General features: G+C 27.1%; 57 protein-coding genes, 2 riboswitches and 2 other annotated features (2 of these 61 cut by a window edge). Of the genes, 12 read left to right on the top strand and 45 right to left on the bottom strand.

Going from position 1 to position 57,671, the window contains the following annotated elements:
• A protein-coding gene (locus tag K0040_RS07800) for a pentapeptide repeat-containing protein (RefSeq protein ID WP_228108357.1) crosses the window boundary here: on the bottom strand, positions 1-96 show its 5' end (the start). It extends 1,095 nt beyond the left edge of the window; the window shows 96 of its 1,191 coding nt (coding positions 1-96); its start codon is at positions 94-96; its stop codon lies beyond the left edge, outside the window.
• 87 nt (positions 97-183) lie between these two features.
• A complete protein-coding gene (locus K0040_RS07795) occupies positions 184-1,932 on the bottom strand; it encodes a Na+/H+ antiporter NhaC family protein (protein ID WP_228108356.1) in 1,749 nt (582 codons plus the stop codon).
• 108 nt (positions 1,933-2,040) lie between these two features.
• Positions 2,041-2,216: riboswitch (Lysine riboswitch) on the bottom strand.
• 167 nt (positions 2,217-2,383) lie between these two features.
• Between K0040_RS07795 and K0040_RS21475 the strand changes: the two genes are divergently transcribed.
• The gene (locus K0040_RS21475; RefSeq protein WP_369123727.1) at positions 2,384-3,721 is read left to right on the top strand and encodes a Na+/H+ antiporter NhaC family protein; all 1,338 of its coding nucleotides are present in this window, start codon (positions 2,384-2,386) and stop codon (positions 3,719-3,721) included.
• 190 nt (positions 3,722-3,911) lie between these two features.
• Here K0040_RS21475 and K0040_RS07780 read toward each other — a convergent pair whose 3' ends face one another.
• The 3 genes from K0040_RS07780 to K0040_RS07770 form a co-directional block, all read right to left on the bottom strand.
• On the bottom strand, positions 3,912-4,622 hold the full coding sequence (locus K0040_RS07780) for a tRNA threonylcarbamoyladenosine dehydratase (protein ID WP_228108355.1): 711 nt from the start codon (positions 4,620-4,622) through the stop codon (positions 3,912-3,914).
• Positions 4,623-4,755: 133 nt separating this feature from the next.
• Positions 4,756-6,501, bottom strand: a complete 1,746-nt coding sequence (locus tag K0040_RS07775; RefSeq protein ID WP_228108354.1) for a Na+/H+ antiporter NhaC family protein — start codon at positions 6,499-6,501, stop codon at positions 4,756-4,758.
• Positions 6,502-6,723: 222 nt separating this feature from the next.
• Positions 6,724-6,895: riboswitch (Lysine riboswitch) on the bottom strand.
• Between the two features lie 94 nt (positions 6,896-6,989).
• Positions 6,990-7,586, bottom strand: coding sequence for a DUF4362 domain-containing protein (locus K0040_RS07770; RefSeq protein ID WP_228108353.1), 597 nt, complete (start codon positions 7,584-7,586; stop codon positions 6,990-6,992).
• 188 nt (positions 7,587-7,774) lie between these two features.
• Between K0040_RS07770 and lplA the strand changes: the two genes are divergently transcribed.
• Entirely contained in the window at positions 7,775-8,761 is a 987-nt protein-coding gene (gene lplA, locus K0040_RS07765) for a lipoate--protein ligase (protein ID WP_228108352.1), read from the top strand.
• A gap of 41 nt (positions 8,762-8,802) precedes the next feature.
• Here lplA and K0040_RS07760 read toward each other — a convergent pair whose 3' ends face one another.
• The 10 genes from K0040_RS07760 to K0040_RS07715 form a co-directional block, all read right to left on the bottom strand.
• Entirely contained in the window at positions 8,803-9,483 is a 681-nt protein-coding gene (locus K0040_RS07760; RefSeq protein WP_228108351.1) for a TVP38/TMEM64 family protein, read from the bottom strand.
• A 100-nt stretch (positions 9,484-9,583) separates the two neighbouring features.
• Entirely contained in the window at positions 9,584-10,441 is an 858-nt protein-coding gene (locus tag K0040_RS07755) for a mechanosensitive ion channel family protein (RefSeq protein ID WP_331476285.1), read from the bottom strand.
• A 114-nt stretch (positions 10,442-10,555) separates the two neighbouring features.
• A complete protein-coding gene (locus K0040_RS07750) occupies positions 10,556-11,791 on the bottom strand; it encodes a diaminopimelate decarboxylase family protein (RefSeq protein WP_228108350.1) in 1,236 nt (411 codons plus the stop codon).
• A gap of 164 nt (positions 11,792-11,955) precedes the next feature.
• Positions 11,956-13,491 carry a cardiolipin synthase gene (gene cls / locus K0040_RS07745; protein ID WP_228108349.1) on the bottom strand — a complete coding sequence of 512 codons (1,536 nt, stop codon included), beginning with the start codon at positions 13,489-13,491 and terminating at the stop codon, positions 11,956-11,958.
• A gap of 189 nt (positions 13,492-13,680) precedes the next feature.
• On the bottom strand, positions 13,681-15,120 hold the full coding sequence (gene gatB, locus K0040_RS07740) for an Asp-tRNA(Asn)/Glu-tRNA(Gln) amidotransferase subunit GatB (protein WP_228108348.1): 1,440 nt from the start codon (positions 15,118-15,120) through the stop codon (positions 13,681-13,683).
• A 3-nt stretch (positions 15,121-15,123) separates the two neighbouring features.
• Positions 15,124-16,581, bottom strand: coding sequence for an Asp-tRNA(Asn)/Glu-tRNA(Gln) amidotransferase subunit GatA (gatA, locus tag K0040_RS07735; RefSeq protein ID WP_228108347.1), 1,458 nt, complete (start codon positions 16,579-16,581; stop codon positions 15,124-15,126).
• Between the two features lie 12 nt (positions 16,582-16,593).
• On the bottom strand, positions 16,594-16,869 hold the full coding sequence (gene gatC / locus K0040_RS07730; RefSeq protein ID WP_228108346.1) for an Asp-tRNA(Asn)/Glu-tRNA(Gln) amidotransferase subunit GatC: 276 nt from the start codon (positions 16,867-16,869) through the stop codon (positions 16,594-16,596).
• A gap of 25 nt (positions 16,870-16,894) precedes the next feature.
• On the bottom strand, positions 16,895-17,251 hold the full coding sequence (locus K0040_RS07725; RefSeq protein WP_228108345.1) for an amino acid--tRNA ligase-related protein: 357 nt from the start codon (positions 17,249-17,251) through the stop codon (positions 16,895-16,897).
• A 22-nt stretch (positions 17,252-17,273) separates the two neighbouring features.
• A complete protein-coding gene (locus K0040_RS07720; protein ID WP_228108344.1) occupies positions 17,274-17,891 on the bottom strand; it encodes an amino acid--tRNA ligase-related protein in 618 nt (205 codons plus the stop codon).
• Between the two features lie 132 nt (positions 17,892-18,023).
• Positions 18,024-18,270, bottom strand: a binding site (T-box leader).
• Between the two features lie 135 nt (positions 18,271-18,405).
• The gene (locus tag K0040_RS07715) at positions 18,406-18,960 is read right to left on the bottom strand and encodes a ferritin family protein (protein ID WP_228108343.1); all 555 of its coding nucleotides are present in this window, start codon (positions 18,958-18,960) and stop codon (positions 18,406-18,408) included.
• Between the two features lie 195 nt (positions 18,961-19,155).
• Between K0040_RS07715 and K0040_RS07710 the strand changes: the two genes are divergently transcribed.
• Positions 19,156-19,746, top strand: coding sequence for a manganese efflux pump MntP (locus K0040_RS07710; protein WP_228108342.1), 591 nt, complete (start codon positions 19,156-19,158; stop codon positions 19,744-19,746).
• A 60-nt stretch (positions 19,747-19,806) separates the two neighbouring features.
• Here the strand turns inward: K0040_RS07710 and vanT are convergent, their stop codons facing one another.
• The 3 genes from vanT to K0040_RS07695 form a co-directional block, all read right to left on the bottom strand.
• On the bottom strand, positions 19,807-20,979 hold the full coding sequence (gene vanT, locus K0040_RS07705) for a serine racemase VanT catalytic subunit (RefSeq protein ID WP_228108341.1): 1,173 nt from the start codon (positions 20,977-20,979) through the stop codon (positions 19,807-19,809).
• Positions 20,980-21,185: 206 nt separating this feature from the next.
• Entirely contained in the window at positions 21,186-21,524 is a 339-nt protein-coding gene (locus tag K0040_RS07700) for a hypothetical protein (protein ID WP_228108340.1), read from the bottom strand.
• A 618-nt stretch (positions 21,525-22,142) separates the two neighbouring features.
• Entirely contained in the window at positions 22,143-23,129 is a 987-nt protein-coding gene (locus tag K0040_RS07695; protein WP_228108339.1) for a hypothetical protein, read from the bottom strand.
• Positions 23,130-23,325: 196 nt separating this feature from the next.
• On the opposite strand from K0040_RS07695, the gene K0040_RS07690 reads away from it, so the two are divergent.
• Positions 23,326-24,390: a 4Fe-4S dicluster domain-containing protein gene (locus K0040_RS07690; RefSeq protein WP_228108338.1), complete on the top strand. Its 1,065-nt coding sequence runs from the start codon at positions 23,326-23,328 to the stop codon at positions 24,388-24,390.
• 74 nt (positions 24,391-24,464) lie between these two features.
• Here K0040_RS07690 and K0040_RS07685 read toward each other — a convergent pair whose 3' ends face one another.
• The 18 genes from K0040_RS07685 to K0040_RS07600 form a co-directional block, all read right to left on the bottom strand.
• Positions 24,465-25,016, bottom strand: a complete 552-nt coding sequence (locus K0040_RS07685) for a tryptophan transporter (RefSeq protein ID WP_228108337.1) — start codon at positions 25,014-25,016, stop codon at positions 24,465-24,467.
• A 134-nt stretch (positions 25,017-25,150) separates the two neighbouring features.
• Positions 25,151-25,395: a binding site (T-box leader), on the bottom strand.
• Positions 25,396-25,462: 67 nt separating this feature from the next.
• On the bottom strand, positions 25,463-26,560 hold the full coding sequence (locus tag K0040_RS07680; RefSeq protein WP_228108336.1) for a Nif3-like dinuclear metal center hexameric protein: 1,098 nt from the start codon (positions 26,558-26,560) through the stop codon (positions 25,463-25,465).
• Positions 26,561-26,575: 15 nt separating this feature from the next.
• On the bottom strand, positions 26,576-27,262 hold the full coding sequence (locus tag K0040_RS07675) for a tRNA (adenine(22)-N(1))-methyltransferase (RefSeq protein ID WP_228108335.1): 687 nt from the start codon (positions 27,260-27,262) through the stop codon (positions 26,576-26,578).
• Positions 27,263-27,499: 237 nt separating this feature from the next.
• Positions 27,500-28,660 carry an RNA polymerase sigma factor RpoD gene (rpoD, locus tag K0040_RS07670; protein ID WP_228108334.1) on the bottom strand — a complete coding sequence of 387 codons (1,161 nt, stop codon included), beginning with the start codon at positions 28,658-28,660 and terminating at the stop codon, positions 27,500-27,502.
• Positions 28,661-28,681: 21 nt separating this feature from the next.
• Positions 28,682-30,499, bottom strand: coding sequence for a DNA primase (gene dnaG, locus K0040_RS07665; protein ID WP_228108333.1), 1,818 nt, complete (start codon positions 30,497-30,499; stop codon positions 28,682-28,684).
• Positions 30,500-30,899: 400 nt separating this feature from the next.
• Complete coding sequence (locus tag K0040_RS07660; RefSeq protein WP_228108332.1) at positions 30,900-31,505, bottom strand: radical SAM protein; 606 nt, start codon at positions 31,503-31,505, stop codon at positions 30,900-30,902.
• Between the two features lie 31 nt (positions 31,506-31,536).
• Positions 31,537-33,225, bottom strand: coding sequence for a multicopper oxidase family protein (locus tag K0040_RS07655; protein ID WP_228108331.1), 1,689 nt, complete (start codon positions 33,223-33,225; stop codon positions 31,537-31,539).
• Between the two features lie 744 nt (positions 33,226-33,969).
• Positions 33,970-34,293: a hypothetical protein gene (locus K0040_RS07650; RefSeq protein WP_228108330.1), complete on the bottom strand. Its 324-nt coding sequence runs from the start codon at positions 34,291-34,293 to the stop codon at positions 33,970-33,972.
• Between the two features lie 51 nt (positions 34,294-34,344).
• Positions 34,345-35,040, bottom strand: coding sequence for a polysaccharide deacetylase family protein (locus K0040_RS07645; RefSeq protein ID WP_228108329.1), 696 nt, complete (start codon positions 35,038-35,040; stop codon positions 34,345-34,347).
• A 24-nt stretch (positions 35,041-35,064) separates the two neighbouring features.
• Entirely contained in the window at positions 35,065-36,063 is a 999-nt protein-coding gene (locus K0040_RS07640) for a CAP domain-containing protein (protein WP_228108328.1), read from the bottom strand.
• Between the two features lie 127 nt (positions 36,064-36,190).
• Positions 36,191-36,994 carry an MORN repeat-containing protein gene (locus tag K0040_RS07635; RefSeq protein WP_228108327.1) on the bottom strand — a complete coding sequence of 268 codons (804 nt, stop codon included), beginning with the start codon at positions 36,992-36,994 and terminating at the stop codon, positions 36,191-36,193.
• Positions 36,995-37,191: 197 nt separating this feature from the next.
• Complete coding sequence (locus tag K0040_RS07630; RefSeq protein ID WP_228108326.1) at positions 37,192-38,058, bottom strand: YitT family protein; 867 nt, start codon at positions 38,056-38,058, stop codon at positions 37,192-37,194.
• A gap of 164 nt (positions 38,059-38,222) precedes the next feature.
• Entirely contained in the window at positions 38,223-39,176 is a 954-nt protein-coding gene (locus K0040_RS07625) for a WG repeat-containing protein (protein ID WP_228108325.1), read from the bottom strand.
• A 370-nt stretch (positions 39,177-39,546) separates the two neighbouring features.
• Positions 39,547-40,977 (bottom strand): tetratricopeptide repeat protein, encoded by a 1,431-nt coding sequence (locus K0040_RS07620; RefSeq protein ID WP_228108324.1) that lies wholly within the window; start codon positions 40,975-40,977, stop codon positions 39,547-39,549.
• A gap of 193 nt (positions 40,978-41,170) precedes the next feature.
• Entirely contained in the window at positions 41,171-42,703 is a 1,533-nt protein-coding gene (locus tag K0040_RS07615; RefSeq protein WP_228108323.1) for a VanW family protein, read from the bottom strand.
• A 29-nt stretch (positions 42,704-42,732) separates the two neighbouring features.
• Entirely contained in the window at positions 42,733-44,127 is a 1,395-nt protein-coding gene (locus tag K0040_RS07610) for a tetratricopeptide repeat protein (protein WP_228108322.1), read from the bottom strand.
• Between the two features lie 145 nt (positions 44,128-44,272).
• Positions 44,273-45,037, bottom strand: coding sequence for a protein phosphatase 2C domain-containing protein (locus tag K0040_RS07605; protein WP_228108321.1), 765 nt, complete (start codon positions 45,035-45,037; stop codon positions 44,273-44,275).
• Between the two features lie 104 nt (positions 45,038-45,141).
• Complete coding sequence (locus K0040_RS07600; RefSeq protein WP_228108320.1) at positions 45,142-45,489, bottom strand: hypothetical protein; 348 nt, start codon at positions 45,487-45,489, stop codon at positions 45,142-45,144.
• A gap of 244 nt (positions 45,490-45,733) precedes the next feature.
• Between K0040_RS07600 and K0040_RS07595 the strand changes: the two genes are divergently transcribed.
• Positions 45,734-46,249 carry a peroxiredoxin gene (locus K0040_RS07595; protein WP_148557567.1) on the top strand — a complete coding sequence of 172 codons (516 nt, stop codon included), beginning with the start codon at positions 45,734-45,736 and terminating at the stop codon, positions 46,247-46,249.
• A 1,368-nt stretch (positions 46,250-47,617) separates the two neighbouring features.
• On the opposite strand, the gene K0040_RS07590 is transcribed toward K0040_RS07595, so the two are convergent.
• Both K0040_RS07590 and K0040_RS07585 read right to left on the bottom strand, forming a co-directional pair.
• Positions 47,618-48,481, bottom strand: coding sequence for an AraC family transcriptional regulator (locus K0040_RS07590; protein WP_228108319.1), 864 nt, complete (start codon positions 48,479-48,481; stop codon positions 47,618-47,620).
• Positions 48,482-49,075: 594 nt separating this feature from the next.
• Positions 49,076-49,252 (bottom strand): hypothetical protein, encoded by a 177-nt coding sequence (locus K0040_RS07585; RefSeq protein ID WP_228108318.1) that lies wholly within the window; start codon positions 49,250-49,252, stop codon positions 49,076-49,078.
• A 245-nt stretch (positions 49,253-49,497) separates the two neighbouring features.
• On the opposite strand from K0040_RS07585, the gene K0040_RS07580 reads away from it, so the two are divergent.
• The gene (locus K0040_RS07580; RefSeq protein ID WP_228108317.1) at positions 49,498-49,659 is read left to right on the top strand and encodes a DUF1540 domain-containing protein; all 162 of its coding nucleotides are present in this window, start codon (positions 49,498-49,500) and stop codon (positions 49,657-49,659) included.
• A gap of 134 nt (positions 49,660-49,793) precedes the next feature.
• Here K0040_RS07580 and K0040_RS07575 read toward each other — a convergent pair whose 3' ends face one another.
• The 7 genes from K0040_RS07575 to K0040_RS07560 all read right to left on the bottom strand — a co-directional run bounded on the left by K0040_RS07575 (position 49,794) and on the right by K0040_RS07560 (position 52,965).
• Entirely contained in the window at positions 49,794-49,997 is a 204-nt protein-coding gene (locus tag K0040_RS07575; protein WP_228108316.1) for a hypothetical protein, read from the bottom strand.
• Positions 49,998-50,334: 337 nt separating this feature from the next.
• Positions 50,335-50,889 carry a DnaD domain-containing protein gene (locus K0040_RS07570; protein WP_228108315.1) on the bottom strand — a complete coding sequence of 185 codons (555 nt, stop codon included), beginning with the start codon at positions 50,887-50,889 and terminating at the stop codon, positions 50,335-50,337.
• A gap of 478 nt (positions 50,890-51,367) precedes the next feature.
• Positions 51,368-51,493 (bottom strand): hypothetical protein, encoded by a 126-nt coding sequence (locus K0040_RS20680; RefSeq protein ID WP_265588829.1) that lies wholly within the window; start codon positions 51,491-51,493, stop codon positions 51,368-51,370.
• Positions 51,494-51,696: 203 nt separating this feature from the next.
• On the bottom strand, positions 51,697-52,122 hold the full coding sequence (locus tag K0040_RS21470; RefSeq protein ID WP_331476286.1) for a phage antirepressor KilAC domain-containing protein: 426 nt from the start codon (positions 52,120-52,122) through the stop codon (positions 51,697-51,699).
• Positions 52,123-52,217: 95 nt separating this feature from the next.
• Positions 52,218-52,466 carry an antA/AntB antirepressor family protein gene (locus K0040_RS21465; protein WP_331476284.1) on the bottom strand — a complete coding sequence of 83 codons (249 nt, stop codon included), beginning with the start codon at positions 52,464-52,466 and terminating at the stop codon, positions 52,218-52,220.
• Positions 52,467-52,712: an antA/AntB antirepressor family protein gene (locus K0040_RS21460; protein WP_331476283.1), complete on the bottom strand. Its 246-nt coding sequence runs from the start codon at positions 52,710-52,712 to the stop codon at positions 52,467-52,469.
• A 58-nt stretch (positions 52,713-52,770) separates the two neighbouring features.
• Positions 52,771-52,965 carry a helix-turn-helix transcriptional regulator gene (locus tag K0040_RS07560; RefSeq protein WP_228108314.1) on the bottom strand — a complete coding sequence of 65 codons (195 nt, stop codon included), beginning with the start codon at positions 52,963-52,965 and terminating at the stop codon, positions 52,771-52,773.
• 196 nt (positions 52,966-53,161) lie between these two features.
• Here K0040_RS07560 and K0040_RS07555 point away from each other — a divergent pair, with 196 nt between their 5' ends.
• The 6 genes from K0040_RS07555 to K0040_RS07530 form a co-directional block, all read left to right on the top strand.
• Positions 53,162-53,449, top strand: coding sequence for a helix-turn-helix domain-containing protein (locus K0040_RS07555; RefSeq protein ID WP_228108313.1), 288 nt, complete (start codon positions 53,162-53,164; stop codon positions 53,447-53,449).
• Positions 53,450-53,474: 25 nt separating this feature from the next.
• Positions 53,475-53,726: a hypothetical protein gene (locus K0040_RS07550; RefSeq protein WP_228108312.1), complete on the top strand. Its 252-nt coding sequence runs from the start codon at positions 53,475-53,477 to the stop codon at positions 53,724-53,726.
• A gap of 380 nt (positions 53,727-54,106) precedes the next feature.
• On the top strand, positions 54,107-55,246 hold the full coding sequence (locus tag K0040_RS07545) for an Ig-like domain-containing protein (protein ID WP_228108311.1): 1,140 nt from the start codon (positions 54,107-54,109) through the stop codon (positions 55,244-55,246).
• A 311-nt stretch (positions 55,247-55,557) separates the two neighbouring features.
• On the top strand, positions 55,558-56,034 hold the full coding sequence (locus tag K0040_RS07540) for a hypothetical protein (protein ID WP_228108310.1): 477 nt from the start codon (positions 55,558-55,560) through the stop codon (positions 56,032-56,034).
• Positions 56,035-56,620: 586 nt separating this feature from the next.
• A complete protein-coding gene (locus K0040_RS07535) occupies positions 56,621-56,773 on the top strand; it encodes a hypothetical protein (protein ID WP_228108309.1) in 153 nt (50 codons plus the stop codon).
• Positions 56,774-57,066: 293 nt separating this feature from the next.
• Positions 57,067-57,671: the beginning of a recombinase family protein gene (locus K0040_RS07530; protein WP_228108308.1), read on the top strand. 877 nt of this gene lie beyond the right edge of the window; 605 of the gene's 1,482 nt are visible here — the first part of the coding sequence; the start codon lies at positions 57,067-57,069; the stop codon falls past the right edge of the window.

The following is a 57,671-nucleotide window of genomic DNA, read 5'->3' as shown; positions in this document are numbered from 1 at the left end:
TACAATATAACTGTAATTTTTTTCATTATTCTTTTTCCTTTTTTCTAGTTGAATCTTTAATTTATAATTTTCTTCTTTAAAATTCACATAAGCCATAGTGATTTCTCCTTTTATAAAATCTATAACTTATTATTTGCATAAAAAAAGACTTAAATGCATCATTATTTAAGTCTTTTATAAATATTAATTTTCTAATAATTCATTTCCTTGTACATCTTCAACCTCTACACTCTTACCAAGTATTTGTATTCCTATAAACATTGCCACAAATGATAGTGGTAAGATTAAATAAACAGGTAATCCAAATCCTGCTGGTATATATCCAAACACTACAGTAATAACTCCAACAAATATTGAATAAGGCATTTGTGTTCTAACATGATCTATATGATTACATCCAGCTCCCATTGATGAAAGTATCGTTGTATCTGATATTGGCGAACAATGATCTCCAAATATAGCTCCAGTTAATACTGCTGATGTTGCAACTATTACATAAGACATCTCTGGGTTTATTGAATATGCAAGAGGTATAGCCAGTGGCATAAGTATCCCCATTGTTCCATAAGAAGTTCCAGTTGCAAATGATATTATTGCCCCAAGAACAAATATTAAACTTGGTACTATAAATGGAGGTAGGGAACCTGATAATAATGTAATTAAATATTTTGCTGTTCCTAGCTCTTTTATTACAGATGATAGTGACCATGCACATATTAATATTACACCTGTTATTACTAATGTTTTCATTCCATCCACCCAGATATCTAAAGCTTCTGATACAGTAAACATTTTTTTACATACACCCATAACCATCGCAACTATTCCTGCAAATAAAGCTGATTGGAAAAGAGCAACAGATGCATCTGAATTCGAGAAAGCTTCTTTTATTGCATTAAATGATGCTGGTGAGTTTTGCATAAGTTGAATTACCGCAGTATCTTCTCCTCCCATTATTGCAGTATATCCACTGTAATAAAATGCAAATAACGCTCCAACTATCAACGCTCCTATTGGTATTATTGCATTCCACACACTTAGTTTAACACCCTCTAATGGTTCCATATCATCATGTTTACTTAAATTTTTATTTACTTCTTCGTTTGAAGTAAGATTTTGACTCCCTCTTCTACATTCTAACTCAGCTTTTCTCATAGGTCCAAAATCTTTTAAAAGTAAAGCTGTCATTACTATAAACCCTAATATTAATAGATTATAGAATCTAAATGGAATTGTATTTAAAAATACTCCAAATGCATTTGTTTCAACTCCTATACTTTCAAATGCTGTACCTATAAGCCCAACTTCTAAACCTATCCATGTAGAAATAATTGCTAAACCTGCAACTGGTGCTGCAGTAGCATCTATTATAAAAGCTAATCTTTCTCTTGATACTTTCATTTTGTCTGTAACTGGTCTCATCATAGGTCCTATTATTAAAGAGTTTGCATAGTCATCAAAGAATACAAATAGTCCTGCAAACCAAGTCATTATTTGAGCACTTTTTGCTGTTTTTGCTTTATTTGATAATGCTTCAGCTATGGCTTTTGCTCCACCCATTTTCCCAACTAAATTTATAACTCCTCCTATTGCTAAAACTTGAAGAATTATACCTGCATTCCATGGATCTGCTAGTGATTCCACTGCTCTTTTAATTAAATCTAAAAATGAATAAAACACTGCCATAAAAGGATTGTTTCCTGTTATATTTAATATAAATCCACCTGACATAATTCCTATAACCAAAGATACTATAACATTTTTAGTTATAAAAGCAAGTGAAATTGCAACTAGCGGTGGTATTAAAGTCCATAAACCAAATTTACCTGCATTTTGTGCTGCAACATCAACTTCTTCTGCAAAAGATAATGCCGTCGTCATTATCAATAGCATGGTTGTCATTAAAAATAATCTTAAATTTCTTCTTCTCATTTTATTTCCCCCTAATATTTTTGTAGTGAACATCATAAGGGCTATTTTTTTCATTAAAAAAACCTTGATGTAAGAGCATCAAGGTCATAATTATACTAAACTATAAATCCATTTGATAGCTCAACACTAATTTCTTAGTGACAGTGGTATATATATTATATATACCCCCAGCAAAATAACCTTAAAGCTTCAGTTATACGCTTCGGCGATGTTTCCTTTCACAATAAATCAACGTTGCTTAACTCCTTATTGTTACTGATAAAAATCGCACCTCTACCTTAAATATTCACTTATAAATATGAGTATATCTCACCTTACTTTATTTAGCAACAATTAATTCCGTATTTTTTACCATATATGTTTTATAAATATTTTTTATATTTAATTAATATTTTAATATTTTTCCTCTATAATTTTATTATATTGATAAATAATAGGAGGAATTATTTATATGAATATTTTTTTCATCATTATTATTACAATAATAATGCTAATATTTAGCGTTTTTAATAATATTTTTTTAGGATACGGCTTAACTATTTCTTTAATTTTATTTTCTTTAATTGGTCTAGAGAGAAATAAAACCATTAAAGACCTTCATAAACTATATGCTTTTGAGTCTAAAAGAAGTTTTCCAATTATAAAAATTTTAATATTAATTTCAATTTTAATAAGTGTTTGGTTAAGTTGTGGAACAATTCCATCAATAGTTTATTATTCATTAAAATATATTAACCCTAACCTATTTATATTGTTTTGTTTTTTAATACCAGCTGTAACATCAATTTTAATTGGTACTTCCTTTGGTACTGTAAGCTCCATAGGTATACCTCTTATTATTATTGCACAGGCGTCTAATCTTAACTTAAATTTAGTAGGAGGAGCCATTATGTCTGGTGCATATTTAGGTGATAGATGTTCACCTTTATCTTCTAGTTTACTTCTTCTATGCAATTTAACTAACGTTGATTTATTTAAATATATTAGAAAGGTTTTCATTTTTGGTATTATTCCGACTATAATTAGTATTATTTTTTATTTATTTTTCTCCTTTAAAAATCCTTTAACTTTTATTGATAATTCACTAAGTTTAACTTTATACAATAATTTTCATATAAGTTTTATTTTATTAATACCAGCTATTATAATTATTATTTTATCGTTGAAAAAAGTTTCAATTTCAAAATCAATAACTATAAGTATAATAACATCAATAATAATTTGCCTTTTTATTCAAAAAATAACTATGATAGATTTGTGTAATTATATTATATTTGGATATAAAACGTCTTCATCTTTATCAAATATTATTAAGGGTGGCGGTATTATTTCCATGTTTAAAACTTGTTATATAATTATTATTTCATGTTGTTTAACAGGATTTTTTAGTGGATTAAATATTTTTGGAGGCTTGGAAAAGTATTTAAAGAAAATAAAACTAAATAGAAGCAAGTTATTTTTTATAACCTTATTACTTGGCTTAATAATTGCCTCTATTGGATGTAGCCAGACTATAGCTTTTATTTTAACTATAGAAATACTTAAGGATACCTATGAGAATTATAATAATGAGGATATAGCTATGGAATTTTCCAATTCCGCTATTATTACATCTGCCTTAATTCCATGGTGTATAGCTGCACTTGTTCCTACTTCAGTCTTAGGCATAAGTAATTACAAATTTATCCCATATGCCATATTTCTATATATAGTTCCAATTTGTCATTTATGTTATTGTATCTACTTGGACTATTATAAAGATAAGTTGCAAAAATTCTTTATAAGGTAGAGGCTTTCCATAAACAAATTAAGCATTATATCTCTTTATAAAAGATAGCAACAAGTTCCTAACGATCATTGAGTTATGATTTTAAAGAAGATATTATTGAAATAATTTTTTATACTTTATTAAATAAAAATAGTAATAATTTTAATTGCTTATTATCAAAATTATTACTATTTTAGCTTTAAATTTAAAATTACTTTATATCAAGTAAATCTTTTATAACCTGAGATGACATTATCAATCCTCCACATGAAGACATAAAAGGCATACTTCCTGGTAAGATTCTATGGCCATTTGATATTTTTTCCTTAACTTCTATAGGTTGTTCTGTAGAAAATACTACTTTTAAATGCTCTATTCCCCTAAATCTAAGTTCTTTTCTCATAACTTTAGCCAATGGACAAGTATGGGTATTTGAAATATCATTGATTTCTATCTTTGTTGGATCAAGTTTATTTCCCATACCCATGGAACTTATTATTGGTATATTTTTATTTAAACATATCTCAATCAAATGAATTTTTGATGAAACCATATCTATAGCATCTACAACATAATCATAATTTTGACTAAATATTTTGTTACTACTTTCCTCATTAAAAACACAGTTTACTGCATTTATATTTAAATCTTTGTTTATATCTAGTAATCTATCTTTTACTACTTGAACCTTATCTTTGTTTAAATTAGAAGTTAATCCAGGTAGTTGTCTATTAAAATCACCTTCTTCAACCTTTGCATAATCTACTATAGTTATGTTTCCCACACCGGCTCTTATTAAGGATTCTACACAAAAACTCCCCACCCCACCTACTCCAATGACAAGAACATTAGAATTTTTTAATTTTTTCATTCCTTCTTTTCCTATAAGTAAATTTGTTCTCATTGTAAAATTGCTGTCCATCTAGATTCTCCTTTAATAATTACAACTAACTCTTATATTTAGTTTTCCCTAGATTCACAAGTGTATTAATTAAATATAAAAAAATCCCTTCAAATTGTTTTATCTAACAATTTAAAGAGATTTTTATAATAAATTAAGCTATTAAACTTTCTTCTTTTTCATCTATATCTACACTTTTTCCAAGTATCTGTATTCCTATAAACATAGCTACAAATGCTAAAGGCATTATTAAATAAATTGGAAGTCCCATTCCTGCTGGTATATACCCAAATAATATTGCTATACTTCCAACAAATAAAGCATATGGCATTTGTGTTCTAACATGGTCTATATGATTGCATCCAGCACCCATTGATGAAAGTATTGTTGTATCTGATATTGGTGAGCAGTGGTCTCCAAATATAGAACCTGTAAGAACTGCACTTACACAAACTATTATATAAGACATCTCAGGACTTATTGAATGAGCTAGTGGTATAGTTAGTGGCATAAGTATACCCATTGTTCCATAAGATGTACCTGTAGCAAATGAAATTATTCCACCTAGTACAAATATTATACTTGGTAATAAAAAAGCTGGTACAGAACCTGATAATAATTGTATCAAGTATCTAGCTGTTCCAAGTTCTTTTATTACTGATGAAAGTGACCATGCACATATTAGTATTACACAAGTTATAACTAAAGTTTTCATTCCATCTACCCATATATCTAATCCTTGTGATACAGTAAATATTTTTTTACCTACACCCATTGCTATAGCAATTACACCTGCAAATAAAGCAGATTGGAATAAAGCTACTGATGCATCTGCATTAGAAAATGCTTCTCTTATTGCTACAAATGATAGTGGTGAGTTATTAAATATTTGAATTAAACTTGCATCATTTCCACTCATTATTGTGCTATAACCACTGTAGTAAAATGCAAATAATGATCCAACTATTAGTATTCCTATTGGTATTATAGCATTCCATATGTTTAATTTAACTCCTGGAAGGGGCTCTAAATCACTATGCTCATTACTTATTTTTTCATCTATATCTTTACTAGAAACTAAATTTGTATTTCCTTTTCTAGCTTTTAACTCTGCTTCTCTCATCGGCCCGAACTCTTTTAATAGTACTGCTGTTATAACTATAAATCCAAGAATCAATATATTATAAAATCTATATGGTAATGTACTTAAAAATATACTAAATGCATTTGCATTTACTCCTATAGCATTAAATCCATCTCCAATTAGGCCTACTTCTAAACCTATCCAAGTTGAAATTATTGCTATTCCTGCAACTGGTGCAGCTGTAGCATCAATTACAAAAGCAAGCCTTTCTCTTGAAACTTTCATTTTATCTGTAACTGGTCTCATCATAGGACCTATTATCAAAGAATTTGCATAGTCGTCAAAGAATACTAAAAGCCCAGCTGCCCATGTTATAAGTTGAGCACTTTTTGCACTTTTTGCCTTTTTAGCTAATGACTCAGCTATTGCTTTTGCTCCACCCATTTTAGCAACTAAATTGATCACTCCACCTATTGCTAAAACTTGAAGTATAATTCCTGCATTCCATGGGTCTGCTAATGCTCCAACAGCTCTATCAATTAAATCTAAAAATGAATTAAATAGTGCTGAAAAAACATTAATACCATTTAAGTTTAATAAAAAACCACCTGACATTACTCCAATAACCAAAGATACTATAACATTCTTAGTTATAAAAGCCAGAATAATAGCTACAAGTGGTGGTAATAATGTTAATATTCCATACTTTTGTGCATTTATTACAGCCATATCTTGTTCTGCTGCAAAACTTGTTACATTTGATATTAAAATCAATATTGTTGTCATTAATAATAATCTTACATTTCTTTTTTTCATTTTTCTTCCCCCTATGTGATAGTTGTGAATATTTCAGGGTTTTGTCATTTTAATAAAAATTGTCTTTGCTCATGTTAATAATGTCTTTTAGAACAAATTCATTATTCCATTAAGTAGTTAAAAATCAATATTTTTTAATAAAAATTATAATTTTTTGCAATAAAAAAACCTTGATGGCTTCATCAAGGTTAAAATTACACACTAAAAATATTATTAGTTCTTCTCAATGATAGCTCAACACTAAAATTAGTGACAGTTGTATATATATTTTATATACACCCAGCGATATAACCTTAAAGCCTCAGTTATACACTTCGGCAATATTTCCTTTTTTAATAAGTCATCGTGCTACCTCATTATTAATACTTATAAATATTGCGCCTCTACCTATATATTCACTTGTTTTTTATAGTATATAATATATGCTTTACAAATACAATATATTTTGTTCTAATTTATCAAAATTATATTTACTTTACTGTAATAATCTATGGGTTTATATAATAAAACACAAAACCATAAGGTATCCAATCTGATATATTTGAACTTAATAGAGAATAATTAAGCTCATCTAAAGTTATTTTTTCATCATCCAACAAGTATACATAAGTTTTATTGTTTTCTTCAAATAATTTTAAATATTTAAAGCTATATTCAAAATAATCTTCTTCTTTATCATCTCTATATTGATCTCTCGAGTCATCTTCAATCATAAAGAATTTATTGTCTTTGCATGATAAATAAGTCAGTATTGGGTCGTCTTGTTCAGTGTATTGAACTATTAATACCCTATCTTCTTTTTTCTTTTTACTATTTTTATAAAAATCATTCCATACCTTTTCATTTGCTACTATTTGTTCGTCTTCAATAACTACAATATTATTTTTTTTAGCTTTTTCAACTGTTAAATTTTTAGAGCCTCCATAAGATTTTAATAGTTCTTTTACTTTTTGCGAGTCTTTTGCTGAATATATCTTAAGTTTTTCATCATTAAAAGTATCTATAGTCTTTTCAGTATTAATGTTTTTACATCCTACTAAGCTACAAAAGGTTATACAAATAATAATATAAATTATCTTTTTCATCTTATCCCTCCTACATACTGATTATTACTATCTTCTTTTTTTTTGAAATAATTCCTTCAATTTTCATCCACTATGATTATGAAAATTGCGACAAATTCTTTAATTATTCATATTTATTAAAGGAAATACTCACATTTTGTTGAATATTAGTAAAGTGTCTGATTACAAAATTTATGGAGGAATAGACTATGCTGTTAATCAATAATACTAGTACAAATGCTTACTTTAACTTGGCTATGGAAGAATATTTTTTAAAAAATACTAATGAAGATATTTTTATACTATGGAGAAATGAAAGTGCTATAATCGTAGGTAAAAATCAGAATACATTATCTGAAATTAATTATGAGTATGTAAAACAAAATAAAATAAAAGTCGTAAGAAGACAGTCTGGTGGTGGAGCTGTTTTTCATGATTTAGGTAATATAAATTTTACATTTATTTCGTGTAATGATAATAGTTTTAGCGATTTTAAGCGATTTACTATGCCAATAATAGACGCTTTGAAAAATTTAAATATACAAGCTGAATTTTCAGGAAGAAATGATTTACTTATTGATAATCAAAAGTTTTCAGGTAATGCACAATATAATTATAAAAATAAGGTAATGCACCATGGTACTTTGTTGTTCTCATCTGAAATAAGTGATTTATCTAGTGCTCTAAAAGTAAAACCATCTAAGTTTGAAGGTAAAAGTGTAAAATCTGTTAAATCGCGTGTTACAAATATTACTAATCACTTAGAAAAGGATATGACTGTTTTAGAATTTAAAAATTACTTAATGAACTTTATAAATAGCAAATACGAAAATAATTGCATTTACGAATTAAGTAAGGAAGATATAAATGAAATAAACAAATTGGTTGAAGAGAAATATAATACTTGGCAGTGGAATTTTGGTCATTCACCTAAATATGCTCTTAATAATGAAATTAAGTATCCTGGCGGCAATATAGAATTTAGTTTAAATGTTGAGAAAGGACTGATTAAAGAAATAAAATTTTTCGGAGATTTCTTTGGTAAAAATGATGTTTCATATATAGAAGATTTGTTAAAAAATACAAATCACAATGAAGCCAGTATCAGGAGTATCTTAAATAACATTGATATAAATGACTATTTTTTAAATTGTGATATAGATATATTAGTTGATGGAATAATGTGTGTAAAATAAACTTAAAGTTAGTAAATTAAAATGAAGAATAGACCTTTTGCCTATTCTTCATGCATTCTTTTCTTTTCAAAATTATCCAAATCCTTATTTAGTTTATTACCTATTTTCCAAGCAAAAAATATGATCAAAACTAAAGTTAATACTTTCAAAGGATTTGTAATAAAACCAACGATGTCTTTCCCTATATAACTAACTATAAAAAACATAACTAATTTTCCTGCCACTACTGCAGATATAAAATCTGTAGTACGTCTTTTGGCTAATCCTTGAGATATTGTAACCACGCAAGCTGGTAAAAATGGACAAGCATAAGCAAAAAACAATAACATAAACCCTTTTTCTTCCACCCAATCAATTGCTTTTTCTACTTTTTCGTTTTTTAATAATTTAATAAATTTTTTGTTGCTAATTTTTTTAACTATTAAAAATAGACATATAGTTCCAGCTGTAGAACCTACCCATGATATTATTAACCCTTGATACATACCAAATAAAGCCGCGTTAGCAGTAACAATTGCAACTAGCGGTAGTATTGGTAGAAAACTTTCTACAAATACACTTGTCAATCCAACAATAATAGACAATAACCAATAATCATTTACTATATTATATATGTTTTGAATATATTCCATAAGTATCTCCTTTTTATGATCTAAAATTATTATATCATAATAAGTTTTATTTAAATCTATTATGAATAAATTTTCATTTTTTCTTAACAATTTGGCCTGATATACCCCATTTTCTTAATATTTTCTTACTATTTTGTTATTAATTCTTTTAATTTATACAATGAAAAAAGATTGCTAAAAAGCAATCTTTTTATTTTATAACTTGTCTTACGTGTAAATCCATTTGTGGATATGGTATTGAAATCTTTTCTTCATCAAATCTAATTTTAACTTGTTCTAATAAATCATAATATACATTCCAATAGTCAGGTGTATTTACCCAAACTCTTACAGCAAATTTTAAAGAACTCGGTCCTTGTTCAAATAATCCAACAAATGGCTCTGGATAATCAAGAATTAGTTTATTTTTAGATACTATTTCTTTTAATACACTTCTAACTTTTAAAATATCACATTCATATCCTGCTGAAAATGTTAAATCGACTCTTCTAGTTTCTTTTGTAGAATAATTTATTAAACTTCCGTTTGATAAGGTTCCATTTGGTATTAATACAACTTTATTATCTGCCGTTGTTAAAGTTGTATAAAATACTCCAATTTGTTCAACTGCTCCTTCAAATTGATCAGCTTGGATATAATCTCCAACTTTAAATGGTCTAATAAGTAAAATTATAAATCCTCCAGCAAAGTTTGATAAACTGCCTTGAAGTGCAAGACCTATGGCAACTCCAGCTGAAGCAACTATAGCTGCTAATCCTGACAATTCTAGATCCCAATATGCTCCTGCAATTACAAGCACTAATAAACATTTTAAAGATATACTTATAAATGACCTTGTGAATTTCACTAATGTCATATCTATATTTCTTTTTTCCGCAAAGATTACAAATTTTTTGGATAATCTATTTATTATTTTAAATCCTATTATTATTAAAATTGTACCTATTATTAATTTTGTTCCACTATTTAGTGCCCAATCTAGTATTTTGGTAGCCATGGTTTCCATGGTCATATTTTTAAAATTCATATTTTGTATTTCTTCAAGCATCAATTTCCCTCCAAGTCTATTACATATATAAATAAAATAATACACTTTTTTGCAAAAATTGTCTAGAATAGTTATAAATAATTATAGTAAAACATATCATGTAAATTTATGTAATTAGTCTATTACATGGTAATCCTTGCTTGTGTAATATATTTCTACAGGTTTTTCTTGACTACTAAATAAAAGAGGTGTAAGAGAATAAGCATAGCTTCCAGCATTATTTATGAAGATCAAATCGTTGATTTCAGCCTTAGTTAGAAGTATATCTTTTCCTAAAATATCAACAGCCGTACATAAATTTCCTCCTATGGTAACTATCTCTTTATTATTTTCTTCTTTATCTTCCCTCTTTATTAAACTTATTGTATAAGAATCATAAGAAGTAAAAAGTGGTTCCATCATTTTTAAATTATCTTTTTTGTTAGTATAAGAAACAATAAGCTCACTAATAGTTGGTTTAAAAAAACCATTGTATCCATTTTGTACGATTAGATATTTCCTACCTCTTGATTCTTTAATATCAATTATAGGTGTAACGTAAGCTCCACTTTTACAAACTAAAAATCTTCCACTTTCTATAATAAATCTAGCATTTAACTTTTGTTTATATTTTCTAATTAACACATTTGACATTTCACTAAGTTTATCAATATCTAAATGTTCATAAGAATTTCCATATGATATCCCTAGTCCTCCACCAAAATTAATAAACTTAAGATTAAATTTCATCTTTTCTTTACAAAATAATGCAAGGTTTAATACATATTCATAATAATTGTGAATTATTTCATAATCTAGAATTTGTGACTGAAGATGTACATGAATTCCAACAATCTCAATATTACTTAGATTGTCTATAAAATTTTTATTTTCTATCAATGTCTCTTCATCTACGCCATATTTGCTGCTTATAGATTCTCCACCAAACATATTATAATTAGCATTAATCCTTAACCCAACTTCTAAGTTAGTTTTTCTTTCTTTTCCTATTTCATTTAATAAACTTAATTCATTATAACTATCAGCTGTAATTATGCATTTATCAATAGATTCTTCAATGTCTTTTCTTCTTTTACCTGGTGCAGAATAAATTATATTATTTTTATTAATATTTGCTGTATTTGATATTTGTACTTCCTTTGTAGATGCAGCATCTGAGCCTATATTATTTTTACTCATTAAATCCAATATGTGTTTATTTGGATTAGTTTTGACTGAGTATAAAATTTCAAACTCTTTAAATTTATCTTTTAAAATATTTATAGATTTTAAAATTTCTTCTTCATCATACACATAAAATGATTTGTTTATCTCACACATTAATTGTCTCAAATTATTATTATCTAACATCATCATTCTCCCCAAATTTATTTTAATATTCTTTATATTCCTATAAAATTCTATATTTCCTGTACTTATCCTTTATTGTTGTATGGGATTAAACTTATTGAAGATTCTTATTGATGTTAATCAAAAAAATCTTCCTTATCTATTGAATGAAGGAAGATTTTCTATTACATTAACGGTGAAAATAACCGAAGTATTAGTCTACCAAATTTTACTGGCCATTTTATATTTTCACACTCTTTTAAACTTATTTTTTGGCAAAGTTCCAATGTTTCATTAAAATCATCTTTTACTTTTAATACACTCTCTGTTTTATACAACCATGCTCCACATTCAAAATGAAGATATAAACTTCTAAAATCTAAGTTAATACTTCCTACTACTGCATATTCATCATCAACTACAAAAGTTTTAGAATGCATAAAGCCTGGCGTATATTCATAAATTTTTATACCGTCCTTTATAAATGAGTGATAATAAGATTTTGTAACTGCATGAACAAACCATTTATCAGGTATATGTGGCGTTACAATTCTTACATCTACGCCTGACTTTGATGCTATTTTCAATGCAGTTGCCATTTCGTTATCTATTATTAAATATGGAGTATTAATATATATATAGTTTTTCGCCTTATTTATTAAATTTAAATATACAGTCTCTCCAATAGGTTCATTGACTAATGGACTATCATCAAAGGGCTGTATATATCCATTACTTAAATATTTTTCATTTGTATAATTTTTAGGTTTATACTTTAAGTAATCATCATTTGTATTATTTATAAAGTCCCACATACTTAAAAACATAACAGTTAAATTAAAGACTGCCTCCCCCTTAATTAGTATAGCAGCATCTTTCCAGTGACCATATTTTTCATAAGTATTAATATATTCATCAGCCAAATTAATTCCGCCCATAAAACCTACATATCCATCAATTACTGCTATTTTTCTATGATCTCTATTATTTAATCTATTTGTAAATAAAGGTACAAATGGATTGAATACTCTACACTTAATACCATGTTTTTGTAATTCATCTGCATATTTATATGGTAATTTCATTACACATCCAACATCATCATAAATAACTCTAACATCTACTCCTTCTTTAACTTTTTCCTTTAAAATATCTAAAATAGTGTTCCACATTATACCTTCTTCAATAATAAAATACTCTAGAAATATGAAGTATTTTGCCTTTTTTAGTTCCTCAATTAATTTTTCAAACTTGACTTCTCCTGGTGACAAATATTCATTATAACAGTTTTCATATATTGGGCAATTTGCATAATCCAATATATATAAGGACTGATTCTTAGCATACTCACTTTCTTTTTCTAATCTTTTCAAAACATCATAATCTTGAATTAAGGATGACTTCATTTTTATATTTTGATTTTTCATTTTTTTCTTTTCTCTTTTACTTAATTTATTACCTCCGTATATAAGATAAAAAGTTCCCCCAAATATGGGTAATATTAATATTGGTACTATCCATGCAATTTTATAACTAGGATTACTTTTTCCATTTAATATATATATTACTAAAATACAACCAAGTATTAGAGATATTAAATAAAAGTATAAAAAGTATTCTCTACTCTGTAAAATAACTAAAATAATAATATATATCTGTACTGCCAAAGTTAAAAAGAAAAATATTAATCTTTGGATAGAATTTTTATATGGTTTTTTCATATATATTTTAATTTTCTCCCCTTTTAAATTTCACATATATAACTAGTATATATTAATTTGCGCTTTGTTGTGAAAATTTTACAATAAAAAAAAGACTTAGAAATATCTAAGTCTCTTTAGTTTATAGTTATTATTTTTACCTTTATTGTTAGCAAGTAATACTTTATCATTTTTAATATAATAATAAGCTTACAAATTTTTAAGTTTTTCTTCTATCATTTGTTTTGCTACTGGAGGATTTGCTTTTCCTTTTGAAACTTTCATAACTTGCCCCATTAAAAATCCAACAGCTTGAGTTTTTCCAGCTTTAAAATCTTCTATTGATTTAGGATTATTTTTTAAAACTTCATCAACAAGTTTTTCTATTTCATCAGAACAACTAATTTGAGATAATCCTTTTTCTTCAATAATTTCTAAAACAGGTCTATCACTTTTAAACATTTCTTTAAATACTTCTTTTCCTGCCGTATTACTTATTTTACCTTCTTCTATCATATTAAATAATCTTACTAAGTTTTTAGGTGAAATTTTTATATCTTCTACTTCCATATTATTTGCATTTAATAAACGAAGTAAGTCTCCTAATATATAATTTGAGGCTGTTTTAGGATTTGCTCCTTCATTTACAACATCTTCGTAAAACGCAGCAAGTTTTTTACTTCCTATTATTATATAAGCATCTTTTTCACTTAAGTTATACTCCTTCACAAATCTTGCTCTTTTTTCTATTGGCATTTCAGGTAGTGATTTTTCTATAGTATCAACTTTTTCTTGTTCTATTATAATAGGTGTTAAATCTGGTTCGGGAAAATATCTATAATCATGAGCTTCTTCTTTTGAACGCATTGGTAAAGTTTTACCTTTTCCAGCATCCCATCTTCTTGTTTCTTGTTTTATTTTATATTCTTCGCCATATTGATATAATTCTTTTTGTCTTTTTTCTTCTTTTTCTAAAGCCTTTTGAACCTCTCTAAAAGAGTTTATATTTTTTATTTCTACTTTTGTTCCGTATTCTTCTCTACCATAAGGTCTTATAGATATATTAGCATCACATCTTATAGAACCTTGGTCCATACGACAATCTGATATTTCAGCATATTCAAGTATTCCTTTTAATTCTCTCATAAATGCTGCTGCTTCTCCTGGAGATCTTAAATCTGGCTCAGTAACAATTTCTACTAAAGGTACGCCTGCTCTATTGTAATCTATTAGGGATACTGATTCATCTTCTAGATGTACAAGTTTTCCTGCATCTTCTTCTATATGTATTCTGTTAATTCTAACAGATACTTTTTTTCCTTCGTAATTAAAATCAACAATACCATTTACACACATAGGTAAATCGTATTGTGATGTTTGATAGTTTTTAGTTAAGTCTGGATAAAAGTAGTTTTTTCTATCCATTTTATTATAATTATTTATGCTACATCCTATAGCTCTTCCAGCTTTTATGGCTAAATTAACAACTTCTTCATTTAATACTGGTAGAGTTCCTGGTATTCCAAGGCATATTGGACATGTATTTTCATTTGGTTTAGCTCCAAATTCTGTTGAGCAAGAGCAAAATATTTTTGTATTTGTTTTTAGTTCTGCATGTATTTCCAAACCAATAACAGTTTCTAGTAACATAAATTACACTCCTCTCTCAAAGCTAAGATTTAGTTTTTTCTCTAATGCATAAGCAACTTTATATATTTTATCTTCTGTGAATACATCTCCTATTAATTGAACTCCTATAGGTAATCCTTCTTTACTTTTGCCCCCTGGCATTGATAGTGCTGGTACTGTTGCTAAGTTAATATTTATAGTATAAATATCTGCCAAATACATAGCTGTTGGATCTTCGCATCTTTCTCCTATTTTAAAGGGAAGTATAGGAGATACTGGTCCCATAATAATGTCGTATCTTTTAAAAGCTTCTTTAAAATCTTTTTTTAATTTTGCTCTAAACTTTTGTGCTTTGTTGTAACAAGCATCATAATATCCTGAAGATAAAGCATAAGTGCCAAGCATAATTCTTCTTTTTACTTCTTTACCAAATCCTTCACTTCTACTTTTTTCAACTAAGTCTTCTACAGAGTTATAGTCTTTTGCTCTATATCCATATCTTATGGAGTCAAATCTTGCTAAGTTAGAGCTGGCTTCTGCTGAAGATATTATATAGTAAGGGGCTAATCCATCTTTTGTAGATGGTAGTGAAAATTCTTCTACTTCTGCTCCAAGTTCTTTCAAAGCTTTTATATCTTCAAATATAACTTCTTTTATTTCTTCATTTAGCCCTTCTTCTTCAATAAACTCAACAGGTATGCCTATTTTCATTCCTTTTATTCCTGAATCTATTCCTAAAGTATAATCTTTTACTTGAAGATTTTTAGCAGTAGTTCCATCTAAATCATCTTTTCCTATTAATATATTTAGTAAATAAGCATTATCTTCCACAGTCATAGAAAACGGTCCTATTTGGTCTAGAGAAGAACCAAAGGCAATCAAGCCAAATCTAGATACTAATCCATAAGTTGGTTTCATACCAACTATGCCACAAAATGATGCTGGCTGTCTAATAGATCCTCCTGTGTCTGAACCTAAAGCAAGTGGAACCATCTCAGATCCGACTGCAGCTGCTGATCCTCCGGAAGATCCTCCTGGTACTCTAGATATATCTATTGGATTTTTTGTAATCTTAAAGGCTGAGTTTTCTGTTGATGAACCCATAGCAAATTCATCTAAATTGGTTTTACCTATTAGTATGGCATCTTCTTCTTGTAATTTTTTTATAACTGTTGCATCATAAGGAGGTAAGAAATCTTCTAACATTTTAGATGCACATGTTGTAGTCACACCCTTTGTGCAAAGATTATCTTTTATAGCAATAGGTATACCAGCTAGCTTTCCAACCTTTTCACCTTTTTTAATTTTTTCATCTAATTCTTTAGCCTTTTTTAAAGCTTTTTCTTCTTGAAATAATAAAAATGCATTTATATCATCTTCTTTTTCTTTTATATTTTTTATATAATAACTTACTACCTCTTCACATGAAATTTCTTTACTTTGTATTTTATTTACTAGCTCTTTTATACTATATCTTTTCATTTAAACCTCCTCTTACTCAATGATTTTAGGAACTTCTACGGAAGTTTCTCTCATCTTTTTAGAATTTGTATATAAATCATCTATTTCCCATTTTTTGCATATATCTTTTCTAACTACTGCAACTTTCGGTCTTTCTATTTCCACATCTTCTAAGTCCAGTTTATCTAGTGTTTTAAATTGCTCTAGTATATTTTCAAACTCTACTGCAAAAACTTCTGCATCTTCTTCACTAAATTGAAGTTTTGCTAAATTTGCAATATATCTAACATCTTCCTTTGTAATTGCCATTTTCTTCACCCTTTCAGTAATTTCTTTATGGAGTTAATCCAAATTTTATTATATTTTCTTTTAACATTTCATAATCATTAATTCTTTGTCCACCTGTAGTTATTTCCAGACAATCGTATATTAAGTCAAAGCTCTTAGTTAATTCTTTGTTTTCATCATCTGGCATTGTATACATCGGTCTTTTACTAACAGGATATTTTGTTAAAAACACAAAATCACAGTTGTATTTTTCTTTAACATATTTAGAAATTAGCACTTCACCTTGTGCATCTATATTTCCAATTGGAGATTTTTTATTATATTTATTTAGCAGTATTTCATGGGCTTCTTGTAAGGTTATTCTTGGAATAGATACCTCTCTTGGTAAGTCTATTTTATACATATCAAGTTCTTTTTTTCAAACTTTATTTAAGTGATTCAATAAATAATTTATAAAACCTTCTTCCAAATCCAGCTCCTACAATCATTTGTCTATAAAATTGAATAGACTGTGCTAAGAAAGATCTTCTATCAAAATAATTTACAGTAAACATTTCAGAACCACCTTCTGTTGATGAATCAATAATCTTAGCTGTATAAATTTGTTCAAAATTTTTTTCTTTTAGATAATTTCTAAAAGCTGTTTCGATTTCACTTTGAACTTTAAATATTGCTCTTATTTCTGGTCTTCTAAGGGATATTGTTCTATGGTCTAATTGAGTTTCTAAAGCTGTTTTATTTTTAAGACTGTTAATTTCAAATGGAAGTTTGTCATAATAAGTATTTCCTGTAACTTTAATTTCTTCAGCTATTATTTCTATTTTACCAGGTGCTTTTTCATTGCTACATACTTTTACAAGTACTTCTACAGCATTTTCTAGCCTTAAATTTTTAACTTGTTCCTTTTTACATACTAATTGAATAACACCTGATTTATCCATTAACTTTACAAATACTACACGGATTAAATCAGTTATTTTGTATATCCACCCCCTAAGTAGCACTATTTGATTTATACAATCATTTAATTCATTTATAAACATTTTTTATAAATCTTTATCTTTACCCTTGTTATTAAATACTCTTTCAAAGTGTGGCATTTTCTCCAATCTTTTCTTTTATTATTTTTATACATTAAAAAATCCCTGAAATTAAAAAACGCCCCTATACAAAAGTATAGGGACGTGATATTTACGCGGTACCACCCTAGTTTACTATTTTTAGTCCACCTTAATTACGTACAGAATAATATTCGATACGTTTCCTTCATAACGATAGGATTCCGTTTAGGTCTACTCTTTAAAATAAATTTCGTCTAACAACTCCAAAGTGTTCTTCAACTAAATTATCATACAGAGCTTCCACCGTCCTTTACTCGCTATAAATCAATATGTAGTTAACTCTCTTTTTCATAGTATTTTTCTATATATTTTTAATATTGTAAATTAACTTACAAGTAAAATCAACAATTTTTATTATTATCTCACTTATATAATGATTGTTATTATTTACTGTTCAAAAGTATTATATTCAAAAAATATATATGTTCATGCATTTTTAGGTTTCTATAAAATATTCATTTAACAAACTAAAAAACTCTTTTTCATGTTTCGCTTCATCCTTACACATTTCATTTAGTGCATTATAAATAGTATCTAAACCAAGTTCTTTAGCTTTTTTAGCTAATTTCAATTTGCTTTGCATTGCTTCATATTCATCTTCTATAATTACTTTTAAATTTTCCTTCGTCCATGGTTTAACAACTTCTCCCAAAAGTTCTGCCAAAATAGATGCATGATTAGCTTCTTCATAAGCTATTTTTTTATATACTTCTCCTACCTTTAAGTATCCTTCTTTCATGGCAATTTTACTCATAGCCAAGTACATTCCTACTTCTAAGCATTCTTTAGAAAAAATGGTCCTTAAGTCGTAAATCATTTTGTCATCTGCATCTTTTGCTATTCCTATATTTTCACAAATATCAAATATTTTTTGTTCTTCTTTTATGTTAATTTTTTCGAATTCTTCATAAGGACAATTACAAATAGGGCAAGTTCTTGGTTTCTCATTTTCAATAATATATCCACATATTGGGCAAATCCACTTATTCATTCACATTTCCTTCCTAATTTTTCCTTTATTTTATTCCATACTTATATTATGAATATCTTTATATTATTTTATTCTTCATATATTTAATTATAATTTTCAAGTTTTATTTAAGAATAATAAGTGTGTATATTAAATATATTGTAAGTAATAAGAATTATTAATAATGGTTTGATTATTGCCAAGGAGGACATATTTATGGGATTTTTAACAATATTATTAACTGGATTTGCTTTAGCCATGGATGCCTTTGCTGTCTCAGTAACAAAGGGTATGACCCTTAGAAAAATTACATCCTTTATATCTTTTAAAATTGCTTTTTTCTTTGGTTTATTTCAAGGATTAATGCCCTTTATTGGATGGTTTGTAGGCATTAGGTTTCAATTATATATAAAAGCTGTAGATCATTGGATTGCATTATTTCTATTATCTTTTATTGGTCTTAAAATGATATTTGAAGCCTATGAAGATAGCAACAATCCTGAAATAACAGTAACATGTGATGGTGAATTAGATAACACAGAATTAATAATTTTATCCATTGCTACTAGTATAGATGCTCTTGCTGTTGGAATTAGCTTTGCATTTTTAAATGTACATATTATACCCCTTTGTTTAAGCATAGGCCTAATTACCTTTGTCTTATGTTTTTTAGGCGTTATGATTGGAAAATTTTTAGGCCCAGTATTTAAAAATTACTCTCAGATTATAGGAGGCATAATATTAATTCTTATAGGTATTAATATTTTAAATGAACACACTAATTTTATTTATAAAATGTTAAATTAATTTACATACTAAAAAACTGTAGATACTAAAATCTACAGTTTTTTAATTATATACTTAAATTTAATAATGATATACTCTCTCCACTCTACTACCTATACAACTTAAGGTTTCATTTGTTATTGTTCCACTTAGTCTGCTCAATTGGTTTACTGGTAAATAAAAGCCTCCATCTTGACCAAACAATGTTACAATATCTCCTTCTTTAATATTATCAATATTAGTTACATCTACCATTGTTTGATCCATACAAACATTACCTACTATTCTTCCATATTGACCATTTATTAAGACTTTAAAATCTTTTTTAGATACTGCTCTAGAAAATCCATCTGCGTATCCAATAGTAATAGTAGCTATTTTCATTGGAGTTGATGTAGTAAAGTTATTACCATAACCTATGTTCTCACCAGCTTCTACTTCTTTTACCATAGCTACTCTACATCTTAGTGACATTGTGGGCTTTAATTGTTCATTATCTGGCAATTTACTTAATATAGCGTCACATGGATCACAAGGAACACCGTATAATATAATACCTGGTCTGGCTAAGTCTCTATGTATTTCTCTATAGGATGCTATACCGTAAGAGTTTTGTAAATGAACTTTTCCTAAATTTAAATTTTCATCTTTTAATTTATCAATTATATAATCAAAATTTTCAATTTGCTTTCTTGTAAATAATATATCTTCTTCTGCCTCACTATCAGCTCTACATAAATGAGAGAATATACCTGTAATATCCATATTTTTTAATTTAAATATTGACTTAATATCATCTAGGTTATCTCTATTTTCACCTATTCTGTTCATACCAGTGTTAAGTGCTACATGACATTTAACAGTTCCTGGTAACTCACTTAAACTTTTAGCATATTCACTATTTATTAAAGTCTGAGTTAAATTGTATTCTATCAACTCTTCTTTTTGACAAACAGGTGTATAACCTAAAACTATTATTTCACCTTTAATATTTCCTTTTCTTAATTTTATAGCTTCACTAATACATGCTACTGCTAGATATTTTATTCCTATACTTTCAAAATAACTAGCTACTTCTAATGCACCATGTCCATAAGCATTTGCCTTTACTACTCCTACAATTTCACAGTTTTTGTCTAACATCGTTGAAATCACATCTATATTATGTTTGAAATTAGTTAAATTAATTTCTGCAAAAGCTCTTAACTTAGAAGTATCTATTTCGTCTCTACTCTTATAAATCTTTTTTATCATTGTATTTTCCCCCCCTAACATACCCTTCAGTAAAAAATTTATATTATTTTATACATAAACTCTATCTTAATTATAGCATATTTTCTGATTATTAATAATATTCCATCAAATTTATAATAAAAAATAAGCCATAAAAATGGCTTATTTTTTATTATAAATCATATTCATTTGTGGTTATATGATTTAGTTTTTTCTTCTTTTACACTTTATTCGCCTTTGTTCTCTGAACAATGAGGACACTCTTCTCTTTTTAATCTTTTAGAATTAAACTCATCAACCGCTTTTTCCAATGCTTCTTTTTCTTCCTCTTCTTGTCTTATAAATTCATCTTCATAAAACTGCATTTTTTCTTTTTCTTTAAAAATTTCTTCTATTTCATCTTCATAATATCTTGCCAATCTTTTATCTTCAATTATTCCTAGCAACTTTCTTGTACCAATATATGCTGCTGCACCTACTCCTGCAGTTACTGCACCAAATATTACGGCTTTTTTTACTTTTTGGTTTATATCCCTGTAGTGTTCAAAATATTCAATACTTTTCATATTAAATTCTCCTTCCTTAAAAGGTTATTATATATAAATAGTATTTGTATTTTTACATAAAAAAGTTATAAATTTTAATATTAATATTTGTAATTAATATGTAAATTTCAATAATATAACATTATAGGAAATAATTCCATAAAAAATTCGCTTCGCTCATATCGCCAACGAGATGCCTTAGCTACCGCTTCAGGCAACTCCGTTGCTCAAAAATACATTTTTTACATTTCCTAAATGAGTTGATATAACTTAATTCCAGAGTTTATCAACAGCGTAAATTCAACTATAGTTTCCTTATATGTAAAAAAGCTAAACTAATAATTAGTTTAGCTTATATTTATTAAAATTCGTTAAGGAAGTGGTTTTACTGTTATCTACCCAAAATTATTTATTTTATACTCTTGAATGGGCTTAAGTTTTAACATACATTGAAAGCTCCTCTGAAGAGTTTCACGTGTTAGTTTGAGATATTACCACTGCCACTTCCTTAATATAATTGTATTTATGTACATACAATTTTGTTCATAATTTTTGATAAATAATAATATTTTATTTTCTTTTTCATAGTTATATTTTATTTGTTTTTATCATATATTATTAATTACTATAATTTTATTGTTATTTTTGATTTCCTCCTGAATCTTTATTTTGTATACATTTTTCTGGGTTAATATAAATAACTTCCCATTGATTATTCTTGTTTTTCTTGTAATCCGCTATTTTTTTATCTACTCCATTAGTTAATTCATAAAAAAGTACATAATATTCATTATCGTCTTTGTCTTTATAGTATGCTCTTTTTTCATATCCATCTTCATTTACAATTACATCTCCATCAATCAATGAACACCAGTTTCCATATTCTATTTCTACAAAAGCTTTAGCGTCATATGCCCATCCATGATATGGTGCACATAAATAATTTTCACTACTGTAATTCATTTTAACAATTTTATAACCATCATTTTCCTTGTGTAAATATATATAGCCATAGTAATATGCAAATAAGCCTTTGTCCTCTTTGGACCCTTCAATAACTTCTAGCTCTACAAAGTATTTTAGTAAATTTGGGTTTTCTTCATCTGCTGCAACGTTATTAACTTTAATCAGATTAATGTGAAGTATATTTTTAAATGAATCTAAGAAATCATTGTATGGCAATTCTTTTTGATAAGATTTCGATAAAAAATTATATGCTACTGGATAGGGTCCTTTAGCTTCTCCTAATGATCCACATCCTGTTTTATTATTTTCTGTTGGATTAGCAGCTTCCCTAAGTACATTAAAGTAGTTTACCACAGTATCCTTTCCTGATCTAAATGGCTTTGATGGTAAGTCCATTTTATATGGATTCTTATTATAGAATTCCTTTAAAATATTAAGATTATCATCATTTAATATGGCCATATCAGATGGTCTAAAAAATTTTTCTAAATCGTAATTTTCTTCTTTACTATCAACAACCTCCAAATCTTCACCTACAACAGATTCATCAACTAATTTTCCACCTAATATATATTTATTTTCCTTCTCTGTTGCATCTATTGTCAGTGTTGTCGTCATAATCATTATTAAACATAATAGTAAATATTTTAGATTTTTCATTTTAATCTCCTTTCTAAAAATAAATAAGACCTTATTTATATCTTTTACATTTTTTTCTAAAATACACTAAAAATGTTTTTAATTTATATAAAAATTTTAACTTTATATTTCCATTTATTTTTATAATGACTTTTATATTTCAATAATCTACAATAATTACTGTAACATAAGATAAAATCAAAAGGGGATGGTTTCATTGGAAAGAATTGATGAAAGGGATACTATGTTCGCAAGAGCTCATTATAAAAAAGACAGCACTGTATATAAAGACTATTATGCCAAAAATCCAGAAAAAAAAGATATTGATGATAGTTTAAGAACTAGACCAGAATTGTTAGAAGAAGGTACAACTACATACAATGCTCTTAATTCACCAATTGCAGGAAGTGCCTTTGCTTTTTTAAGAGATATTAAAGATTTATGTGAAGGAGAAGTATCTCCTATAAAAATTGATGGTGATAGTAAAACATTTACGAAAAAGATAAAAGGAGTTGCTTCTTTATACGGTGCTTGTATGGTTGGGATAACTAAGTTAGAAAAAAAGCATATTTATACACATAAAGGTAGATCAGAAGAGGATTATGGGCAGGAAGTTAATCTTGACCACAAATTTGCAATTGCATTTGCTTGTGAAATGGATAGAGACATGGTTAACAGAGCTCCTATGATTTCAGAAATCATTGCCACATCAAAGAGTTATGTAGATGTAGCAGTTATAGGCATGATTATTTCATATTATATTAGAAGTTTAGGTTATGAAGCAAGAAATCATGTTGATGCAAACTATCTTGTTATGCCTGCCCTTATAGCAGAAGATGCAGGACTTGGTCAGATAGGTAGAAATGCCATTCTCACAAATAAAGACTACGGTTCAAGATTCAAATTAGGAGTTGTAACTACAAATTTACCTCTTGATATTGATGAAAAAATAGACTTTGGATTAGAAGATTTTTGTAAAGTATGTAAAAAATGTGCCCTTACATGTCCAACTCAGTCTTTATCTAGAGAAAACAAAATTAATAAAGATAATAAATATAATTGGATAGTAGATGTTGAAACTTGTTATGAAAAGTGGAGATACTTAGGAACTGACTGCGGTATGTGCATATCAGTATGTCCTTTTAGCCAAAATCTTGAAAGTGTAAAAAAATATAGTTCATTTAAAAAAAATGGAGTTGCTATACAAGATGTCTTGGATGAATATAAAAGAAAGTTTGGAACTAGAGTGTTTGTTCCAGGAAATCCTTCTTGGCTAAGATAAAAATTTCATTTGTATTGTTTTAAACTTTCTATCCCCTACATATAACTGGAGGGGATAGTTTTTTATTTACTTTTCTAACTTTGAAAACTTACTCTTTTCATTGTAACATGAATTACCTTAAACACAATTACACCAACTAGTAAGTTAATACCTATCGCTGGAAGTACAACTACTGCAAATAACATACTTAAGTTCATATCTCCAGGAAGACCTACTAAAATTTGAGCTGATATTAAAAATATAAATCCACTTATAGCCGTTCCTAAAGACATTAATACATTGGAAACAATAAAGTCTTGATTTTTATCAGCTAATTTTTTCATAAAAGGAACCTTATACATAGCCACCATAACTAAAAAACTTATATTTGTAGTAATAAATTTATCTATAACATTAGGTACTTGACCTCCAGGAAATGACGTTGTCATTCCAGAAAATATACCAGCTATTATACCACATATTAAACAAGCCTTATAATCGTCTTTATTTATAATCATTATTGTAAATAACATTATTAATGTCATATCAGGCTTTACACCAAATATAGCAGGCTCTATCTGGTGTAAAACTAAACCAATTCCTAAAAGTACAGCATTTAAAACTAATTTTCTTGTATTCATTTTCATAATAATATCCTCCAAAATATTTTTTAATTACATTTAAATAAATTAATTCCTCTTTTAACCTCTTAAGAGTTTTAGTTCATACCAAGATTTTCACCTACCTTTCTTTTTTGCAATAAAAAAACTCCGCCCTATATAAATAGGACGAAGTTATACTCCGCGTTGCCACCTAATTTGTGTATTATAAATACACCTCTTAATATTGGTACCATCATACCTCATTTGCTATAACGTGCAAACCACGGTAAAGTCTACTTTCACAAAGATTTCGATTTACTCCTCAAAGGCCCATTCACCAAATTTCTTCTTGTCGAGATTCCACCATCCTCAACTCTCTATTTTGAACCTAAATTTGACTACTATCCCTTATCAAAGGATTTAATTTATTATTAATAACATAATATGTAATTTATTTAATTTTGTCAACTAATTTTATGATTTTTTATTTATTAAATTATTTTAAATGGGTTTAAATTTATTGTACTACTTATAATTTCAATATTTTCAATAGTATGCAAAAATCTCTTCATCACATCTTTAAATATATCTTCTGTATCAAAATGACCACAATCCACTATGCACATATTCATATCTAAAGCATCTTGAGCCTCATGATATTTCACATCTCCTGTGATTATAACATCACAATTTTTAGATTTCGCTAGTCCTACCATGTCTGAACCTGCTCCAGTTACAACTGCAACTTTTTTTATTTTTGTATTTAATTCTCCAACAACTCTTATATGATCCATATTTAATTTTGATTTAATTTTTTCGCATAAACCTTGTAAGTTTATTTCACTATTAAGAGTAGAATATCTTCCAAGGCCTGCCGTTTTGCCTTTATTTTCTAATTTGTAAACATCATATGCCACTTCTTCATAAGGATGAGCATTAATAATTTTTGATATTGTCTTTTGTAATATGCTACTTGGAACAATAGTTTCAATTTTAACTTCTTTAACTTCTTCTATCTTACCTTTTTCGCCTATAAAAGGATTTGAATTGTCTTCTGGCCTAAATGTTCCTATTCCTGAGCTGTTAAATGTACAGTTGCTATAATTCCCTATATATCCTGCTCCACTTTCTCCTAAAGCCTCTCTGACTATTATTTCATGAGTCATGGGAGTATAAACTGCAAGTTTGTATAAAGTTTCACTTGAAGTTACACCAAGTATTTTACTATTTTCAAACTCCATTATTTCCATAAAATAGTCATTAAGACCATCAAAAGCTATATCAAAATTTGTATGCATAGAATATAGAGCTATATCATTTTTAATTAATTTATGTATAAGTCTTCCTTTTAAATCTTTTGTATTAATTTTGTTCATTTTCCTAAAAATAAAAGGATGATGTGTAACTATTAAATCCACATTTTTTTCTATAGCTTCTTCAATAACTTTTTCATTTGCCTCAAGTGAAACTAAGACAGTTTTTACTTCACTATGGAAATCTCCCACTAATAATCCTACGTTATCCCAATCATAAGCTAAATTAAGAGGATATTTATTTTCAATTTTTTTTATTAAATCATTTAACTTCATTTTTTCAACCCCTTGTTAAATTAATTTTTTTAATTTTTCTATTTTATCCTTAGCTAAATCTCTTTTAAGTATAACTGCTTCAGTATCTTTATCTCCTAATTTATTTATAATATTATTATATTTTTTTATTTTATTATTAATAAATTCAGTTAATAATTTATCTTTATTTTCTATTAATTTTTTTCCTACCTCGTAATATATATTATCTTCGACTAATGTATTTTTACCAGTGTATTTTGCTATGATTATTTCATAAAGTCTAAAATCTTCCTTTTCTAAACATTCATCTATGATTTCATACCCATTGTTTAATAAATATTGTCTTAATTCTTCTTGAGCTTGCATAGGTTGTAAAATCAATTTTTCTACACTATGAGCTACTTCTTTATTAGCTTCAAGTAGCTCACCTATTAATATGCCACCCATTCCTGCAATTATTACTTCTTCTACTTCACCTTTTTTTAATACTTCTATTCCAGATCCAAGTCTTAAATCTACCTTATCTTCTAGTTTGTTTCTTCTTACTTCATTTCTTGCATTTTCTAAAGGGCCTTTATTAATATCTGCCAATATAGCAAAGTCTATTTTATTTTGATTTAAAAGATATACAGGTATATACCCATGATCCGTACCTATATCAGCTAATCTTTTATTTTCACTTACTAAAGATGCTATTTTTAATAATCTATTCGTTAATTTCACTTTATTTCTTCCTTTCATATTCACTTGTTACATTATCTTATTATATATATTAACAATTTCTTCAGATTTTATTTCCCCATAATTAAAAATCCACTTTGATTGAGCGACGTGTAGACGAAATACTTCATGTGACAACAGGTTGATTCTTAATTTTAAGAATTTTTTATTAAGATTTAATGCGTAAAATCCTTGAAAATAAAAATTCGCCAAAGTTGGCGAATTTTTATTTTATCTATATTAATCTAAATAGTCTCTAAGTTTTTTTGATCTACTTGGATGTCTTAATTTTCTTAAAGCCTTTGCTTCTATCTGTCTTATTCTTTCACGTGTAACATCAAACTCTTTCCCAACCTCTTCAAGAGTTCTTGCTCTACCATCTTCAAGGCCAAATCTTAATTTTAATACTTTTTGTTCTCTTTCATTTAAAGAGCCTAAAACTTCTTCTATTTGATCTTTTAGTAAAGAGTATGCTGCTGCCTCTGCTGGAGCTAAAGCATCTTCATCTGGTATAAAATCTCCTAAGTGAGAGTCTTCTTCTTCACCAATTGGAGTTTCTAAAGATACTGGATCTTGAGCTATTTTCATTATTTCTCTTACTTTTTCCTCAGACATTTCCATTTCTTTAGCTATTTCTTCTGGTTTAGGATCTCTTCCTAATTCTTGTAATAATTGTCTTGAAACTCTTATTAATTTGTTTATTGTTTCTACCATGTGCACTGGTATTCTTATAGTTCTTGCTTGGTCTGCTATGGCACGAGTAATTGCTTGTCTAATCCACCATGTTGCGTAAGTTGAAAATTTAAATCCTCTTACATAATCAAACTTTTCAACAGCTTTTATTAAACCCAGATTTCCTTCTTGTATTAAATCTAAGAATAACATACCTCTACCAACATATCTTTTCGCTATACTTACAACTAATCTTAAATTGGCTTCAACTAATCTTTGTTTAGCTATTTCGTCTCCTTCTTGCATTCTTTTTGCTAGCTCAACTTCTTCATGAGGTTTAAGCAAAGAAATTTTACCTATTTCCTTTAAATACATTCTTACTGGATCATCTATACTTATTCCTTTTGGAAGAGATAAGTCTAGTTTATCCATTTCGACGTCATCTTCTTTTTTAATTTTTTCATCAACATCGTCATCTATGTTTTCCATATCTAAAGTTAAATCGTCATCATCTGCTGAAAAATCAATTGCAACTTTTTCAGTTTTATTTTCTAATATTTCAATTCCTAAATTGCCTAAAGTTTCATAAAGATTTTCAACCTTATCTTTATCTAGTTCTGTATCTGAAAAGGCTCCCATTATTTCATCTAATGTAAGAGATCCTTGTTTTTTACCTTTTTCAATAAGACTTTTTGCTGCTAACTTATTAGCTTCTCTATTATTTGCCACACTCAAACCTCCTTTCGTGAATTATAAGCTTTTTAAGCTCTTTTGTATATCTAATATTTTTAAAGTTATATTCATAATTTTTAATTCTACCTCTTTCATGGTGTCTTTATCCATTTTATTGTCACTTAAGCTTAATTCTAAATTTTTTTGTTTTTGAAGCAATTCATCAATTTCTTTGTGACGCTTATTTCTTTTCACATTTTTAATTATTTCATCAACATTTTTAGAATTATAAGTGCTTATGCTATTTAATGATATATTATCCAAATCCTTCAAATATTCTTCAGATATGTTTAAACTTTTGATTTTGTCAATAGTTATTTTGTCCAATTCTTTATTTTTAATTATTAGATTAAAAATTTCTTTACTGTCATTAATTAAGAAGTCATTCTCACTAATTTTTAACAATGCAATAAGACGAAGTTCTTTATTTTCCATTAACAGTTTAATAAAGGTTTCTTCTACAAATTTTTCACCGTTTTCGATATTTTTAATCTTTTCTATTGATTTTTGTTCAGTTTTTTTAAAATTTTTATAATTTTTTTTACTTTTATCAAAGTTTTTCCCAAAAACTTCTTCTTTCATTGCATCCAAACTAATATTAAATTCTTTACTTACATACTTAATGTAATAATCTTTTTCAACGGGAGATGATAAAGTCTTAATTATTAACGCTGCTTCTTTTGCAAATTTTATCAAATGCTCATCCTTATTAAAATCAAATTTTCTTTTTAAGATGTTAATTTGAAATACAATATGAGAAACTGAATTTTCTATAGCTTTTAAGAAACCTTCTTTCTTGTATTTTCTAATAAAGTCATCTGGATCTTTACAGTCTTTTAAATTCAAGATCTTAACATTTATATTTTGATTTCTTAATATATCTATAGCTCTAAGAGTTGCTTTGACTCCTGCATCATCTGAATCATAGGATATTATAGCAGTAGATGCATATCTTTTTATTAATTTGCCTTGTTCATTTGTTAAGGCTGTACCAAGTGTTGCTACTACGTTTTCTACTCCATATTCATATAATGATATTAAGTCCATGTAACCTTCTACTAATATTAAGATATCATTGCTTATACTTTTTTTTGCATAATTTAGCCCATATAGGTTAAATCTCTTATTAAATAGTAAAGAGTCAGGTGAATTAAGATATTTGGGCAATGAGTTATCAAGCACTCTTCCTCCAAAACCTATAACATTTCCTCTATAATCAAAAATTGGGAACATTACCCTATTTCTAAATCTGTCGTAATATTTATTACCATTTTCCTTATGCGTAACTAGTCCACTTTCAACTAAATCTTTTTTTTCATAACCTATTGATAATAAATAATCCATGAGACTATTCCATGATTCTAGAGAGTATCCTAGGCCAAACTTTTTAATTATTTTATCACTAAGTCCCCTTCTTCTAAGATAATCATACCCTTTGTTTTTGGAGTTAATCAAATTTGCAAAATAGTATCTTGCAGCTTTTAAATGAATATCTTGCATTAGTTTAATGCTTTCCATTTTTGCCTTATCTGCTTCACTTAGATTTGTCTTAAATTCTATTCCATTTTTCTCTGCTAATAATTTTACAGCTTCTATAAAATCTAAATTTTCTATTTTCATAACAAAATTTATAACATCTCCACCTTCACCACATCCAAAACATTTATAAATTTGTTTTTTCTGATTTACATGAAAAGATCCTGTTTTTTCATTATGAAATGGACATAGACCACTATAATTACTTCCTGAATTTTTTAAGTTTATGTACTGGGATATTACATTTACAATATCGCATCTGTTTTTAACTTCATCTATTAAATCTCTCATATTATTCATATTTTCACCCTCTGGTGTATTATTCGTAACATTTCTATTCTACATTAAAATTTTCATTTGTCAAATACTATTATACATAATTCGACTTTTTTTGTTAATACCCTTCTTTTTTTTATTACTTTTTTTAACTTTTTTCAAGAATATATATTTTTATTTTTATACCTTAATTTCTTTCATTTGTCGAATCACACTGTAAAATATGTTTTTTTCAAATATTTCAATTAATGTCTTATAATGTTTAGTTTATTTATAATAATTTTATATTCTTTGTCCTTGACAATTTTAGTTATTTTCATATTCGATATTTATAGTATTAAAATAAATCCAAAAATTATGTGATTTTATTAAAAATAAAAACATTTGATTTGTAATCAAATGTTTTTATTTTTAATATTCAATTTTAAAATGTATAATTTCCAAATGCCTCAAAATTATTTAGTATTTTTCCTTCTTCATTAATAAATATATGTGTGGAATTGAAAGCCATTTCTTTATTCACAGTACACTTTATTACATTCATATTTTTCTTTAAATATTTTTTGAAATCTTTATATAAATCATCATCAATATAATAAATATATACATTTTTAAACTTTTCAAATTTTTTTAATATATGCTTATAATTTCTATATTCAAATGCTGTAAGTATAATATTCCCCTCATAAGATAAAGTTTTTGGTATATCTATTAATCCTGTAGTTACTATATTAACCTCTACTCCTTTTTGTAAAGCAAAATTTACTATTTTGTCTAAATCTTCGTAGAAAAATGGATCTCCACCTGTAAAAAATACCTTTTTTAAACCAAGATTAAATAACGAATCTATTATTCTTAGCCAACTACTACAAATTAGTTCTTTTTTTATATTATTGTATGGAGTGCATAAACATAAAGATTTCAAATATTTTCCACAGTTTGTACATCCTCCGCTACAAATATTATTTAACTTGATATGAGCAGTTGAAGTATCTTTGCCATTTAAATTATCATTTAAATATAAATACATATAACCTCCTAGTTTTAATCACATGTCTATTTTATTCCTCTGAAAGCACAATTTGTGGTCTAGTTAAGTAGTTGTCTTTTTGCTCTAAAATTTGAGAACTTATAATATACTCCGGTCCATCACTTGTATTAAACGAAAAGTAATTTTCACCTATATTAACTTCATTCATAATATAAGTTGGCGCATATCGGATAATTATTCTAGTGATATATGATGGAGGACAATATAATGTATCTTTAAACCCTCTTTCATATTTTTGCGGGAATATAGTTGAGCCTTCACATTCATCATCTACATCAGAAGGTTTTAATATTTTATTTTTTTCATATATTTCTTTACACTTCTCTTTGTTAATTTTTTGTCTTTCTACAATTTGAAAGTTAGTTAGATGTATATGCAAACATACATCGTCATCACATAAGTTTATAAACTCCCATAAAAAAGTTGAACCAACTCTTACAACAAAATCTGGAGGATTTGTATATATGTCATTATTTATAAAATACCCATCTTTACATTTTTCTTTTTTTCGTTCATAAAAAAAAGTTGAAATTTTATTAGAGTTAATTTTCATAGGAGGATATTTGATAAAATTTTTAGGGAAATTATACTCTATTTTTTTACTAGTTTTTGCAACAGTAAATCTCATAATATCTTGGCACTCATCTAAGGATAATAAGTTTTTCATTATAATCTTATCATTTTTTTTATATTTGGAAAAATCTATAAGTAAGTCAATCCTTTCTCCTGGGTACAATACAAAATCTAATAATTCTTGAGCTTTATCAAGGTATCCACCATCACTACCTATTTGAATCATTTTACTGTTATCAGACAAGGCTATCTTATAGGGTCTAGTGTTAGAACTATTCAAAATATGAAATCTGTACAATTGATTCTTCACATCTAAATTAGGCCATACTTTACCATTAACTAAAATTGCTTCACCATAAAACGCTGATTTCCAATAAGGATGATTTAAATTAGTTTTTTCATCTTCATAATAAAGAGAACCATCTTCATAAAAAGACTTATCCTGAATAACTAATGGAATATGATACTCATCCTTTGGTAAATTATATTTTTCGTCTTTTATAAAATATAATCCACACAATCCGGAGTAAACTGAATATCTTGATACTCCCGGACTTTGTTCATAGTACCAAAGCATAGCGCCACTTTGATCATTTGTGTATTTATAATAATTAGTGGAATAAGTTGGCCCCTTAATCCCTGTTGCAGTATACCAAGCTTTAGGATGACCATCGTAAATAGGAGGTACACACATTCCATGAACATGTATGACTAACGTAGGAGGCCACTGCCCTTCTTTAGAATCATCTTCTATATCACTAAATATTATGTTATTAGGATTAGGCCAAGCAAGGGTCTTATCAATTTTAAACATGTATTCTCCTAATATTTTATTATTCCATTGTATATTTGTATTTACATCTCTATCAACTTCAAACGTAGGTCCTGGCGAGTGCTTTATGTATTTAATGCCTTTATTATTTTCATCTTTGCAAAGTCCCCCAAAGCCCCATACCTTTGTTTTATTAAAGCCTTCTGGTAATATTTGTTGATAAAATTCACATGCATCTACGCTATAGTGGTGATTTATTTTATCTTCTCTTTTATAAAAAGAAGGTACAAAAACAGGTAGTTTATCTAATTTATTTTTGAATTTAGGAATATAGGATGGGTTTAATTTTTTCATAAATATACTATTTTTCACCTACCTTTTAATGTTCTATATAAAAGAATTATTCTAATTAAATATATGTTTTTTATTTTTTTTAATTCCTCTATAGACATAAGAAAAACTCTCATAAAAGTATTTATTTACTATCATGAGAGTACATATTCGTTACTGTAAAAATTAATTATTTTAATTTTAAACTCCTTAAATCACTCTATATTATTTACATTTACAACGTTTATTCTTTTTAAGGCAATTATGGCTACAAGTTTTTTTCTTATTACAACCCTCATCTACAAAAGTAACATTAAATTTAATTGTATTTTTCTTGTCTAAGCAGCAACACTCTCTTTCACAGCAGCAATTCCCATTAAGATCGCATATACATTCAAAACAGCGTCCACATTTACATTCAAAAACAAATCTACAACCCTTCTTGCTTTTTTGGAAAAGAATCATATTGCAAAAGCGTCCACATTTGCAGTGACCTCTACATTTACAACAGCGCTTACACTTACATGATCTTTCACATGGCTGATCACAATGATGGTTTTCATGATGACATTTTTTTTCACAGCATCGATGTCCTTTATAACTTTTACCTTTACAACAACATTTACGCTTGTCCTTATCCATATATTTCACCCCTCTCTAAGGATTATTTTTTAACTTATCCTTGATATACTATATGTTAAGTTAAAAAAACTTGTTACTATATGTAATATAATTAATTATTTTTATATTTAAAGTCAAAAAAAGGAGCTATATGCTCCTTTTCAATATTTTTATTTTATTTTTTTGGTAATTTTCTCTATTTAATTTTTCTTTTCTGTACTTAGTTAATCCATTTATTTTTGTGATATAATCAATATCTTCACTTAATCTAATAAGACTTGTAAGGTAGTATAAATCAGTGCTTCTTGGCACTTTTTTTCTTATAACTAAATCAATGGCTGTTTTTGCACTGTCGAAACACCTAAGGTGGGTATGGCCATCTGCAAATGTTTTTTTAGTGTTATAAGCTATATAACCATTTTTCACTTGGAAAATGATAAACTCTCTTTTTTCATACACTTTATTATACATTTAACCAAATCCTTTTAGTTATTGTAATTATATCTCATTAAATTTTATTTATTAATCAATTAATTCTGATACAGTAACAAATTTGTATCCTTCTTTCATCATTTCAGGTATTATTGTATCTAATGCTTTTACAGTGTTTTCTGTTGCATAATCGTGAAGTAAAATTATGTCTCCATTTTTAGATTTGTTAATTATCGTATCTGAAATTTGTGACGAAGGTGGATTTTTCCAATCCTTAACATCTAGGGTAGTCCAAAGTATTATTTTGTATCCACATTCCTTTGCAATTTCTCCTAATTTTGTTTCACTATAACTTCCATATGGAGGCCTGAATGAAGTAGGTTTCTTTCCAGTTAATTTTACTAAAGTATCTTCACATTCTTTTATTTCTCGTTTTATATCCTCACTACTTAAGTTGCTGATATCAGGATGAGTAAAGGTATGATTACCTATTTCATGTCCTTCTTTAGCTGCTCTTATTAATGGCTCGCTATACCAATTAGCATGCTTTCCTACCACAAAGAAAGTTCCTTTAACATTATACTTATTTAGTACATCTAAAACCTCATGGGTTTCTTTTGGGTGTGGCCCATCATCAAAGGTTAGGGCTATTATTTTTTCTTCTCTTGAACCATTTTTGAAAAATATATCATTGTTTTCCACTAATGAGAATACCTCATGATAATTAGGAATTATAATAAATAAGATTATCATAAATAATAAAATGTTTTTAACTTTAGGTGTCATTATAGTCTTACTTCCTTCCTTGTATTAACCAAAAAAGTTTTCTGTATAGTAAGTTTTATATTTTCCTCCAAATACAACTCCTACACCGATATATTTATAATTCCCCAAAATATTTTTTCTATGATCCTCTGAATTCATCAATCCATTATGAACAAATATGGCACTTGTTTGCCCAGCCGCAATATTTTCTCCTGCACTTAAATAATCAATACCTTCTTTTTCCATCCTATCAAATGGAGTTTTATTTTTTAAATTTACATGATCAAAAAAATCATTATTTTTCATATCTTCACTATGTTTTTTAGCACATATAGTTGCCTTTTCATTATAATATAATCCATTTAAATTATATTTATATCGTGTACTATTTACTAAATCTATTATTTGATACATAAAACTTTTTTCTATATCTTTATCTTGCGGTGGATATATATATTTTATTTCATCTTCACAAGATTTTTCAATTATTTGATAAGCACAAATTTTATTTTTATTAAACTTGTCATAAAATACTGTAATATACTTTTTATTTTTGTATATGACGCTGTAATCATTATTAGAAGATATGTCATATTTTATATTTCCTTTGTTTTTATACCTTAGTAATTCGTAATTTTCTTTTATATATTTTATATCTTTGTTAATATAAATACCTTCATTTTCACAAGAATCAATATTATTTGTAAATAAAGCTACTACTTTACTATTCTTTATTCCCACCATAACAAAATTTTCTTTATATCCATTGTACACATACCAATTAAATTTATACTCACTTTTATCTATTCTATTTGGTTTATTTATTTTTTTTATTACAGAATCCTTTGAGTCACCTATTTTAATTTGTTTAAAATTATAAACTTTTTTAATGTTAGTTTCTTTGTTATCATCTGTTTCAACCTTTGTGTTTAAATCGTTTTTCAAAAATTTTTCTTGTATTTCTTCTCTAATTTCCATAAAATAACCTGTATTATAAAAAAACACCAAAAATATTACTAGAAATATAGATATTATTTTTTTCAAAATATCACCCTTTCAAATAGAGGTGTAATAAAAATTTTGCTTAAGCCACTGGATGGTCGCTACCACTTCAGCCAACCACCTTGCTCAAAATTCACTAGTATTAAAAAAGCTTTATCCTAAGATAAAGCTATAATTTAACACAAAATAATTCGTCTAAACTTCTTCCAAAAACAGATGGCTTATCAAATTTCCATGTTCCTTCATAAATTAATTCCCCATTTAAATAAAAAGTACCTTGTCCATGTTTTTTACCATGCATGAATTCTCCCTCATATCTTTTATCTTCACTCCAAATATAAGTTCCAAATCCATGTATTAGATTATTTTTCCACTGCCCTTCATAAATAAGATTTCCATCACAATCAAAACATTGACCTTCTCCATCCATCTTTCCTTCTTTAAACTCTCCATTGTATTTTACACTATCATTCCAGGTGAATATTCCTGTTCCATGTTTTTTTCCATCTTTCCATTCACCTATGTATTCATCTCCATTTGAATAACTCATCTGGCCTATTCCATTCATTAAGTCCTCATTGAACTTGCCTAAATAAAGATTGCCATTTTCAAATTTACATTCACCAATACCTTCTCTTAAATTATTCTCAAATTCACCCAAGTATTCCATGATAATTTTACCATCATCATACATTACATAATAACCCCTACCATGTAGTTCATTTTTCTGTATTTTTCCTATATATTTATCTCCATTTGAAAAACAGTAAATCTTATCCTTAGTACATGAAAATTCGTCTTCTTCATTCAATTCTTCTTTTTCTACTAAAGACATTTCTTCCTCAGTTGCTATAGCTTGTTTTTTTTCAGCTTTCCTTTTCATGTTTTCAACTGATCTAATGGTTTTTTTATAAATATTAACTTCTCGTAAATAATCCTTATATATATTAACAAAATCTTTTGATATACTCATCATCATCCCCCATTTTCTATATGGTATTTCTTATATATTATTATAAAGTAATAGGAATTTTTTTTCCATACTTACTTAATTTTATAATTGTATATATTCATTTTATTAATCTTTTGAAGATTATATTATAAACTGCATATGAAAATACGTATTTGTATTTTAAATTAATAAAAGCCAGAACATAGCCTGGCTTTAGTTTATAAAAATTTTTCTTTAAATCCTTTACCCTTAACTTCATTTATATCATTAACTGAAATAAAAGCCCTATCATCGTATTTTAATGCTATCTCTTTTATTTTCGGAATTTCTCTAGATAAAACTACACAATAAATAATTTTTTTCTTTTCATGGGTATATCCACCCTCTGCGTCTAAAAATGTTACTCCTCTAACTAAATTATCCATGATCTCATCTGCTATAGGTTCTGAGTTGTTAGAAAACACCATAACTGCTTTTTCATCATTTAAAGCATCTTTTATATAATTCATAACTTGAGCATTTATAAACATTGAAATCAAAGTATATAAAGCTAAATTTGCTCCAAATAATAAAGAACTTACAGATACAATGGCTAAATTTGTTCCGAAACTAGTAGTTTTCATTGCAATATTTAATTTATTCTTTAGGATTGCTCCTAGTATATCTGTACCTCCAAGAGATGATTTTGTTCTAAATACTAATCCATTACCTATTCCACATAATATACCTCCATACACACTTTGTAGTAGTATATCATCAATTGGAATAATATTTCCTATATCTTGTGTTATACCAATAATTATAGAAAATAGTATCATATTTATTAGACTTGTAATTAAAAAATCTTTTTCTAAAAATATAAATCCTAAAATAAAAATAGGTACATTAATAAGAAACGTAATAAATCCAACATTTATATTGGATAAGTAATTAATTGCTGTTGATACACCAGCTACTCCTCCACTTAACAAATGTGCCTGTCTTAAGAAACCATTTACACCAATGGACATGATTGTAATACCCACTATTATTATTGAGTACCTTACATAAATATTTTCATGCTCCATTGTATTAACCTTACTCATAAAACACCCTCCAAATAAATAAAACGAATTATAACTTACGTCTTTGTTGTTTTTTACATTACTATATTATCATACTTCTTATAACTATGCATGATTTATTTCATTTTTTTTTAAAAGGGAAATTTCACTTTCAATCCATTTTATTCCAAAACCTCTTTTTTCATTTATTTTGTAGTTCCATTTATAATAATTTTTCCACTTTTATCTATATAATTATTTTTACTTTCATTAATTTGCGCATATCCTTCTAAAAAATCAGATACTGATTTAAACACTGGTTGAATCACCATTTCCCCTTCTTTATTTATAAAACCCCAGTGTCCTTGTGAAAAGTGCCCTTTTTTTATATTAACCCTTGCCAGTCCTTCATTAAAACTGCATGCATAATCAAATTTTGTATCAATAACTAATTTTCCACTTTTGTCTATATATCCCCATTTATTATTAATACATACTGGCGCCAAATCTTCTTTAAAGCTTTTCGCTTTATCGTATGAATAGTCAATAACTAGTTTTCCATTCTTATCTATATAGCCCCACTTATTTTCTTTTCTAACACTTGCTAAATTTTGAGAAAAGTCAGAACCCATAATAAAATCACCATCTATTATTATCTTTCCACTTTTATCTATATAGCCATATCTATTTTTAGTCTCTATTAAAGCCCTTTCATCATAAAAGTTATTTACATAAGAAAAGATAGGGTCTATAACCATCTCTCCTTTGTTATTTATAAACCCCCACTTTTTATTTAATCTAACACCACAAAGCTCTTCATTGAAGTTTAAAGCTGCTCTATATAAAGGTTTTATCTCTTGTTCTAAATTCACATTAAAAAAGCCATACTTACCATCTATCCTGACTTTTGATAAGCCTTCACAAAATTGATTTGCACTTTCAAGTTGCAAAAAGAAATGTGTAACTCCTTTGTGGTCTATGTATCCAAAAACCCACTTTGTATTTTTTCTTATTTTTTTTATATAAGTGACAATGCAGTAGCCTTCTTTAAACCTACTAGAAACATAGTTATACTTGGGTCTAATAACCATTTTATACTCATTATCAATAAACCCATATTTACCATCTATTAATATTGGCAAAATCAACTCCCTACTCATATAATCTCTCCTAAAATAATAATCTTTCTATATCTTATTATTTCTTTAACTTACATATACTAAAATAAAATTTCTCCTACATAAAAAATTCGCTTCGCTTGAGCGACGTGTCGGCGAAACACTTCATGTCGCCAACGAGATGCCTTTGAACAACGTGTTGGCGAATCATTTTGCTATCGCTTTAAGCTACTGCGTGGAAGCTATGAAATTTCAGGCAACGACCTTGCTCAAAAATACATTTTTTACATTTCCTAAATGAGTTGATATAACTTAATTCCAGAGTTTATCAACAGCGTAAATTCAACTATAGTTTCCTTGTATGTAAAAAAGATATAGATTAAAGTTTCAATCTATATCTTTCTACATATTATTATTTTTTTAAAATATTTTTTACTTTTTCAGTCGCAAGATAACTACTATCTGGATCTTCATATCTTAGGGAATAGAAACAATCTTTTGCTTTTTGCAATTGATTATTTTCATAGTACAAGATTCCCATTCTATAATAAGAATCATCGAAATATTCATAAGATTTTGGGAATGTATTAACATATCTTTGATAATAAGAAATAGCTTCATCATATTTGTTTAATTTTTCGTAGCATAAACCTGACTGATAAATAGATGATGATTTAAAAGTAGGATTTTTACTATTTTCAATTGCTAGTTTAAAATATTTTAAGGCAGTTTTGTAATCTCCAACTCTTTCATAGGAAATACCTTTCATAAATAAAGCTTCTTCACCTTGTTTTATTAATTTAGCATCTTCAGCCTTTTGTTTTGCATCATCTAATTCACTATTTGTTTTATCTAAATCTTCTTCTTTTTTAGATATTTCATTTTTTTTCTTTTCCAATTCTTTATCTTTAGCACTTAACTCATTTTCTTTTTCAGAAATAGCTTCCTGCTTTTTACTTAATTCATCGTGCATCTTGTCCAATCTATTCTTACTGTATATTGCTGTGACTCCTATAACTACTATTAATAATCCGGCTATAATGTAAGCCATATTTTTCTTTTTACTAAGTACATTTTTATGTTCTTTAAGTTTTTCTATTTGTTTATTTTCTTTTTTGGTAACTGCCACAGAAAATTCTTCTTCATTTATAGGATCATGATCTTTATCAAACAAATGATTATCTGCATCTACAAATCTAAGTCTGTCTAATAACTCTTCCTTTTCTTTAGTTTTACCCATCTTCTCATATAATAATATTAGTATTACATATGGTTCAATAAGTTCAGGATCTTCTAATATTAAAGAGTCAAATATCTCCATAGATTCTTCATTCATTTCTTCGTTAATGAATCTAATAGAGTGATTATATCTTTCTAAGAACACTTTAAATTTTCTTGAAGATAGTTTATCTACATACTTCCTTGATAATTCATTATTTCCATAGCATTGAGCCGTATAAAAACTTTCAAAGGCTTTTGCAAAGTCACATTTTAATAATTTTAAAAGTCCTCTTAAATTTAAGATATCTTCGTCTTTAGGATTAATTTGTAATGCCTCATCTACCAATCTAATAGCTGTTGTTATATAACTTTTTTGTGCCAATTCTAGTGCATTATTATATTTATTATAAGACTCTAGCTTTATTTCCTTTGGTAATACATTTGTATGTGCTTTTAACTCCTGTTGTAAATTAAGTATTGTTTCATCTTTATAGTTTGATGTAACATAAGACTGTTTTAATGCCTTTAAAGTTTCATTATTTTCATCTTCATCTATCTCAAAGAAAGTAAAGTCACTATTTTTTTCTTCAATTAAATCTATATTTAGAATTTTTCTAGGCATATTATCTATGTCTATTCTAATTTCTTCTCCTAAAATTTTAATCTCCTCCCTTACATTGCATATACTCTAAGATATCATATTTGTTATATTAAGTCAAAAAATAATATATCTACATATATTTTGTATAATTATATTTTTAGATATATTATACATTTGAAAAATAAAAAGACCTAGATTAAACTAGGTCTATAATTTACTCTTTTTCTACAGATATATCTTCTTCTTTTAAATCATTATCATTTTTGTTACTGTTACTTTCTTTGTCACTGTTGTTTTCTTTATTATCCTTTTCTTCATTCTTATCTTCATTTTTATTTGAATCCTTATTAGAGTTATCCGTAGTAGAAGAATTATTTTTTTCTTTTTCAGATGAGTTTTCTTCTTTTTGGGCTGGTTTTTTTTCTTTTTTCGTTCCTATTGCCACAACTTTTTTTTTTGATGGATAGAAGGAAGATGCTACTTTTTCCTTTTTTACTTCTTTTCCATTCTCATCATAATAAATTCTATAAGTTGATACAAAATAGGAATCTCGTCCAAACTCTAATATCTTTTTTTTTCCTTTTTCTAATGTTGGATCTTTTTCTTCTTTAGTTGGAGCTTTCGTTACTTTGTCTATACTTGTGCTAATTTTTATATCTTGATTTTCTTTGTTGTTTCCATAAACCTGACAAGTAATTATTCCATTATTGTAGTAATTTTTAATATATACTGGTCTATCATAATCATTTTTGAAAACAAAATCTAACCCACTATCAGATACAACAGCATCCCTACCCTTATCTACATATCTTGATGGTATAGAATGATTATATACATTTACTATGTCAAGACCTGCATATAAAACTGCATTATATAAAGTTGTAGAAACTTGGCATACTCCACCACCTACACCTTGTACAGCTTCTCCACTAACAATTACTGTTGCATTTTTATATCCATTTTTTACCGTTCTTAACCCTGTATGTTTATTATAAGAGAACTCTTCTCCAGGCATTAACAATACATCACTTGTTCTCTCTGTTGCTATTTTAATGTTTTCGATTCTGCCAGGACTTACATCAAATAAAACTGTTTGATAACTTCCAAGCAAAGTATTTATATCTTTTAGATCTTCTTTTTTAATTTTAGGTTCTACTTTTATAATAACTAAGCTCTCTTCAAATACTCCTTCTTGCAAAGATTTTTTTAAGTTATCAATTGTAGCGCTAATATCAACTTGTAAGCCCGCTTTATCTTGGCTAATTTCAATATTATTACCTGATACATTTATCTTTGCATCTTTCATACTTACATTAACTTCTTGTGATATTTCTTCAAGTTTTGAAGTTAGTTTAGCTTCATCACAATCAACAACTACATTTATATGACTTTTAATGCCGAAAGTAGATTTTAACGTATCTACAATATTCGCAAAAATATTTTTACTTCTATTAACTTTATAAGCATTATCTATTGTTTGTTCTATATCGTAATTTGTATCTATATCATTAGGATTAATATGCCATATTTTATCATTATATTTAAATGTTATTGTATTAATTTTGTATTTATTTAATATTTTCTTTTTTGCATCTTCCTTACTTAAATTTCCCACATTAACATCTTTAATATAAGTATTTTTAGCTATTTTGTCATTATTAATTTGCATATAACAAAATCCGAAAGTCAGAATTAAGATACTACTTAGTATAATAATAGCTAAATTTATTCCTTTTAAATTCTTCATTATGTGTCTCCTTGTTGTGTTACTTATGTTTAAACATGTTGTAATTTGTCATTTTCTAGATTATAAACAGTTTTGTCATAAATATTAATAATATATATGTCTTTAGGTTTAAACCAATTAAACCAACCTGTTTTAACCGTAAAATAATAGTATATATTGCCATTTTGTTTTATCATATTTTTTAATTCATCATTACTATATTTTTCTTGTTTGTCTTCATCTAGCAATTCTATGCTATTATAGTCTTTTGCATTTTCTTTTAATTTGTCCTCTAATATTGATTTAGCCTCGTCTTTATTTATAGAAAAAATTATTTGGCCACTATCTTCCTCTATTTTAAAGTATGCATCACAATAATTACAATTATAATCTTTTTTGTCTGATTTATATGAGTAAAGTTGTTTAGTATCAGTATCAATCAACACTTCGTTAATGACTTTATCGTTTTTCATTACCTCACCATAGTAATATCTTTTTCCATTTACTGTTTGTAAGTAAGACACTACGGATAAATCATTTTTATTTTCATTACTTCTTCTTGATATTAAACTTATAATATCACTACTTGTCATAGTGTAATTAGAAACGTATTTATTATACTGCTCAATTAGGTTATTTATTTCCTCTTCATCATAGTATGGACTTAAATAGCTTAAATATTTTAATGCTTCCTCATACTTTCCTTCACTTGCTAGACTTTTAGCTTGACTAATATAATAATCGTGCATAACCTTTATACATTCTTTTTTTGCATTTTCTGCTAAAGAATAATATTTTTTATCTTCTTTAAGTACTTTATCATAAAGCTCTATTGCTTCGTGATATTTTTTTATAGACTGATTTTTAGTTCCTTCTTTATATATTTGCCTTGATTCATAAAGAGATTCTATATTTTGTTTATACTCTTCTAGTCCTTCATTAACACCACTTAAAGAGGAAGTTATTTGCAAAAATGAAGATGCTGATTCATAGGTGATATTTTCCTCTTTGTACATTTCATCTACTCTTTTTCCCAAATCCATTAAATTTTTAGGATCAATACTTATAGGATTTAATACATTTACTATATTTACAAGTCCCATATATTGTTCTTTTGTTACCTGATTATTGATATACATATCTGCATTGTTAATAAGTAACGCGGACAACTTTTTAGATACTTTTTTATTAAATCTACTCATCTTAGAATCAGAAAATTCTTTTTCTACGTCATCATAGTAATTTTCTGCCATAGTATATTGTCTATCTTCTATATATGTAATTAAAGTATTAACCTCATTATTTATGTTAAAATTATCACTACTAAAATAAAGAACTATGAGTAAAAGTAATAATGCCAATGCTGAGAACGAAATTCTAACTATATTTCTTCTATTATCATATATTAAATTAACAACTTTATCATAAAATGCCTTAAAATTCATTATTTCTTCCTTTCCTATACTAATTTTTCCATAAACAAACTTTTATTAATTATAACATAAATGTACATATTTTTCATTTTTTCATTCTTATTACTCTATTACTTAAGAAGAAAACATATCTCAACAATACCCTAGGCTTACATATTTACAATAATACATTCACAAAAACTATACTTATATCATCTAAACTTCCACTTTTACTTAAATCACTTAATTCCTTATCATAATTTTTTTCTAACTTCATTTTTGAAAATATATTTTTATTATACTTTATCAAAGTATTATCTATATCCTTTAACATGCTTTTATATGAAACAAAGCTATTTTCAAATCCATCAGAATAGATTATTATGCTGTTTATATTCATTTCGTTAATTACAACTTTGTAAATTATTTTATCATAAGCCTTATCCTCTGCTAAACAGTCAACTATATTTTTATTATACGAAGGTAATACTTTTTTAAATTCATTATCTTGCTTAATTATAATGTCACCATCACCAAGCTTCAAATAAATTATATAATTTTTAGTAATCATAACCACCAGCAATGTAGTCCCATATATAAAGTAGTTGTATCTAAATGCCCTTGGAATCCTATTTTTAATATCTTGTTCAACTAATATTCTCCATCTATTACAAATTTCTTTTTGTAATATTTTATTATCTAATAAAGTTTTAATTTTTCCAATATCTTCATTTTCATATTTTTTTAAAGTTTCAATAGCCACTTCACACGCAAATTTAGATCCTAAATGACTATAAGTGAAAAAGTCACCACTATGACCATCTGCTATAGCACATATTAAACCATCATTTATATAATCAAATTTTAAATAATCCTGTGATGATTTATTTTTAATTATATTTTTATATCCTACTACACTTTTACTAAACACTGAAAATTTCATATTACCCCCCCTAGTCAATTTACTCTTATAAAATAATATGTTTTAAATATAAAAAAACCGCAAATTTATTAAAAATAAATTGCGGTTTATTCAAAGTACATTGACTATGATATTCTTTTTCTTTTTCTATGTATAGCTCTTTGTGTTTTTCTATCAGTTTTAGCAGGAACAGTTCTTTTTGATACCTTAATAGGTTTTGCAATAATTTGTTCCCATTTAAACGCACATAATATTATAGATGAACATACTATAGCCAATCCTACCAATATTAAATAATAACTAAATCTTATATTTACACCTAGTATTGCGTTAATTATAACTAGTATGAATACTACAGGACAACAAATTGCCGCCGACTGTACTGTAACCTTTAATATTCTCTCTCCCATTTTTTTTATGTGGTTAAACATATTTATGCCTTTTCCTATTAACCTCTTAAATATTTTCTTCATGCCCCTCACCTCAACTTTGTGTATATTTATAAAAATAACATTATATCTATAATAATAACAAACTTATACAATATTGGCAATGTTTATAAGTTATATTGTTGAAAAAAAAGTTATTTTATAATCTTATGAAAACCGATTATTTAAACATAAGCTTTAGGTAGTAAATAACTTAAATTCAGTAACATTAAATCTCAATAATTAATAAAATAAATAGATATATAATTTTTTTAAACGAGGTGATTTTATGGCATGTCTTCCAAACTTAGGAGAAAAAGCTCCTAATTTTAAAGCTAACACTACCTTTGGTCCCATAGAACTTTCTGATTATGCTGGAAGTTGGCTAGTACTATTTTCTCATCCAGGAGATTTTACTCCTGTATGTACTACTGAATTTATAGCATTTACAAACTTAGCTCCAGAGTTTGAAAAAAGAAATACTAAATTACTAGGACTTAGTGTTGATAGCAATACTTCTCATTTAGCTTGGGTATATAATATTCTACAAATTACAGGAATAACTATACCTTTCCCAATAATAGAAGATAGAGATATGAAAATATCAAAACAATACGGAATGATTTCCGAAGAAATGAGTTCTACATCAACTGTAAGAACAGTGTTCATAATTGATGATAAGCAAATTCTAAGAACAATTCTTTATTATCCATTAACTACTGGTAGAAATATACCTGAAATACTTAGAATTGTAGATGCTTTACAAACTTCTGATAAATGTAAGGTGAATACTCCTGCTAACTGATTACCAGTTCTAGTGTAACTGTAAAATCATACATATAATAGTGAATACTCATAAATAGTTATATGGCAATATGACTTTCTAAAACTAAAAAAGTATCCTAAAATTAGGATACTTTTTTGATTAATATATATTTATTTTTTATTATAACACTTTTTCAAAATATACTTTATTCCTTTATAAATAAAATAAAGTATAACAATTGATAATATTAACAAGAAAAAATAACTTATGCTTACTAAAGTTTTATTATCCATATATATCTCCTATTCTCTTGCATTTGTTATATCATAACTAAATTTATACGTAAGGTTTGTTCTTAATAGTGTAGGTAACTCTTTATAAATAACAGTTGTACCAGCTGCGCCTTTCAATGTGAATTTCACTTTAGTTATTGTAGAATACAGTTGGTTCACCTGGAACAGAACCAAGCCATTTAGATGCTGTTTTGCTTGTATATCTTACTCCTCTAGCATAGCTTGTTCGAAGCATCATTGGATTTTTTTGCTCAAATTCAGCAGGATCAATATCCGTTTCTACAATATCACTGTTATCTTCATTTAGTTGTTTTAATAGTTCATAATACTTTTGTTCACTATTAATTACTATAGCATTAGAAGTATCTACTTCATCAGACGAAACATTTTCGATATGTACATTCTTGAATTGCTCTTCGATTTTTTGCTTTTCTTCAAGCGTATCTAAGTTATTAGATTATGCGTTCGAGACAGCCGACATATAAAGATATGGATATTATTAATCCAGCTAAGAAAATCGATAATACATTTTTTGTTTTATTATTTTTCATAAAAACCTCCTTAAGTCAAAATATATGTAAATGGTAACATACCTATATTTGCCTAAATACTTACAATAATGTTAGATACTTCTTTCATTTATATTATATAAGAAATTAATAAATAGTTTTTATTGATAAATTTATAGTATTAGAAGGAAATAAAAATTATGAATATAAATAACTGTCTAGTTTAGAAACCTTGTCAACGGATAAATTTAAAGATGGTACTGGATTAGGCTAAAAAGAATGGATTAAAAATGATGAACCTGAGGAATATCCAGATAGTTATTATGAATAAATAGAAAAGGCTGGTAAGGAACTTTATTTCCCTACCAGCCTTTTAAAATTACACTATAACATGGATTATTAAAATTATGGACATACTTTAAGTGTCCTATACATACTATTATAGTACCTATATTTTATAAATATTTTTATTGTTTCATTTAAAGGTGGCTAACGGAAGGCCACCTTATTTTTTATTTCAAAACTATTCACTGAATTTACTATTGATAATTTGTTTTTAACGATTACTATTAAAATAAAGTAAAAGAGCTTAAAATGTATTAATTTTATTTTATAGCAACCCATATTTCACTATAAACATTTGATAAATCAGACATATCTCCATTAAAGGATATTAGTGGTGCATCTACTAGCTCATAACCTGAAGATGGTAACCACTCAGACACTATTTTAGCATGTGTATCCTGCATTAAAATTGGAAATTGACCTTCACATGAAAATATTGCCCATGTATGACTAGGAACTTCAACCACATCAAACTGGCCAAAGTCTATATCTAACGTAGTTATAGACCCTATTAAATGATCTAATTTCCCATTTTCTTCATATACACCATCATCAAAATTATAAGATGCATTAATTACAGTTTTTACCTCTGTATCTCTATAAGACTGTAATCTTTCTCTTTGCTCTTGTGTTATGCCTTGCGCTATTTTCATTATTTCTGGATTTTGACCTTCAAACACAATAGGAATTCTCTTTTTAACTCCTACTAATTTAAATGGATTTTTCTTTTCTATACGGTAATTCATATTACTTCCTCCTCTAATAGTTAATTGAAATGTCATGCTGGGATAAATTTTAAAATCTCTATAATTCTTTAATTCTGATGGATTAACTCCAAACCACTCTTTAAATGCTCTTGTAAAGCCATCGGCTGAATCATATCCATACTTTATTGCAACATCTATAATTTTCATTTTATTATTAATCAAATCTAGACTTGCTTCTGAAAGTTTTCTTTTTCTAATATAGCTACTAAGTGTCGTTCCAGAAAGGTAAGAAAATATCTTTCTAAAATGAAACTCTGATACTCCGGCAATTTGGGAAACTTTTTTAAAATCTATTTCATTTTCCAAATTTTGATCTATATATTTCATAGCTTTATTAAAATTATTAATCATATCCATACACAATCACCCCTTGTTAACATCATTATACTTTTAATTATTATCTATTTATCGATATTATCTATACAAAAACTATCGATTATAAAATTAATTATCTATTTATCAAAAGATATATAGTAAAAAATCCATTACCATTTAACAGATTAGATATAAAAACAATAATTAATGAAGGAAACTAAAAAAAGCCACCTTATTTTTTATTAATATACATATTTACTATTAAATATCATTTTGAAAAGTACTTGGCGAAACATCACCAAATAATATAATCATAGTATAAAAATGAGGAAATAAATGAAAAAATTAAAAATCGTAAACTTAGTAGTTAATATTATATCTCTAATTACATTTATAGCTGTATTAACTAAATCACTGGTGTGGTGGTAGAACATGAAAGAAAGAGAATTAAATATATATTTTAGTAAATCTGCTAGTGGAAGTCACACTCCAAGAATTTCACTTCCTACCACATGGATAAAGGAAATGGGGATTAAATGGTTCTACTCTTAGAAAGGCTCTTGAATACGGTAAAATTGTAGAAAATATTGATTGTAAGAAATTTGGTTCTTCATGGGTGATAAAATAATCTGTAATTTATAGAGAATATGGAAACCCAAAAGAGAAAATTGAAAGTAATAAAAGCATACAACTATACAAAAACATTATACATGAATCACTTAATAATCTAGTCATTCCTCTACATTCTGAACATTCTACCTTAGGCTCTATATAGTTATCCCATTTTCTTATAATACTTTCTTGTTTTTTCATAAATGTTTTCCCTTAGATTAGCATAATATTAATATTGTCACTGTAACTATTCAATAAATTGGAATTTTATTGTGGAATGTATTAAGATTATACATTTAATTACTCAACTGTAAATTTACTTAAATATGATTTAATATCTAAATTTCATATAAACATATTATTACAAATTACTCGAATAAAATTAGTGGTAATACTACATAATAATATCGTAATATAAAAAATAAGATAAAAAAGGAGACTTAACAATGAAAAAAAACGAAAGTATAGCTTGTGATGTTACAGAATGTAAACATCATAGCGGACAAGAAAATTACTGTGCTTTAGACAAAATCCAAGTTACAAAACACAGTGACTCAGCGACTACAATTGAACAAACTGATTGTGGAAGTTTTTCAAAAAAAAATTAATTTTAATACTGCCTACTTTGTTTAGGCAGTATTCTTTATTTAAGAAATTCAATTTTTTGTAATCCTCAAATAGGTACATTGAAAATAAACAAAAGCTATTCGCTATTCCAATATATTTTAATGCTTTTTGGTATCTACTCCATTTTCCATAATAATTCTTTATATGAAAAGTTCGTTATAGATAGTGGCGTATATGCAGTAGCAGTTATAGCACTTGAATAAGTTTGCGATACTGTCATTCCTCTTGAATCTGTAACTGTAATAACAATATTATTTACTTCTACAGTAGAAAGAACACCGCTAGTTAATATATTTCCTGATGAACTTAATTCGGACATAGACCCTACTTTAACTTTATAAGTTGATATATTTGCTACATATACACTTCCAGCTGTAACGGTTACTCCTACTTTTACTACTCATAATAATCTCTCCTCTTATTGGCCCAAGGCAATAAATCCCATGGAATAATTTATTTTAAGATACACATAATACTATTAATGACTCATACTTTCTTACCGCATTGGAATCTGTAGTACTTAACCTTATCAGTAATGATAAGGTTATTTGGTTTTTATAGGAATCCCTGTTCCCATAGTTGAATATTATTCTCCTAATCAAATTTACCTTTCTGACTTTCTAATTCGTTTTGGGTATATCCAGCGAATGCATTATTTACATTTCACCTGCACTCATTTTATATGAATTTTGTATACTTTTACTATTTTTGCTAACACTATTAGTAGCAATCCTATTTTGTAACTCAAATGATTTGAGTTCTTCATAGCTGGTTACATTCTTTTGTAACCAGTTATTTATTATTCCTTTAAGAAAATCAAAGTATAACTTCCCTTTATAGGTACATATAACCAGCACTTCTTTAAAAAGTTCTGCATCAATTTTTTCTGATATTTCTGTAATCCATTCAGCCACAATACCATTTATCATTCCTATATTTTCTTCTGTATTCTCTGTAACTTCCGTAAACTCTACACCTTGTACTTCATCATGTTTATTAGGTTCATATTTTACTATTAAATCTAAAACTTCTTCTGCTCCTTGAAAAGTTAATTCTTTTAAGTTGCATCCATTACTATTGCAGAATTCTTCTAACTTACTTATGACTTTTTTAGTATCAAAACTGAATAATTTTTTTTGAGCTGCATTTCTAAGATTATTTATTTTGTTTTGCATCTTTTCTATTATAAGATCTTGATTTGACCATTCCATGTTAAACCTCATTGTTTGTTTGAATTGCATAACGCTTGCAAGTTTTAATATTTTGCACTGCTAATATAGGACCTAACTTTTCATGCTTATAAACTACAATTCACATATTGTCTTTCTCATGCATAACTTGTATTAAGTTCATAACCAAAGGTGGTGATTTTATTAAAAACTACTATTTCAACAACTTTGTAGATGCCCATGGCAGACATGAAATTCATTCCGAAGGTTGTCCTTTCCTATCTTATTCATCAACTAGAACTTATATTGGCTATTTTTCTAACTGCGATGACGCCCTTAAGAAAGCAAAATCCCAATATCCAGGAAAATCATTCGTTTGTTTTTCGAGTTCTGATTCATGCCCAAAAGGTTAATTCTATATCAATAGGCTAAATCAATTTTTAGTCTATTGATATTAATCCATATTTATAGAACACTTTCTTTACCTCTTTGTGTATATATTACATAATTTTTTAAATTTTCATTTTGATATTTCCCTTATGTCATTTCCTGAAACTTTCTTTGCTTGCTCTAAAGTTTCGCCTTTTTCCCAGTCAATTTCACATACTAATCTTGAACTTGGTAAATCACAATGTTTTTTACTCATTAGTCGCACCTACCTGTCTACTAAATCCTTTTAATTTTCCATCATGTATAATGAAATACATTCCTAATGAAGCAAAATATATACACTACTTTAGCGTTATGCTCTTTATCTCAACTATTTTTAAATCCATTTTAAATTACCCCCTGCTTGTCCTGTTTTTATCTATTCAAGGCTATAGCCTTTTATCTTTTGAATATATATCGTTAAATACTAGTTTGTTTCTTTGTTGCTATTGAATAGGCCATCCTACTAGCTTTTTCAGATATATCATCTAGTATTATTTGCTTTTCTTCTTCAGTCATTTTTCTTCCTAGCCTTGCTTCATTTTCAGGAGATACTATAAATACTCTTGTCTTTCCGATTCTATACTCTGCATCATATTTCATATAAACACCCCCATATAAATACTTATGTTTATAAAAATTTGTCCTATTCAATTTAAGTTTTCTAATTAATTGCTTAGCACTTTTAAATTTATTAACAAAATAAATTTGTCCTTTTCCTGTAACCTTAGGTGTTTTGCTTATACTTACATGACCATCTGGATGAACTACATCAGTTTCTTTTATTTCAAATAGTCCTAAATCCATAGATTTTTGAGTAGGCATATTGTAATCAGTACCTTTTATTTTAATTAAATAGCCATTTTCTCTTAACCAAATAAATAATCTAGTACACCTGTGTTTATTCCATTTTGTTTTAATATCTTAGCTAACTCTCCAATCTATATAGATGTTTTGCTTGCACTTAATGCATCTGCAAACATAGCTTTTGGTTTTAGTTCTTGGTTTTCTATTTTTAACTGGTCTATTCTTTTATCTGCAAGTATTAATGCTCTGGCCATTACTTTTGCTGGACTGTTCCAATCTTTTTCTGTTTGTAAAAAATATCTTCTTGCCTGCTTTCCTTTTTCACTTCTTTGTATCATTGCTATTTCTTTAGCCATATCTAGCTTTAATATATAATCTTGCAATTATTGTCTTGCTTGGGTGTTAAAAACTTTACACCCTACATAATCAATTTTTTCTTCAAAATCATATTGTAACTGTCTATCAAACCAGTTAGTAAATCTTTCTGCCGCTTCTAAAAAATCATGTAATTCTCTTGCACTGAGTACTGGCTCTTGATTTTCATCAACTTCAATTTTTATTATGTTAATACTAACTACAGCTTGATTGTTTAAATCAGTATCATAACTTCGATATAAACTGCTATTCATTTTTCAATCCTCTCTCTTTATATATCTTCTTAATAAAATTTCATTCACATATTGAGAATTATATAGTCAAAAAAATATCTCTTACATTTACTTTAAATATTTCAGCTATAATTAAAGCTTCTTCTAACTTGAATTTTCTTTTTCCATTCTCTTTTTCACAGTAAGATGATTTTGAAATTTTAAGAAATTCAGCCATGTCCGACTGTCTTAAATCTCTTTTTGCCCTTAAAACTTTTAATTCTAAGTTTTTCATTTTTATCACCCTCTTCTATTCTCATTTTGTGAATTGTCGACTATTTTTAAAATTTTTAATTCATTTTTGCGAATTATTTTCACATTGTGCGATTTTATGGCTATTATAATATTATAAATGCGAATTAGGAGGGATTAAAATGCTCGCCACAAGATTAAGAATTGACAGGAAATCTTTAGGAATTAAGCAAAAATAAATGGCAGAGAAATTGAATATACCAGCTAATACTTATAATGGTTATGAAACTGGTAAAAGAAGTCCAAGTTTAGAAGTAACTAAAGAAATTGCTGATTTTTTAGAAGTATCAGTTGATTATCTACTTGGTCGTACTGACGAAAGAAAACCTAAAAAAGAAATTAACAATGCGACAACTATAGCTGCTCATAGACTTGGGGATGTCGAACAACTTCCAGATGATGCAATTGATGAAATAAATAACTATATTGACTTAATGAGATTAAAATATTTAAAAGATAAAAAGTAAATACCTTGGATTATTAGGGGGGAATATGGATAAATTAGAAAAACTTTTGCAAGTTGTATCTGCTGAAAATATTATATTACACTATGATAATTCTCTGCCTTATCAATTAGAAGGATTATATGTAAATATAAAAGATGTAGGTCCTGCTATTTTCCTTTTGAACAGTCTTAAGCAGAATAAATCTAGACACGTTGAGATACTGGGTGAAGAGTTAGGACACCATTTTACAAGTGTAGGGGACAGTATTTGTATGCTGTTACATAAAGAGATCAATTAGATATACTTAAGCGCGAAAAAAAGCTACCAATTGGAGTACTAATTATATAATAACAAATAATGACCTAATTAAAGCTTTAAAATATGGATGTAATTCATACTATGAAATATCAGAATTTTTAAACGTTAATGAATTTATAGTAAGAGAAAAATTTCGATACTTAGCTAGAAAAAGTAATACAGGCTATATTCAGTTAGATAGTTATAAGGTTATACTTACTAATCTACCTAATATTTACTTATATAAAGACTTATAAGAACGAGAATAAAAAATATTAATTCTTCTAGTTCTTATAACTATGTAAGTATATGTTACTAAAACATTTCCAAGTCTAAAAAGACTTGTTATGTATAAATATATCAAATTTATGGGGGTATTTTATGAAAAAAAAATTATTAAGTTCACTTCTAGCTTTAATGCTAACATTTATACCAGTTTATTCTATTTCTGCATGTAACTGGGATGAACCATCAGGGGAATTTTGCGATGAGTACGAGAATTTTAACGATTATGATTTACTTTATTATTATTACGATTTCGTATCTACACATTCTGGCTTTGATCATAAGGATATAAAGTTAGGCGAAACTGTTAATAAACAAACAAAAAACATCGCTACAGGAGGAATATATAATATTACTTTCAAAGAAACCACAACAGTAAGAATAAACTATACAGTTAATTCTCCAAAGTCAACTATACATATTTGTGATGAATACGGTAATGAAATTAATACAAATTATGGTGATGATGATATAATCTATGCAAATGGACATGACCTTGAACATTCAAATTATTTCACTTTCAAACCTGGTACTTATCAAATAGTAATTTTATCTGCAAAAGGCAAATATTCTTTAAAACTATCTAAGGCATTTAAAACTTTTTCAGTTAATTCTATAAATACTTCATCTACTAAGATTACTGGCAAAGGGTTAAAAGGTGCTACAGCAACTGCTTATGTAAACGGTAAGCAAATTGGTAAAACTACAGTACCTTCTAATGGTAACTACTCTATTAACATAAAAAAACAGAAACAAGGAACTAAAGTCACTATAAAGTTAAGAAAACCAGGTTACTATACAGAAAGTATAACAAAAAAGGTAAGTAGCGCTCAGTTTAACACATTTACTGTTAACTCTATAAAATCTGCATCCACTAAAATAACTGGAAAAGGTTTAAAAGATGCTACTGTTAGAGCTTATGTTGGCAAAAAACAAATAGGTAAATCTACAGTTAAAAGCAATAATACATATTCTATAAAAATACCAAAACAGAAAAAAGGTAAAAAAGTTACTGTTAAAATAAGCAAATCTGGATATACTACAAAATCAAAATCTGTAACTGTAAAATCTTCATCTACTAGTTCAAGCAGCAAATATGTTTATTGGAATGGTGGCTCTTCGAGATCAAAAATTTATCATAAAACTTCAAAGGCACATGGTATGAAGGGCGCTGTTAAGATGACAGAAAAGCAAGCTAAATCTAGAGGTTATAGAGCTTGTAAAAGTTGTTGGTAGTTTTTAATTATATAAAAAACAATATAGTTTTAATAATTTAATATTCAAGATTACTAAATAAATGTAATCCCATATTATAGTACTTTTTTATTTTACTTATATATCTAATATTTATTTGTATAAATTTTTATAAAAACCGTTAATTTAATAATGTAATTTAGAGCAGTTAAATCTGCTCTTTTTTGTGTAAAAATCAATATTTTTTACCATGTTAATATTTGCAATATTTCTTATATTTTATGATAAATAATGTTATGTATTAAACAAATAATAAGTATAACAATACTATTCTTTTGGGAGGAATTAATAAAATGAAAAAACTTTTCGCACTTACGCTCTGTTTTATATTAGTTTCTACAAATATATCTTTTGCCAATACAAATAACATCACAGTTTCTACAAACATATCTTCTGCCAATACGAATAACATCGCAAATGCTATAAAAGACATTGAAATGGTCAATAACTCAATAAAGATTATGATAAAAAAAATAGTTGGAGATGACGCTCTTGATACTGAAGAAATAAGAAAGGACATAGCTTTTGCTGAATCTATACTAGGAGAACAGTCAAGTAAAATATCAACTTTGTTTTTGAAAGAATCTGATTTTCAGCTTCGAAGAACATACTCTACTATCTTATTTGCAATATCTCTATATCAGTTAAGTTTAAGTAGCATGTTGGTATATGTTAATGATACCAATAAAGTAGACTATTTTATTGATACATGTACATCTTATTCAGCAGGAGAGAATTCATTAGAAATCCTTAAATCGGATAATAATTAAAAATAAAAAAGCATTAATTTAAATTTTGTTATGTTAATGTGTAAAATTAGTAAAATTTAGTGAATATTTATCTTAAAAGATGTATAATAATATAAAAAGGAACTATAAATCTATGTGGTGTAGAGTAATGGTTCCCGAAAATAAGCTAATAACTTAATTGTTAAGACCACTATCGACCCATATTCGAGTAGTGGTTTTTTACTTTTTTGTATATGTAGCAATCACTGCGCAGATAGCCGTTGCAACTATTCCAGCAAGTACATTCAATAAAAAAGCCTCCATATTATCACCCCCTTTCATGAAGGTAAATAATATGAGAACCACCACTCTATAGATTTATAATTCCTAATTTAAAGTATAATCTCATTCAATTCTTTTTTCATCTAAATATTTAAAATATATTACTTTAATTATTATTATACTTTGTAACCATATTTCTCAACTTATACTTCTCTACTCTATTTTATGCTACTTTTCATACCTGACTAACAGCACTTCATATCAGTTTCAGTAATTATTTTCCATTAAAAATCTTTTCATTTTGTGTTATTATGTGCATATAGAATTTAATCTGGAGGTCTATAAAATGAAACATGATTACAATAATAATCATGTGCTTCAAAATACTATATTGATAATAATTGTATTTACATTATTATTGGGATATTTAAGTCAATACGATTTAAAATTATTATTAGTAGATATTTTTAATGGCAGAATTTCTATGTTATTTAAATAGACTAACTAAGAAGCACATCGCATTCTCTTATTATTTATTAATAGAGATGCTATAATAGATGTGTAAAATTAATAAAATAGATTTTCTGAGTACTTTATAAAAAGTACTTTTTTTATTTACCTTAAAACTTTGTATTTAAGCCATTCTTTCAAATTCCACATTGCAATTTTTTAAAATTTTTTATTTTGATTAATTTTATTAATTATTGCATCTTATTAACTTTTTTATTTTCTACTTCTCTGTTCTAACTGTATTTTACACATTATATAATTATCTTGAAAGGTGGTTTTATAATGAAAACGTGTATATATTTAAGAAAATCTCGTGCTGATATTGAAGCAGAAAAAGAAGGGGAATATGAAACTCTTCATAGACATAAGACTACTCTTTTGAAAGTTGCTAAGGAGAGAAAATTAAATATAGTTGATATAAAAGAGGAACTGGTTTCTGGGGAATATGTTGAACATAGACCTCGTATGATAGAACTTTTGGAAGAAGTGAGAAATAAAAAATATGACGCTGTTCTTGTTATGGATCTTGATAGACTTGGCCGTGGTAACATGCAGGACCAGGGATTAATTTTAGATACATTTAAAAACTCTAAAACTAAAATCATCACTCCTCGTAAAATTTATAATCTAGATGATGAGTTTGATGAAGAATATTCAGAGTTCGAAGCATTTATGGCTAGGAAGGAATTAAAGCTTATTAATAGACGTTTGCAACGTGGTAGAGCTAAAAGCATAGAGGAGGGCAAATATATTAGTCCTAATGCTCCTTATGGATATGAGTTTAAGTATGATGATAAAGGTAAAAAGTATCTTGCTATAAACGAAGAACAAGCTGCAGCAGTTAGATTAGTATTTAGTATGTACTTAGAAAATAAAGGTGCTACTAA

The sequence above is a fragment of the Terrisporobacter petrolearius genome (assembly GCF_020748185.1).
In the GTDB taxonomy this organism is placed as follows: Bacteria; Bacillota; Clostridia; order Peptostreptococcales; family Peptostreptococcaceae; genus Terrisporobacter; species Terrisporobacter petrolearius.
The sequence above is the reverse complement of the archived record's forward strand: the minus strand, read 5'-3'. Positions and strand labels throughout refer to the sequence as shown.

Coding starts and splice junctions, on each gene's coding strand:
- K0040_RS07795 (WP_228108356.1), bottom strand. CDS start 1,932: ATGAGAAGAAGAAATTTAAGATTATTTTTAATGACAACCATGCTATTG.
- K0040_RS21475 (WP_369123727.1), top strand. CDS start 2,384: ATGAATATTTTTTTCATCATTATTATTACAATAATAATGCTAATATTT.
- K0040_RS07780 (WP_228108355.1), bottom strand. CDS start 4,622: ATGGACAGCAATTTTACAATGAGAACAAATTTACTTATAGGAAAAGAA.
- K0040_RS07775 (WP_228108354.1), bottom strand. CDS start 6,501: ATGAAAAAAAGAAATGTAAGATTATTATTAATGACAACAATATTGATT.
- K0040_RS07770 (WP_228108353.1), bottom strand. CDS start 7,586: ATGAAAAAGATAATTTATATTATTATTTGTATAACCTTTTGTAGCTTA.
- lplA (WP_228108352.1), top strand. CDS start 7,775: ATGCTGTTAATCAATAATACTAGTACAAATGCTTACTTTAACTTGGCT.
- K0040_RS07755 (WP_331476285.1), bottom strand. CDS start 10,441: ATGCTTGAAGAAATACAAAATATGAATTTTAAAAATATGACCATGGAA.
- K0040_RS07750 (WP_228108350.1), bottom strand. CDS start 11,791: ATGTTAGATAATAATAATTTGAGACAATTAATGTGTGAGATAAACAAA.
- cls (WP_228108349.1), bottom strand. CDS start 13,491: ATGAAAAAACCATATAAAAATTCTATCCAAAGATTAATATTTTTCTTT.
- gatB (WP_228108348.1), bottom strand. CDS start 15,120: ATGTTACTAGAAACTGTTATTGGTTTGGAAATACATGCAGAACTAAAA.
- gatA (WP_228108347.1), bottom strand. CDS start 16,581: ATGAAAAGATATAGTATAAAAGAGCTAGTAAATAAAATACAAAGTAAA.
- gatC (WP_228108346.1), bottom strand. CDS start 16,869: ATGGCAATTACAAAGGAAGATGTTAGATATATTGCAAATTTAGCAAAA.
- K0040_RS07725 (WP_228108345.1), bottom strand. CDS start 17,251: ATGTATAAAATAGACTTACCAAGAGAGGTATCTATTCCAAGAATAACC.
- K0040_RS07720 (WP_228108344.1), bottom strand. CDS start 17,891: ATGTTTATAAATGAATTAAATGATTGTATAAATCAAATAGTGCTACTT.
- K0040_RS07715 (WP_228108343.1), bottom strand. CDS start 18,960: ATGAATAAGTGGATTTGCCCAATATGTGGATATATTATTGAAAATGAG.
- K0040_RS07710 (WP_228108342.1), top strand. CDS start 19,156: ATGGGATTTTTAACAATATTATTAACTGGATTTGCTTTAGCCATGGAT.
- vanT (WP_228108341.1), bottom strand. CDS start 20,979: ATGATAAAAAAGATTTATAAGAGTAGAGACGAAATAGATACTTCTAAG.
- K0040_RS07700 (WP_228108340.1), bottom strand. CDS start 21,524: ATGAAAAGTATTGAATATTTTGAACACTACAGGGATATAAACCAAAAA.
- K0040_RS07695 (WP_228108339.1), bottom strand. CDS start 23,129: ATGAAAAATCTAAAATATTTACTATTATGTTTAATAATGATTATGACG.
- K0040_RS07685 (WP_228108337.1), bottom strand. CDS start 25,016: ATGAAAATGAATACAAGAAAATTAGTTTTAAATGCTGTACTTTTAGGA.
- K0040_RS07680 (WP_228108336.1), bottom strand. CDS start 26,560: ATGAAGTTAAATGATTTAATAAAAAAAATTGAAAATAAATATCCTCTT.
- dnaG (WP_228108333.1), bottom strand. CDS start 30,499: ATGAATAATATGAGAGATTTAATAGATGAAGTTAAAAACAGATGCGAT.
- K0040_RS07660 (WP_228108332.1), bottom strand. CDS start 31,505: ATGTATTTATATTTAAATGATAATTTAAATGGCAAAGATACTTCAACT.
- K0040_RS07655 (WP_228108331.1), bottom strand. CDS start 33,225: ATGAAAAAATTAAACCCATCCTATATTCCTAAATTCAAAAATAAATTA.
- K0040_RS07650 (WP_228108330.1), bottom strand. CDS start 34,293: ATGTATAATAAAGTGTATGAAAAAAGAGAGTTTATCATTTTCCAAGTG.
- K0040_RS07645 (WP_228108329.1), bottom strand. CDS start 35,040: ATGACACCTAAAGTTAAAAACATTTTATTATTTATGATAATCTTATTT.
- K0040_RS07635 (WP_228108327.1), bottom strand. CDS start 36,994: ATGAGTATATCAAAAGATTTTGTTAATATATATAAGGATTATTTACGA.
- K0040_RS07630 (WP_228108326.1), bottom strand. CDS start 38,058: ATGAGTAAGGTTAATACAATGGAGCATGAAAATATTTATGTAAGGTAC.
- K0040_RS07625 (WP_228108325.1), bottom strand. CDS start 39,176: ATGAGTAGGGAGTTGATTTTGCCAATATTAATAGATGGTAAATATGGG.
- K0040_RS07620 (WP_228108324.1), bottom strand. CDS start 40,977: ATGCCTAGAAAAATTCTAAATATAGATTTAATTGAAGAAAAAAATAGT.
- K0040_RS07615 (WP_228108323.1), bottom strand. CDS start 42,703: ATGAAGAATTTAAAAGGAATAAATTTAGCTATTATTATACTAAGTAGT.
- K0040_RS07610 (WP_228108322.1), bottom strand. CDS start 44,127: ATGAATTTTAAGGCATTTTATGATAAAGTTGTTAATTTAATATATGAT.
- K0040_RS07605 (WP_228108321.1), bottom strand. CDS start 45,037: ATGAAATTTTCAGTGTTTAGTAAAAGTGTAGTAGGATATAAAAATATA.
- K0040_RS07600 (WP_228108320.1), bottom strand. CDS start 45,489: ATGAAGAAAATATTTAAGAGGTTAATAGGAAAAGGCATAAATATGTTT.
- K0040_RS07595 (WP_148557567.1), top strand. CDS start 45,734: ATGGCATGTCTTCCAAACTTAGGAGAAAAAGCTCCTAATTTTAAAGCT.
- K0040_RS07590 (WP_228108319.1), bottom strand. CDS start 48,481: ATGGATATGATTAATAATTTTAATAAAGCTATGAAATATATAGATCAA.
- K0040_RS07585 (WP_228108318.1), bottom strand. CDS start 49,252: ATGAAAAAACAAGAAAGTATTATAAGAAAATGGGATAACTATATAGAG.
- K0040_RS07580 (WP_228108317.1), top strand. CDS start 49,498: ATGAAAAAAAACGAAAGTATAGCTTGTGATGTTACAGAATGTAAACAT.
- K0040_RS07575 (WP_228108316.1), bottom strand. CDS start 49,997: ATGTCCGAATTAAGTTCATCAGGAAATATATTAACTAGCGGTGTTCTT.
- K0040_RS07570 (WP_228108315.1), bottom strand. CDS start 50,889: ATGGAATGGTCAAATCAAGATCTTATAATAGAAAAGATGCAAAACAAA.
- K0040_RS20680 (WP_265588829.1), bottom strand. CDS start 51,493: ATGAGTAAAAAACATTGTGATTTACCAAGTTCAAGATTAGTATGTGAA.
- K0040_RS21460 (WP_331476283.1), bottom strand. CDS start 52,712: ATGAATAGCAGTTTATATCGAAGTTATGATACTGATTTAAACAATCAA.
- K0040_RS07560 (WP_228108314.1), bottom strand. CDS start 52,965: ATGAAAAACTTAGAATTAAAAGTTTTAAGGGCAAAAAGAGATTTAAGA.
- K0040_RS07555 (WP_228108313.1), top strand. CDS start 53,162: ATGGCAGAGAAATTGAATATACCAGCTAATACTTATAATGGTTATGAA.
- K0040_RS07550 (WP_228108312.1), top strand. CDS start 53,475: ATGGATAAATTAGAAAAACTTTTGCAAGTTGTATCTGCTGAAAATATT.
- K0040_RS07545 (WP_228108311.1), top strand. CDS start 54,107: ATGAAAAAAAAATTATTAAGTTCACTTCTAGCTTTAATGCTAACATTT.
- K0040_RS07540 (WP_228108310.1), top strand. CDS start 55,558: ATGAAAAAACTTTTCGCACTTACGCTCTGTTTTATATTAGTTTCTACA.
- K0040_RS07535 (WP_228108309.1), top strand. CDS start 56,621: ATGAAACATGATTACAATAATAATCATGTGCTTCAAAATACTATATTG.